This window comes from Pedococcus sp. P2_A3 (genome assembly GCF_056405035.1).
The window spans coordinates 56,230-112,845 of sequence record NZ_JBFUCW010000004.1 but is presented as its reverse complement, the minus strand read 5'-3'; the positions used below and the strand labels follow the sequence as shown (position 1 = coordinate 112,845).

At 71.8% G+C, this 56,616-nt stretch carries 51 protein-coding genes and 1 pseudogene (1 of these 52 only partly in view); 33 read left to right on the top strand and 19 right to left on the bottom strand.

Annotation, left to right across the window (positions count from 1 at the left end; genetic code table 11):
* From AC1DX8_RS04865 to AC1DX8_RS04855, 3 genes are all read right to left on the bottom strand, one after another.
* Nucleotides 1–357, bottom strand: the start of a protein-coding gene (locus AC1DX8_RS04865; RefSeq protein WP_477628785.1) for an SDR family oxidoreductase. 633 nt of this gene lie to the left of the window's left edge; only the first 357 of its 990 coding nucleotides appear in the window; the start codon lies at nt 355–357; the stop codon falls past the left edge of the window.
* A 78-nt stretch (nt 358–435) separates the two neighbouring features.
* The gene (locus AC1DX8_RS04860) at nt 436–1,194 is read right to left on the bottom strand and encodes a hypothetical protein (RefSeq protein WP_477628784.1); all 759 of its coding nucleotides are present in this window, start codon (nt 1,192–1,194) and stop codon (nt 436–438) included.
* A gap of 1 nt (nt 1,195) precedes the next feature.
* A complete protein-coding gene (locus AC1DX8_RS04855) occupies nt 1,196–1,645 on the bottom strand; it encodes an SgcJ/EcaC family oxidoreductase (RefSeq protein ID WP_477628783.1) in 450 nt (149 codons plus the stop codon).
* Between the two features lie 91 nt (nt 1,646–1,736).
* Here AC1DX8_RS04855 and AC1DX8_RS04850 point away from each other — a divergent pair, with 91 nt between their 5' ends.
* Complete coding sequence (locus tag AC1DX8_RS04850; RefSeq protein WP_477628782.1) at nt 1,737–2,354, top strand: TetR/AcrR family transcriptional regulator; 618 nt, start codon at nt 1,737–1,739, stop codon at nt 2,352–2,354.
* A 28-nt stretch (nt 2,355–2,382) separates the two neighbouring features.
* Here the strand turns inward: AC1DX8_RS04850 and AC1DX8_RS04845 are convergent, their stop codons facing one another.
* The gene (locus AC1DX8_RS04845; RefSeq protein WP_477628781.1) at nt 2,383–2,844 is read right to left on the bottom strand and encodes a MerR family transcriptional regulator; all 462 of its coding nucleotides are present in this window, start codon (nt 2,842–2,844) and stop codon (nt 2,383–2,385) included.
* Between the two features lie 123 nt (nt 2,845–2,967).
* On the opposite strand from AC1DX8_RS04845, the gene AC1DX8_RS04840 reads away from it, so the two are divergent.
* Both AC1DX8_RS04840 and AC1DX8_RS04835 read left to right on the top strand, forming a co-directional pair.
* On the top strand, nt 2,968–4,149 hold the full coding sequence (locus tag AC1DX8_RS04840) for an acyl-CoA dehydrogenase family protein (RefSeq protein ID WP_477628780.1): 1,182 nt from the start codon (nt 2,968–2,970) through the stop codon (nt 4,147–4,149).
* A 20-nt stretch (nt 4,150–4,169) separates the two neighbouring features.
* On the top strand, nt 4,170–5,789 hold the full coding sequence (locus tag AC1DX8_RS04835) for an acyl-CoA carboxylase subunit beta (protein ID WP_477628779.1): 1,620 nt from the start codon (nt 4,170–4,172) through the stop codon (nt 5,787–5,789).
* Between the two features lie 90 nt (nt 5,790–5,879).
* On the opposite strand, the gene AC1DX8_RS04830 is transcribed toward AC1DX8_RS04835, so the two are convergent.
* The 4 genes and pseudogenes from AC1DX8_RS04830 to AC1DX8_RS04815 form a co-directional block, all read right to left on the bottom strand.
* A complete protein-coding gene (locus tag AC1DX8_RS04830; RefSeq protein ID WP_477628778.1) occupies nt 5,880–6,542 on the bottom strand; it encodes a Maf family protein in 663 nt (220 codons plus the stop codon).
* Nucleotides 6,543–6,573: 31 nt separating this feature from the next.
* Nucleotides 6,574–6,660: pseudogene (locus AC1DX8_RS04825) on the bottom strand (hypothetical protein); the annotation flags it as partial.
* A gap of 41 nt (nt 6,661–6,701) precedes the next feature.
* The gene (locus tag AC1DX8_RS04820) at nt 6,702–8,597 is read right to left on the bottom strand and encodes a Na+/H+ antiporter (RefSeq protein ID WP_477628777.1); all 1,896 of its coding nucleotides are present in this window, start codon (nt 8,595–8,597) and stop codon (nt 6,702–6,704) included.
* A 62-nt stretch (nt 8,598–8,659) separates the two neighbouring features.
* Nucleotides 8,660–10,369 (bottom strand): DUF885 domain-containing protein, encoded by a 1,710-nt coding sequence (locus AC1DX8_RS04815; protein WP_477628776.1) that lies wholly within the window; start codon nt 10,367–10,369, stop codon nt 8,660–8,662.
* A gap of 111 nt (nt 10,370–10,480) precedes the next feature.
* On the opposite strand from AC1DX8_RS04815, the gene AC1DX8_RS04810 reads away from it, so the two are divergent.
* Nucleotides 10,481–11,167, top strand: a complete 687-nt coding sequence (locus AC1DX8_RS04810; RefSeq protein WP_477628775.1) for an MOSC domain-containing protein — start codon at nt 10,481–10,483, stop codon at nt 11,165–11,167.
* Nucleotides 11,168–11,312: 145 nt separating this feature from the next.
* Nucleotides 11,313–12,242 carry a DUF559 domain-containing protein gene (locus AC1DX8_RS04805; protein WP_477628774.1) on the top strand — a complete coding sequence of 310 codons (930 nt, stop codon included), beginning with the start codon at nt 11,313–11,315 and terminating at the stop codon, nt 12,240–12,242.
* A 34-nt stretch (nt 12,243–12,276) separates the two neighbouring features.
* Here AC1DX8_RS04805 and AC1DX8_RS04800 read toward each other — a convergent pair whose 3' ends face one another.
* Nucleotides 12,277–12,411 (bottom strand): acyl-CoA carboxylase subunit epsilon, encoded by a 135-nt coding sequence (locus AC1DX8_RS04800; RefSeq protein WP_477628773.1) that lies wholly within the window; start codon nt 12,409–12,411, stop codon nt 12,277–12,279.
* On the opposite strand from AC1DX8_RS04800, the gene AC1DX8_RS04795 reads away from it, so the two are divergent.
* Entirely contained in the window at nt 12,364–12,489 is a 126-nt protein-coding gene (locus AC1DX8_RS04795; RefSeq protein ID WP_477628876.1) for a hypothetical protein, read from the top strand. The two genes, AC1DX8_RS04800 and AC1DX8_RS04795, sit on opposite strands and share 48 nt — an antisense overlap.
* A gap of 158 nt (nt 12,490–12,647) precedes the next feature.
* On the opposite strand, the gene AC1DX8_RS04790 is transcribed toward AC1DX8_RS04795, so the two are convergent.
* A complete protein-coding gene (locus AC1DX8_RS04790; protein ID WP_477628772.1) occupies nt 12,648–14,309 on the bottom strand; it encodes an acyl-CoA carboxylase subunit beta in 1,662 nt (553 codons plus the stop codon).
* A gap of 24 nt (nt 14,310–14,333) precedes the next feature.
* Here AC1DX8_RS04790 and AC1DX8_RS04785 point away from each other — a divergent pair, with 24 nt between their 5' ends.
* From AC1DX8_RS04785 to AC1DX8_RS04765, 5 genes are read left to right on the top strand one after another with little or no spacing between them, the layout of a single operon-like run.
* Entirely contained in the window at nt 14,334–15,125 is a 792-nt protein-coding gene (locus AC1DX8_RS04785) for a biotin--[acetyl-CoA-carboxylase] ligase (RefSeq protein ID WP_477628771.1), read from the top strand.
* 9 nt (nt 15,126–15,134) lie between these two features.
* Nucleotides 15,135–16,283: an adenylate/guanylate cyclase domain-containing protein gene (locus AC1DX8_RS04780; protein WP_477628770.1), complete on the top strand. Its 1,149-nt coding sequence runs from the start codon at nt 15,135–15,137 to the stop codon at nt 16,281–16,283.
* On the top strand, nt 16,280–17,071 hold the full coding sequence (locus AC1DX8_RS04775) for an enoyl-CoA hydratase/isomerase family protein (protein WP_477628769.1): 792 nt from the start codon (nt 16,280–16,282) through the stop codon (nt 17,069–17,071). Before AC1DX8_RS04780 ends, AC1DX8_RS04775 begins: the two co-directional genes overlap by 4 nt.
* A gap of 30 nt (nt 17,072–17,101) precedes the next feature.
* Nucleotides 17,102–17,779 carry a response regulator transcription factor gene (locus tag AC1DX8_RS04770; protein ID WP_056922896.1) on the top strand — a complete coding sequence of 226 codons (678 nt, stop codon included), beginning with the start codon at nt 17,102–17,104 and terminating at the stop codon, nt 17,777–17,779.
* Between the two features lie 45 nt (nt 17,780–17,824).
* A complete protein-coding gene (locus tag AC1DX8_RS04765; protein WP_477628768.1) occupies nt 17,825–18,814 on the top strand; it encodes a sensor histidine kinase in 990 nt (329 codons plus the stop codon).
* 55 nt (nt 18,815–18,869) lie between these two features.
* Here AC1DX8_RS04765 and AC1DX8_RS04760 read toward each other — a convergent pair whose 3' ends face one another.
* Entirely contained in the window at nt 18,870–20,261 is a 1,392-nt protein-coding gene (locus AC1DX8_RS04760; protein ID WP_477628767.1) for a glycosyltransferase, read from the bottom strand.
* 71 nt (nt 20,262–20,332) lie between these two features.
* Between AC1DX8_RS04760 and wecC the strand changes: the two genes are divergently transcribed.
* Genes wecC through AC1DX8_RS04745 form a run of 3 tightly spaced genes read left to right on the top strand, consistent with a single transcriptional unit; the run spans nt 20,333 to nt 24,640 of the window.
* Nucleotides 20,333–21,577 (top strand): UDP-N-acetyl-D-mannosamine dehydrogenase, encoded by a 1,245-nt coding sequence (gene wecC / locus AC1DX8_RS04755; RefSeq protein ID WP_477628766.1) that lies wholly within the window; start codon nt 20,333–20,335, stop codon nt 21,575–21,577.
* The gene (locus tag AC1DX8_RS04750) at nt 21,574–22,338 is read left to right on the top strand and encodes a hypothetical protein (protein WP_477628765.1); all 765 of its coding nucleotides are present in this window, start codon (nt 21,574–21,576) and stop codon (nt 22,336–22,338) included. The genes wecC and AC1DX8_RS04750 overlap by 4 nt, the downstream gene beginning before the upstream one ends.
* Nucleotides 22,325–24,640 (top strand): glycosyltransferase family protein, encoded by a 2,316-nt coding sequence (locus AC1DX8_RS04745; RefSeq protein ID WP_477628764.1) that lies wholly within the window; start codon nt 22,325–22,327, stop codon nt 24,638–24,640. The genes AC1DX8_RS04750 and AC1DX8_RS04745 overlap by 14 nt, the downstream gene beginning before the upstream one ends.
* Nucleotides 24,641–24,673: 33 nt before the next feature.
* On the opposite strand, the gene wecB (AC1DX8_RS04740) is transcribed toward AC1DX8_RS04745, so the two are convergent.
* Entirely contained in the window at nt 24,674–25,819 is a 1,146-nt protein-coding gene (wecB, locus tag AC1DX8_RS04740) for a non-hydrolyzing UDP-N-acetylglucosamine 2-epimerase (RefSeq protein ID WP_477628763.1), read from the bottom strand.
* 118 nt (nt 25,820–25,937) lie between these two features.
* A complete protein-coding gene (locus AC1DX8_RS04735; RefSeq protein WP_477628762.1) occupies nt 25,938–26,462 on the bottom strand; it encodes a GtrA family protein in 525 nt (174 codons plus the stop codon).
* Nucleotides 26,463–26,588: 126 nt separating this feature from the next.
* Here AC1DX8_RS04735 and AC1DX8_RS04730 point away from each other — a divergent pair, with 126 nt between their 5' ends.
* Together AC1DX8_RS04730 and purE are read left to right on the top strand one after the other, a co-directional pair.
* A complete protein-coding gene (locus AC1DX8_RS04730; RefSeq protein ID WP_477628761.1) occupies nt 26,589–27,785 on the top strand; it encodes a 5-(carboxyamino)imidazole ribonucleotide synthase in 1,197 nt (398 codons plus the stop codon).
* On the top strand, nt 27,782–28,312 hold the full coding sequence (gene purE / locus AC1DX8_RS04725) for a 5-(carboxyamino)imidazole ribonucleotide mutase (RefSeq protein WP_477628760.1): 531 nt from the start codon (nt 27,782–27,784) through the stop codon (nt 28,310–28,312). Before AC1DX8_RS04730 ends, purE begins: the two co-directional genes overlap by 4 nt.
* 21 nt (nt 28,313–28,333) lie before the next feature.
* Here purE and AC1DX8_RS04720 read toward each other — a convergent pair whose 3' ends face one another.
* On the bottom strand, nt 28,334–28,789 hold the full coding sequence (locus AC1DX8_RS04720) for a CoA-binding protein (RefSeq protein WP_477628759.1): 456 nt from the start codon (nt 28,787–28,789) through the stop codon (nt 28,334–28,336).
* 116 nt (nt 28,790–28,905) lie between these two features.
* On the opposite strand from AC1DX8_RS04720, the gene AC1DX8_RS04715 reads away from it, so the two are divergent.
* On the top strand, nt 28,906–29,967 hold the full coding sequence (locus AC1DX8_RS04715) for an LLM class F420-dependent oxidoreductase (RefSeq protein WP_477628758.1): 1,062 nt from the start codon (nt 28,906–28,908) through the stop codon (nt 29,965–29,967).
* Between the two features lie 45 nt (nt 29,968–30,012).
* Here AC1DX8_RS04715 and AC1DX8_RS04710 read toward each other — a convergent pair whose 3' ends face one another.
* On the bottom strand, nt 30,013–32,271 hold the full coding sequence (locus AC1DX8_RS04710; RefSeq protein WP_477628757.1) for a hypothetical protein: 2,259 nt from the start codon (nt 32,269–32,271) through the stop codon (nt 30,013–30,015).
* A 176-nt stretch (nt 32,272–32,447) separates the two neighbouring features.
* On the opposite strand from AC1DX8_RS04710, the gene AC1DX8_RS04705 reads away from it, so the two are divergent.
* The gene (locus AC1DX8_RS04705) at nt 32,448–33,620 is read left to right on the top strand and encodes an acyl-CoA dehydrogenase family protein (protein ID WP_477628756.1); all 1,173 of its coding nucleotides are present in this window, start codon (nt 32,448–32,450) and stop codon (nt 33,618–33,620) included.
* 37 nt (nt 33,621–33,657) lie between these two features.
* On the opposite strand, the gene AC1DX8_RS04700 is transcribed toward AC1DX8_RS04705, so the two are convergent.
* Entirely contained in the window at nt 33,658–34,875 is a 1,218-nt protein-coding gene (locus AC1DX8_RS04700; protein ID WP_477628755.1) for an LCP family protein, read from the bottom strand.
* Between the two features lie 112 nt (nt 34,876–34,987).
* Here AC1DX8_RS04700 and AC1DX8_RS04695 point away from each other — a divergent pair, with 112 nt between their 5' ends.
* From AC1DX8_RS04695 to AC1DX8_RS04670, 6 genes are all read left to right on the top strand, one after another.
* Nucleotides 34,988–36,514, top strand: a complete 1,527-nt coding sequence (locus tag AC1DX8_RS04695) for an LCP family glycopolymer transferase (protein ID WP_477628754.1) — start codon at nt 34,988–34,990, stop codon at nt 36,512–36,514.
* A 10-nt stretch (nt 36,515–36,524) separates the two neighbouring features.
* Nucleotides 36,525–37,520 (top strand): glycosyltransferase family 2 protein, encoded by a 996-nt coding sequence (locus AC1DX8_RS04690; RefSeq protein WP_477628753.1) that lies wholly within the window; start codon nt 36,525–36,527, stop codon nt 37,518–37,520.
* 4 nt (nt 37,521–37,524) lie between these two features.
* The gene (locus AC1DX8_RS04685) at nt 37,525–38,661 is read left to right on the top strand and encodes a glycosyltransferase (RefSeq protein WP_477628752.1); all 1,137 of its coding nucleotides are present in this window, start codon (nt 37,525–37,527) and stop codon (nt 38,659–38,661) included.
* A gap of 70 nt (nt 38,662–38,731) precedes the next feature.
* Entirely contained in the window at nt 38,732–39,619 is an 888-nt protein-coding gene (locus AC1DX8_RS04680; protein WP_477628751.1) for an ABC transporter permease, read from the top strand.
* A complete protein-coding gene (locus AC1DX8_RS04675) occupies nt 39,597–40,391 on the top strand; it encodes an ABC transporter ATP-binding protein (RefSeq protein ID WP_477628750.1) in 795 nt (264 codons plus the stop codon). Before AC1DX8_RS04680 ends, AC1DX8_RS04675 begins: the two co-directional genes overlap by 23 nt.
* Nucleotides 40,392–40,395: 4 nt before the next feature.
* Nucleotides 40,396–41,511, top strand: a complete 1,116-nt coding sequence (locus AC1DX8_RS04670; RefSeq protein WP_477628749.1) for a glycosyltransferase — start codon at nt 40,396–40,398, stop codon at nt 41,509–41,511.
* Here AC1DX8_RS04670 and AC1DX8_RS04665 read toward each other — a convergent pair.
* A complete protein-coding gene (locus tag AC1DX8_RS04665; RefSeq protein WP_477628748.1) occupies nt 41,480–41,959 on the bottom strand; it encodes a hypothetical protein in 480 nt (159 codons plus the stop codon). The genes AC1DX8_RS04670 and AC1DX8_RS04665 overlap by 32 nt on opposite strands.
* Entirely contained in the window at nt 41,956–43,329 is a 1,374-nt protein-coding gene (locus AC1DX8_RS04660) for a glycosyltransferase (RefSeq protein WP_477628747.1), read from the bottom strand. The genes AC1DX8_RS04665 and AC1DX8_RS04660 overlap by 4 nt, the downstream gene beginning before the upstream one ends.
* Nucleotides 43,330–43,484: 155 nt before the next feature.
* On the opposite strand from AC1DX8_RS04660, the gene AC1DX8_RS04655 reads away from it, so the two are divergent.
* Genes AC1DX8_RS04655 through AC1DX8_RS04645 form a run of 3 tightly spaced genes read left to right on the top strand, consistent with a single transcriptional unit; the run spans nt 43,485 to nt 46,164 of the window.
* A complete protein-coding gene (locus AC1DX8_RS04655; RefSeq protein WP_477628746.1) occupies nt 43,485–44,081 on the top strand; it encodes an acyltransferase in 597 nt (198 codons plus the stop codon).
* Entirely contained in the window at nt 44,078–45,178 is a 1,101-nt protein-coding gene (locus AC1DX8_RS04650; RefSeq protein WP_477628745.1) for a DegT/DnrJ/EryC1/StrS family aminotransferase, read from the top strand. The genes AC1DX8_RS04655 and AC1DX8_RS04650 overlap by 4 nt, the downstream gene beginning before the upstream one ends.
* Nucleotides 45,178–46,164, top strand: coding sequence for a Gfo/Idh/MocA family protein (locus tag AC1DX8_RS04645; protein WP_477628744.1), 987 nt, complete (start codon nt 45,178–45,180; stop codon nt 46,162–46,164). The genes AC1DX8_RS04650 and AC1DX8_RS04645 overlap by 1 nt, the downstream gene beginning before the upstream one ends.
* 103 nt (nt 46,165–46,267) lie before the next feature.
* Here the strand turns inward: AC1DX8_RS04645 and wecB (AC1DX8_RS04640) are convergent, their stop codons facing one another.
* Complete coding sequence (wecB, locus tag AC1DX8_RS04640) at nt 46,268–47,335, bottom strand: non-hydrolyzing UDP-N-acetylglucosamine 2-epimerase (protein ID WP_477628743.1); 1,068 nt, start codon at nt 47,333–47,335, stop codon at nt 46,268–46,270.
* Nucleotides 47,336–47,455: 120 nt separating this feature from the next.
* On the opposite strand from wecB (AC1DX8_RS04640), the gene AC1DX8_RS04635 reads away from it, so the two are divergent.
* The 6 genes from AC1DX8_RS04635 (at nt 47,456) to AC1DX8_RS04610 (ending at nt 56,562) form a co-directional block, all read left to right on the top strand.
* The gene (locus tag AC1DX8_RS04635; protein ID WP_477628742.1) at nt 47,456–48,118 is read left to right on the top strand and encodes a class I SAM-dependent methyltransferase; all 663 of its coding nucleotides are present in this window, start codon (nt 47,456–47,458) and stop codon (nt 48,116–48,118) included.
* Nucleotides 48,118–48,891 (top strand): hypothetical protein, encoded by a 774-nt coding sequence (locus AC1DX8_RS04630; protein WP_477628741.1) that lies wholly within the window; start codon nt 48,118–48,120, stop codon nt 48,889–48,891. Before AC1DX8_RS04635 ends, AC1DX8_RS04630 begins: the two co-directional genes overlap by 1 nt.
* A gap of 116 nt (nt 48,892–49,007) precedes the next feature.
* Entirely contained in the window at nt 49,008–50,315 is a 1,308-nt protein-coding gene (locus AC1DX8_RS04625; RefSeq protein ID WP_477628740.1) for a nucleotide sugar dehydrogenase, read from the top strand.
* Entirely contained in the window at nt 50,315–52,306 is a 1,992-nt protein-coding gene (locus AC1DX8_RS04620; RefSeq protein WP_477628739.1) for a hypothetical protein, read from the top strand. Before AC1DX8_RS04625 ends, AC1DX8_RS04620 begins: the two co-directional genes overlap by 1 nt.
* A 163-nt stretch (nt 52,307–52,469) precedes the next feature.
* The gene (locus AC1DX8_RS04615; RefSeq protein ID WP_477628738.1) at nt 52,470–54,404 is read left to right on the top strand and encodes an FG-GAP-like repeat-containing protein; all 1,935 of its coding nucleotides are present in this window, start codon (nt 52,470–52,472) and stop codon (nt 54,402–54,404) included.
* A 121-nt stretch (nt 54,405–54,525) separates the two neighbouring features.
* Nucleotides 54,526–56,562, top strand: coding sequence for a SpoIID/LytB domain-containing protein (locus AC1DX8_RS04610; RefSeq protein ID WP_477628737.1), 2,037 nt, complete (start codon nt 54,526–54,528; stop codon nt 56,560–56,562).
* Nucleotides 56,563–56,616: the final 54 nt, after the last annotated feature.

Below are 56,616 nucleotides of genomic sequence, written 5' to 3'. Positions count from 1 at the left end.
AGTCGACTCGACGACCGGCAGGCGTGACGGCGGGGTCTGGTAAGCCGAGGCCGAGCTGATGAAGACGTACTGCCCGGTGCGGTCGGCGAACTGGTCGAGCTGCTGTTGCACCTGGTCGGGGGTGAACGACAGGAAGTCGACGACCACGTCGAACCCGCGCTCGCCCACGGCGGCGCCCACGGCCGTCGCGTCACGCACGTCAGCGGTCAGGGCCTCGGCGTCGGGGTGGGCGGGGTGCGTGGTGCTGGTGCCCCGGTTGAGGATCGTGACGTCCCAGCCCTGCGCGATGGACTCGGCCACACAGGCCGAGCTGATCACACCGGTGCCACCGAGGAAGAGGACTGTTCGCGCGGCCATGTCGCGAGCCTAGGACCTCGCGACCGAGAACGGCCTCGCCGCCCGGGCGGAGGTCCCGGGCGGCGGAGGGAGCAGCGGTCAGGCAGGGGTGCGCGGGGCGGTCAGCCGTCCGCGCGCCGTGAGCACTGCCGCCCCGAGGAGCCAGAGCGCCAGACCCGCCTGCAGCGGGAACAGCTGGGCGACAGCGACGTCCTGGGTGAGGTTGACCAGGGGGCCGGCGGCGGCATACCCGATCCCCCCGACGATGGCGGGCACGGCGAGCACCCGGGCCGAGCGCGTGCGCACCGCCCCGGCCACCACCACGGCGAGCGCGGCACCGGTCAGGCCGAGCAGGGGAGTGGCGCCGACCTGGAGCATGGCGTGCAGGTCGAGCATCGGGGTCTCGTGGTGGTGGGTGAGCCCCGCCAGGTCGCGGTCGGCGAGGAGGTGGGGGAGGCCCTCGAGCCCGGCCAGGCCCCAGCCGACCGCCGCCACCCAGGCCCAGGCCCTGACGCGGCGAGCGGTCGCCGACCGGGCGAGGGCCGTGAACGCCGCTGCGGCGAGCAGGGTGCCGCCGAGGAGCAGGACGTGGGCGATCGGCCACGTCGGCGAGCCCAGCATCGACGCGAGGTAGTCGTCCACGGTCGCGCCGTGACCGTGCGGGTGCAGGTTGCCGCCCGCGCCGAGCGCCAGGCCCGCCGCGGCGAGCAGGGCGGCTGCCATCCGGGTCGCGCGGCGCGGCGTGGGGCTCGGTGTGGGGCTCGGTGTGCGGCTCGGTGTGGGGCTCGGTGTGCGGCGCGGCGTGGGGCCGGCCGGGGCAATGGTGCGCGGCTCGGCAGTGGGGGTCGCGGTCGGCATGTCAGCGCCGGATCAGGGTGTTGTGGGTGGCCGCGACGCTCCAGGTGCCGTCGTGGTCGCGGACCAGGACGCTGGTGGACATCGCCTGGTGGGTGCCGGCGAGCGGCCCGGACGGGACCCGCAGCGTGTTGCGCGAGACCGCGAGCACCACGCCGTCGGCGAGCTCGCGGGCGGAGACGAGCTGCATCGCGTTGACGCTGCCGGCATAGATCGTGGCGAAGATCCCCGCGTGCCCGGCCCCGATCGCCTCGGCGCTCTGGGCGTGCTGGCCCTGGACCGTGACGAACGAGGCGTCGGGCCGGTAGACCGCGCCGAAGGCGGTGCCGTCGGCGGCGTTCCAGGCGTCCTCGAGGCGGCGCAGCACCGGTGCGGCGACGTGGTCGGCGCCGGTGCTGGGAGCTGCGGCGGCGCTGGGGGTGGCGGCGGTGCTGGGAGTGGTGGTGGTGGTCATGACGACCGTCCTTTCATTGAGTGTCTGCCTATTCATTCAAGCATTGCTCAGTGAATATAGACCCGCTCAGCCAACCTGTACAGTGGTGGGCGTGACGACGTCCCGGACCTACCGTTCCGAGCTGCGCGAGCAGCAGGCGGAGCGCACCCGCCTTCTCATCGCCCGGTCTGCCCGGGAGCGGTTCCTCGACAAGGGGTGGTCGGGCACCAGCGTGCGGTCCGTGGCCGCCGGCGCGGGCGTCTCGGAGGCCACCGTCTACCACGTCTACGGCAGCAAGGCCGGGCTCGCGGCGTCCCTCATCGACGCTGCCGAGGAGAGCGCCGACGTCGGTCGCGTGATCGCCGAGCTGACCTCGCTCGTCGGCGACCCCTCCGCGCAGCTGCGCGCCTTCGTGGCCTTCGACCGACGCCTGTTCGAGCACGGCGGCGACGTGCTTCGGGTCCTCGCGGAGGCCCGTCGCCAGGAGCCCGAGCTCGCGGCCGCCTACGAGGAGGGGCGCGGGCGTGGCGAGACCCAGCGTCGCCGGCTCTTCGAGTCGTGGCCGGCGACGTCCTGGGTCAAGGGGGTGGACGTCCAGTCGGCGCTCGACACGTACGCGATGGTGGTCTCGCTCGAGGCCTACGACATCGCCGTCCGTGAGCGCGGCTGGGGGCCCGACGCGGTCGAGGCGTGGTGGCACCGCGTGCTCGCGAAGCTCCTCCTGCGCTGACCCTCCGGGGGAGCTGCCGGCGCTCGCGTCAGGCGAGGTTGCGCAGGTCGGACCGGCAGCGGCGCTCGAACTCGGCGAGCTCGGTCAGTGCGTCCTCGAGGTCGCGTCGACGCTGCTCGAGGTCGGTGCGCCGTTCGTCGATCTGCCCCAGCACGTACTCCAGCTGGCTCGCCTTGCCCCGCGGCCGGTCGTAGAGGTCGATGATCGTGCGGATCTCCTCGAGCGGGAAGCCGAGGCGCTTGCCCCGCAGGATCAGGGCCAGGCGGGTGCGGTCGCGCCGGTGGTAGACGCGGGTGGTGCCGCGCCGCTCCGGGGTGATCAGTCCGAGCTCCTCGTAGTGCCGCACCGTGCGGTGGGTCACCGCGAACTCGTCCGCGATCTCCCGGATCGTCCACGTCGGGTCGACCGCCTGGTCGGCGGCCTGGTCGGCGGCCTGGTCGACCGTCTGGTCGACCACCTGGTCGAGCTCGGTGGAGGCGGGGGCTGGCATACCCGTGAGTATTGCTTTACGTTTACGTCAACGTCAAGCAACCGCCGACACCCAGGTATGCCGCGTGGCCAGGGGCAGGGCCTCGATCAGGTCCGCCCCCGCACGCACCACGAAGGAGAGACGATGTTCGAGCTGAGCAAGGAGCACGAGGACTTCCGCAAGGTCGTCCGGGAGTTCGCGGAGGCCGAGGTCGAGCCGCACATCGCCAAGTGGGACAAGGACCACCACTTTCCGAGCGACCTCGTCCCCAAGATGGGCGACCTGGGGCTGTTCGGCCTCGTCGTCCCCGAGGAGTTCGGCGGGATGGGCGACGACGGCGACTTCACCTCGCTGTGTGTCGCCATCGAGGAGCTGGGGCGCGTCGACCAGTCCATCGGCATCACGCTGTCGGCCGGGGTGGGTCTGGGCATCAACCCGATCCTCACCTACGGCTCGCAGGAGCAGAAGGAGCGCTTCCTGCCCGACCTCGTGGCTGGTCGCGCGCTCGCCGGCTTCGGCCTGACCGAGCCCGACGCGGGCTCCGACGCCGGGGCCACCCGCACCAAGGCGGTCCGCGACGGCGACGAGTGGGTCGTCAACGGCTCCAAGGCGTTCATCACCAACTCCGGCACCGACATCACCTCCGTGGTCACCGTCACGGCCCGCACCGGCACGAACGACGACGGCTCCGCGCAGCTCAGCGCGATCATGATCCCTTCCGGCACACCGGGATTCACCGTCGAGCCGGCCTACGACAAGCTCGGTTGGCACGCCTCCGACACGCACGGCCTGACCTTCGAGAACTGCCGCGTCCCGGCCGCGAACCTCCTCGGCAACGAGGGCGAGGGCTTCAAGCAGTTCCTCAAGACCCTCGATGACGGGCGCATCGCGATCTCGGCGCTCGCCGTAGGCATGAGCCAGCGGATGCTCGAGGAGGCCACCGAGTACGCCAAGACCCGCAAGGCGTTCGGCAAGCCCATCGGCGTCAACCAGGGCGTCTCGTTCCAGATCGCCGACCTCGCCGTGATGGTCGAGGCCTCACGTCAGCTGACCTACAAGGCCGCGTGGCTCAAGGACGAGCTGGAACACGGCCGTCGCTCGGTCAAGGAGGTCAAGCAGGCCGCCGCGATCTGCAAGCTCTACTCCACCGAGGCCGCCGTCACCGCGACCCGTATCGCCACCCAGGTCTTCGGCGGCAACGGCTTCATGGAGGAGTACCCCGTGGCCCGCTTCTACCGCGACGCCAAGATCCTCGAGATCGGCGAGGGCACCTCCGAGGTGCAGCGCATGGTCATCGCCCGTCACCTCGGTCTCCCGACCGCGTGAGCGCAGGAGTGCGAGAGGGTATGCCGGTGACCTCCACCTCGTCGTCCGTCCCGTCCACCCCCTCGGTCGAGCCGCCGTTCGCCGTCGGCGGTGACAGCGGCTCCGACCCCAAGGTGACCGACGTCCGCGAGCGGCTCGCCGCGGCATACCAGGCCTCGGCGACCGCACCGGGGAAGGCGCAGGCCAAGCTCGACGACCAGGGCAAGCTCTACGTGCGCGAGCGGATCGCGCTGCTCTTCGACGAGGGGAGCCTCGTCGAGGACGCGCGCTACGCCAACGCGACCGCGACCGGTCTGCCGGCCGACGGTGTCGTCACCGGGCGGGGCACCGTCGACGGCCGGCCGGCCATCGTCATCGCGAACGACCCGACCGTCAAGGCGGGGTCGTGGGGCGCACGCACCGTCGAGAAGATCGTCCGGGCCACCGAGATGGCGCTGCGCGAGGAGCTGCCGGTCTTCTGGTTCGTCGACTCCGCGGGGGCGCGCATCACCGACCAGGTGGAGATGTTCCCGGGTCGACGCGGCGCGGGGCGGATCTTCCACAACCAGGTCGCGCTGTCCGGCAAGGTGCCGCAGATCTGCTGCCTGTTCGGGCCGAGCGCGGCGGGCGGCGCCTACATCCCGTCGTTCACCGACCTGATCATCATGGTCGAGGGCAACGCCTCGATGTACCTCGGCAGCCCGCGGATGGCGGAGATGGTGGTGGGGGAGAAGGTCTCGCTCGAGGACATGGGCGGGGCACGCATGCACTGCACCGTGTCGGGGGTGGGTGACCTGCTCGTCGCCGACGACACCGAGGCCATCGAGATGGCGCGGCTGTACTTCTCCTACCTGCCGTCGAGCTGGCGCACCGACCTGCCGAGCTATGCGCCGGAGGAGCCGTCGACCCCGCTCACCCGCCACACCGTGCCCGAGCGCGAGAGCCAGCCGTTCGACATCCACGAGGTCATCGACGGGCTCGTCGACGACGAGTCGTTCTTCGAGATCAAGCCGCTCTTTGCCCCCGAGCTGGTCATCGGGTTCGGCCGGATGTCGGGCGAGACCGTCGGCATCGTGGCGAACAACTCGATGGTCAAGGGTGGCGTCCTGTTCACCGACAGCGCCGACAAGGCGGCCCGCTTCATCTGGCTGTGTGACGCCTACTCGATCCCACTGATCTACCTCGCCGACGTGCCCGGCTTCATGATCGGCTCCGAGGTGGAGCGCGGAGGCATCATCCGCCACGGCGCGAAGATGGTCTCGGCGGTCTCCTCGGCCACGGTGCCGCAGTTCTGCGTGATCGTGCGCAAGGCCTATGGCGCCGGGCTCTACGCGATGGGTGGGCCGGGGTTCGGCCCCGACGCGACCATCGCGCTGCCGACCGCGCGGATCGCCGTGATGGGTCCGGAAGCCGCGGTGAACGCGGTCTACGCCAACAAGATCGCCGCGATCGAGGACCCTGCCGAGCGCGAGCAGTTCGTGCAGGACATGCGGCGCGAGTACGAGGAGGACGTCGACCTCGAGCGGCTGGCCGCCGACCTGGTGCTCGACCAGATCATCGAGGCCGACGCGCTGCGGGCCGAGCTCCTGCTCCGGCTGCGTTACGCCAGGAACCGCGAGCGGCACTTCGCGACCAAGCGGCGCGACATCCCGCCGGTCTGACCGGCTGGGCGCGAACCGACCCGCCGAGATGCCAGCTCTCGGGCCTGCGGACCCCGCGGAACGCCGAGAGCTGGGATCTCGGCGGCGGGCTCAGCCCCGGCGTCCCTGCACGTCGTGGTGCGCGGACGAGAGCAGGTCCTGCCAGGCCAGCCCGAGCTCGAGCAGGAGCTCACGCAGCAACGGCAGCGACAGCCCCACGACGTTGCTGGGGTCGCCCTCGATCCCGGTGACGAACGGGCCGCCGAGCCCGTCGAGGGTGAACGCCCCCGCGACCCGGAGCGGCTCACCGGTGGCGACGTACGCCTCGATCTCGTCGTCGGTCAGCTGGGCGAAGTGCACGGTCGTCGAGGCCGTCGCGCCCAGGGTGGCCCCGGTGCCGCCGTCGGCCTCGGTCCGGGTGTCGACGACCCAGTGGCCGGTGTGCAGGACACCGGAGCGGCCACGCATCTGCCGCCAGCGGGCCGTCGCCTCCGCCGCCGACGAGGGCTTGCCGTGGATCTCGCCGTCGAGGTCGAGCACCGAGTCGCACCCGATCACGACCGCGTCGCCGATCTGGTCGGCGACGTCCTCCGCCTTGGCGCGGGCGAGCACGAGGGCGACGTCCTCGGCGACCAGCTCGCCGTAGGTCTCCCGGGCCGCCGCGGTCACAGCGTCCTCGTCGACCGAGCTCACGACGATGCTGGGCTCCAGGCCCGCGTTGGCGAGCAGTCTGCGACGGGCGGGGGAGGCGGAGGCGAGGACGAGGGAGGTCACGAGGCGAGGCTACCCACCTGCGGGCGTCGGCTCAGCAACGCGCCAGCGGAGCCATCCGCGGCCCCGTCAGCCGCGTCCCCGTCAGCCGCGTCCCCGTCAGCCGCGTCCCCGTCAGCCGAGCTGTTCGTCAGCCGAGCTGTTCGTCAGCCGAGCTGTTCGTCAGCCGAGCTGTTCGTCGACGAAGCACCAGCGCCAGGACTCCCCGGGCTCGAAGCTGCGCATGACCGGGTGCTCGGTCTCGCGGAAGTGGGCGGAGGCGTGCTTCTGCGGTGAGGAGTCGCAGCACCCCACGTGTCCGCAGTCGAGGCAGAGCCGCAGGTGCACCCAGCTCGTGCCGTCGCGCAGGCACTCCTCGCACCCGTGCGGGCTGGTGGGCGCCACGAAGCGGTCGTGGTGGGCGGCGAGGTGCTCACACTCGTCCTCGGCGCGTTCCGGCGGCAGCAGTGGCTCCTCCCGCAGCTCGTCCGTGCGTTGCTCGATCCGGTCGAGCATCGACTCCTCGATGTCGAGCTGGGCGAACACGTGGCCCAGCACCTCCTGGTCGACGGTGCCGGCGTCACGGATCCGCAGGAGCTCCGCGCGCTCGGCGTCGAGCATGATCATGCGGACCCTGCGGTAGGTCTCGCTCGGCGTCTCGACGGCATCGGCCCGGCCCTGGCCGAGCCGCTCCCAGACGATGTTGGTGCGGTTCTCGGCGCGCCGGCGCAGGGTCTCGATGACGTCGTCCTCGACGTCGTCGTGCTCCTCGAGCGCCTTGAGGCCGGCGGCGACCGACGACTGCAGGATGGTCGCCTCCTGGAGGGCGTCCTCGCGGGGGTCGGGGCCACGCACGCCGAGGGTCTTGGCCAGCCACGGGAGCGACAACCCCTGCAGGAGCAGGGTCGCGACGGTGACGCCCATCGCGGCCAGCACCAGGGTCGAGCGCTCGGGGGTCTTGGGCGGCAGGGCGAAGGCAGCGGCCAGCGTCACCACGCCACGCATGCCGGCCCAGGAGATCACGGCGGCAGCAGTCGGGTGGAACTTGCCTTCCCCCCGGGCGAACTTGGCCTGCAACCACTTGAACGGGAACACCCAGACCGGTCGCAGCACGATGACGGTCGCCAGCACGGCCAGACAGGTCCAGACGATGGTGCCCCAGCCCGGGCCGGTGTCGTTCGCGTCGGAGACCAGGCGGCGCATCTGCAGGCCCAGCATGAGGAAGACGACGTTCTCGAGGATGAACTGGATCGTCGACCAGTTGATCCGTTCGCTGACCCGCGACGACGCGTTCTGCACGATGGGCGACTTGTGTCCGAGGATGAGTCCCGCCACGACGACGGCGAGCACCCCTGACCCGTGCAGCCGCTCGGCCGGCAGGTAGGCCAGGTAGGGGACGATGAACGAGATCGAGGTGTCGATGGCCGACTCGGTGACCTTGCGTCGCACGTACGCGATCCCGACGCCGACCAGCACCCCGAAGCCCACGCCGAGCACGACGGCGCGGGTGAAGTCGAACGCCACCGACCCCATCGTGACCTCCGAGGCGCGGTGACCTGCGGCGGCGGCGGCCAGGGGGAACGCGGCGATGGCGGTGCGCAGCGACACCAGCGCCGTGGCGTCGTTCACCAGCGACTCACCCTCGAGGATCGTGACGATCCGCCGCGGCAGGCCGATCCGCCTGGCGACCGCGGTGGCCGCCACGGCGTCCGGTGGCGCGACGATCGCCCCCAGCGCGAACGCCACGGCGAACGGCACCCCCAGCAGCCAGTAGGTGACCAGCCCGACTCCCGCGGCCGTGAAGAGCACCAGCCCGACCGACAGGCCGAGGATCGGTGCCCAGTTCGCCCGGAAGTCCACGAGCGACGTGCGGATGGCCGCGGCATACAACAGGGGTGGCAGGAGGCCGACGAGCACGACCTCCGAGCTCAGCTCCGGCTCGGGGATGAACGGTACGTAGCTGACCGCCACCCCCACGACGAGCAGCACCAACGGTGCGGCCACGCGCAACCGCTGGGCGAAACCCGCGACGATGATGACGGTGGCGATGATGGCGACGATCGCGCCGGCTGTTCCCACGCGCCCATCCTTGCAGGCAGGTGCTCGCCCAGGTCAGGTCGGTCAGGCGTGCCCGGGCGAGGTCAGGTCAGCTCGCCCAGCACCGCCTCACGCAGGGTGTCGAGGCCGACGCCACCGAGGTCGAGGGCGCGACGGTGGAAGTCCTTGAGCGAGAAGGAGTCGCCCTCGCGCTCGGCGACCTGGTCGCGGAGCTGCATCCAGAGCCGCTCACCGATCTTGTAGGACGGCGCCTGCCCCGGCCAGCCGAGGTAGCGGTCGAGCTCGAACCGCAGCCACGCCTCGCCCTGGTTGGCGTGGTCGGTGAGGTACTTCCAGGCCTTGTCGTAGGTCCAGTCGCCGCCCCCGACCTCCTCCGGCGCCTCGAAGCCGCAGTGCACGCCGATGTCGATGACGACCCGGGCGGCGCGCAGCGACTGGCTGTCGAGCAGGCCCATCTTGGTGCCGGGGTCGTCCATGAACCCGAGCTCGTCCATGAGCCGCTCGGCATACAGGGCCCAGCCCTCACCGTGACCGGACGTCCAGGCGAACATGCGCCGCCACTTGTTGAGCCGTTCGGACCGGAAGACGGTCTGGGCCACCTGGAGGTGATGGCCGGGCACCCCCTCGTGGTAGACGGTGGTCAGCTCCTTCCAGGTGCCGAACTCGGTCACGCCCTTGGGCACCGACCACCACATCCGACCCGGGCGGGAGAAGTCCTCCGACGGGCCGGTGTAGTAGATGCCACCGGTCTGGGTCGGCGCGATGAGGCACTCGATGGTGCGTACCGGGTCGGGGATGTCGAAGTGCGTGCCGGCCAGCGCGGTGATGGCCTCGTCGGCGCGCTCCTGCATCCAGGCCTTGAGCGCGTCGGTGCCGTGCAGCTGGTATGCCGGGTCGTTGTCGAGGGCGTCGATGGCCTCCTTGACGGTGCTGCCGGGCTTGACCTGCTCGGCGACCTGCTCCATCTCGGCGGTGATCCGCGCGACCTCCTGCTGACCCCAGGCGTAGGTCTCGGCGAGGTCGACCGTCGCGCCGAGGAAGTAGCGGGACAGGAGGGCGTAGCGCTCCTCGCCGCAGGCGTCCTCGAGGGGCGCGTCGTCGAGGAGGTGGTCCTTGAGCCAGGTGCCCAGCTCGGCGTAGGCCGCGGCGGCGCCCTCGGCGGCGGTACGGAGCCTCTCCCGGGCGGAGTCGGCCAGCTCGCCGGGGCCGGATCCCTCGCTGAGCCGGGCGTCGGCGACCAACGTCGCGAAGTAGCCGTCGTCGGCCACCAGGTCGGCACACTGCTGGATGCACGCGTCGACCTGGCGGTGGGGGGAGATGTTGCCTTTCGCCGAGGCGCTGAGCAGGCTCACCTTCCACCCGGAGAGGGCCTCGGGCACGGCCTCGAGACGTCGGCTGATGACCCCCCAGTCCTCGTCGGTGGCCGTGGGCATCAAGTCGAAGCAGCCGCGGATCGACTGCAACGGTGAGGCGAGCACGTTGAGGGCCATCTCGTCGAGGCCCGCCCGGTGCGTCTCCTCGGCCAGCTCGAGGCGCTCGCGCAGGGCGGCGAGGGTGACGCGGTCGACGTCGTCGACGGGGGTGGACCGGTCGAGCCGCGCGAGGATCTCGGCCCGCAGCGCCGCGTGCGCCTCGTGGCCCGCCGGCGAGAAGTCGTCGAGCAACTCGTCGTGACCGGCGACGCCGAGGTAGGTGGCCGTGATGGGGCTGAGGGCCACGTACTGGGCGAGGTAGTCGTCGGCGATGCGGTCGATGTCGGTGGCGGGGCGCGCCCCGGAGGTCTCTGTGCTCACCCGAGGGAACGTACCCCAGCGCCCTGACCGCAGCACCGCAGTTGGCCCGTTCGACGCCCACTAGCGCTGCACGCGGGACGAACCCATTGCCGTCGTCCCTACGCTGGACCCATGGCTGCCCACCTGCTGTCCCTCAACATCGGCCACGCCGAGCCGAGCACCGCGAAGAACGTCGGCGTCACCGGCATCGCCAAGCGTCCCGTGGACTCGGCCGTGCTCCGCGCGCCGGGACCCAAGCACGGCGGCCTCGGCAGCGGCGTCGAGGGTGACTTCCTCGGCGACACCCGGCACCACGGTGGCGACTACCAGGCGGTCTACGCGTTCTCGCGCGAGGAGCTCGACTGGTGGTCCGACCAGCTCGGCCGCGAGCTGCCCGACGGCATGTTCGGCGAGAACCTCACGACGAGCGGGCTCGACGTCGACGGCGCCCTCGTGGGTGAGCGCTGGGCGGTCGGCGACGAGGTGGTCCTCGAGGTCTGCGGCCCACGCATCCCCTGCGCCACGTTCGCGGCGAGGATGGGGGAGCGGGCCTGGGTCAAGCGGTTCAGTGATGTCGGGCGCACGGGTGCCTACCTCTGCGTCGTGACCGGGGGCACCGTGCGGCGGGGTGATGCCATCGAGGTGGTCGACCAACCCGAGCACGACATCACCGTGCCCGAGACGTTCCGCGCGTTCATGGGTGACCTCGACGCCGCCGAGCGGGTGCTGGCCTCCGGCTGCCTGGTCGAGGTCGAGGAGGCCGAGCTGCGCGCGACGGTCGCCCGGCGACGAGGAGTGGGTGCCGAGTTCGACGCCTGACCCCGGCAGCTATCTCACGCAAAAGGCGAGTTAGCGCCGCACGTCCGGCAGCTATCTCATGCAAAAGGCGAGTTAGCGCCGCACGTCCCAGAATCCTGTGGACAAGGGGGCCGACAGCCCTCGGGCCAGGGGCACAGTGGCGAGAATGCACAGGTCCCTCGACACCACGCAGCCGTTCACCCATGCCGAAGCGCGCGCTGCCGGCATAACCGACCGAGCCCTCCGAGGACCGGCCTACCGGCGGCTATTTCCGAACGTGTACCTGGCCTCGGCGATCCCGGACACGCTCGTGGTCAGGTGCCGCGCGGCGCTGCGGATCCTGCCGTCGGATGCGGTGTTCAGCCACCAGACGGCCGCACGGCTGTGGGGTGGTGTGGTGCCCGATGACCCCAACCTGCACGTCGCGTTCACCCGTCCGGTCTCGTGTGCGCTGGCGGGCATCAAGGTGCATCGATTCATCCACGAGTTCGTCAGGGACGCGCGCCGACACGGTCTCCCCGTGACGACGCCCGAGCAGACCGTGATCCACCTGGCGCGACCGCTCGATCTCGTGGAGCTCACAGCGTGCGCAGACCAGATGGTGCGGCGGAAGGTGACGACACCACCGGACCTGGTGGCGGCCGCCAGTCGGTACCCCGGCCAAGGTCGCGACCTCGCCCGCCAGGCGGGACTGCTGTGCCGCGACCGAGTCGACTCGAGCCCGGAGACCCGCCTGCGGTTGCTCCTCGTCCTCGCGGGTATGCCCGAGCCGGTCGTCAACCACGCCGTGCTCCGACCGGATGGCACGGTGGAGTACCGGCTCGACCTCTCCTTTCCCGATCACCAGCTGGCCATCGAGTACGACGGGCGGTGGCATGACGACCCGGAACAGCAGATCCTCGACGAGGCGCGACGGGCAGACCTGATCCGTCGAGGCTGGACCGTCCTGGTCATCCGTGCCGGCGACCTCTTCGAGACGCCCGAGCGAACGCTGGCAACGATCCACGGGGTCCTGCTGGCACACGGCATACCAGCCCCTGCTGCCCCCGACGACACGTGGCGCCGGCACTTTCCCCAGCGCGGCCTCGTCGCCTGAGTCGGGTATGGCGCTAACTCGCCTTCTGCATGGGCTAGCGCCAGGCGGAGGCGCGCCAGGCGCCGTGGCCTGGGTGCAGTGGCCGGCGCACGGCCCGCTCCCGCGAGGCCCACTGCGAGGTATGCCGCGGGGCTGGCAGGCCCGCGCCGCTCGTCGCGGCGGAGAGCACCGCGAGCAGGGCGGCAACCTCCTCCGGGGTGGCGTCGCCCCGGAGGAGCTGGAGCGTTCGCCCGGCAAGCGGCGCTAACTCGCCTTTTGCATGAGGTGGCTCCGCGGAGGGCGCCGCTAACTCGCCTTTTGCATGAGGTGGCTCCGCGGGGGGTCCGGTGTCGGTCTGCTGGGCTGCCGTCACAGGGCTGGGTCCCCCCGAGCTCGCAGGCTGCCTCGAGCCGTTCTGTGGGGTGGTCACAGGGGGATGTTCCCGTGCTTCTTGGGGGGCAGGCTCTCGCGCTTGGTGCGCAGTGCCCGCAGGGCCTTGGTGACGTTCATCCGCGTGTTGGAGGGCGTGATGACGGTGTCGATGTAGCCGCGCTCGGCCGCGATGTAGGGGTTGGCGAGGGTGTCCTCGTACTCGGCGATGAACCGGGCGCGCGCCTCGTCGACGTTCTCCCCGGCCTCGGCGGCCGCGGCGAGCTGCTTGCGGTAGAGGATGTTGACCGCACCCTGCGCGCCCATCACGGCGATCTGCGCGGTCGGCCAGGCGAGGTTGATGTCGGCCCCGAGGTGCTTGGACCCCATCACGTCGTACGCGCCGCCGTACGCCTTGCGGGTGATGACGGTGACGAGCGGCACGGTTGCCTCGGCATACGCGTAGATGAGCTTGGCACCGCGGCGGATGATGCCGTCCCACTCCTGGTCGGTGCCGGGCAGGAAGCCGGGCACGTCGACGAAGGTGAGCACCGGGATGTTGAACGCGTCGCAGGTGCGCACGAACCGCGCGGCCTTCTCCGAGGCGTCGATGTCCAAGGTGCCGGCGAACTGCATCGGCTGGTTGGCCACGATGCCGACCGAGCGGCCCTCGACGCGGCCGTAGCCGACGAGGATGTTCGGGGCGAACAGCGGCTGCACCTCGAGGAACTCCCCGTCGTCGACGACGGCCCTGATCACCGTGTGCATGTCGTACGGCTGGTTGGCGCTGTCGGGGATGAGCGTGTCGAGCTCGCGGTCCTCGTCGGTGACCTCGAGCGCAGGCAGCTCGCCGTCGTCGGCGAAGCTCGGTGGCTCCTCGAGGTTGTTGGACGGCAGGAAGGACAGCAGCTCCTTGACGTACTCGATCGCGTCTTCCTCGTCGGAGCCCATGTAGTGCGCGACACCGGACTTGGTGTTGTGGGCGCGGGCACCGCCGAGGTCCTCGAACGACACGTCCTCGCCGGTCACGGTCTTGATCACCTCGGGTCCGGTGATGAACATGTGGGAGGTCTGGTCGACCATCACCGTGAAGTCGGTGACCGCGGGGGAGTAGACCGCCCCGCCGGCGCACGGCCCCATGATCAGCGAGATCTGCGGGATCACCCCCGAGGCGTGCACGTTGCGCCGGAAGATCTCGCCGTAGAGCCCGAGGGAGACCACGCCCTCCTGGATCCGCGCGCCACCCGAGTCGTTGAGCCCAACGACCGGGCAGCCGACCTTCATCGCGAAGTCCATGACCTTGCAGATCTTCTCGCCGAAGACCTCGCCCAGCGACCCACCGAACACGGTGAAGTCCTGCGCGAACACCGCCACCGTGCGACCGTCGACCGTGCCGTAGCCGGTGACGACGCCGTCGCCGTAGGGCCGGTTCTGCTCCTGGCCGAACGCGGTCGACCGGTGGCGCGCGTACTTGTCCATCTCGACGAACGACCCCTCGTCGAGCAGCAGCTCGAGCCGCTCGCGGGCGGTCTTCTTCCCGCGGGCGTGCTGCTTCTCCACGGCGCGCTCTGACCCGGCGTGGGCGACCTCGGCCACCCGACGCTTGAGGTCGGCCAGCTTGCCCGCGGTGGAGTGGATGTCGATGCCCGACTGGGCGTCGGGGACGTCGGTGCCTCCCACGGAGAGCGGATCAGCGACGGAATCGGTGGTCTGCGCCATGTCGGCGAGCCTAGCCTTGCCAGCATGCGCGAATCGCTCGACCGTGAGGCATTGCACGAGGCGTTGGTCACGCCGGGTCAACCGTGGACGGGAGTCGACGTCCACCCCGAGCTCGGCTCCACCAACCTCGAGGCCGCCCGCCTCGCCGAGCCGTGGCGGGTGGTCGTGACGGATCACCAGGTCGCCGGACGGGGCCGCCTCGGTCGGTCCTGGGACACGCCCGCCCGCACGTCCGTGACCCTCTCGGTGCTGGTGCCGGCACCCGACCAGGGCCGCGGATGGGTGCCGCTGGCGACGGGGCTCGCCGTCCGCGACGCCCTCGCCGAGGTGGCGGGACTCGAGGCCGGGCTCAAGTGGCCCAACGACGTGCTGCTGGCCGCCGACGCGGAGCGGAAGGTGTGCGGCATCCTGTGCGAGCTGCAGCCGGCCGGGATCGTGGTCGGGCTCGGCATCAACGTCGACCAGGAGCGGTCCGAGCTGCCGGTCGACACGGCCACGTCGCTGCGCCTCGCCGGCGCCCCCGACGTCAGCCGCGAGCGCCTCGTCGTCGCGGTCCTCACCCACCTCGCGCACTGGCACGGTGCCCTGAGCGGCGGCGCGCAGGACCGCATCGGCGTGTTCACGGCATACCGGAAGGCCTGTCTCACCATCGGTCGTGAGGTCGAGCTGCACGTCGCCGGCGGGGAGGTGCGCAGGGTGCGCGCCGTCGGTGTCGACGACGAGGGGCGGCTCGTGGTCACCAGCGCCGGCACGGAGTATGCCGTGGCAGCCGGTGACGTGGTCCACGTGCGTTCGGGCCCGGCAGGCACGCCCTAAGGTTGCAGCGTGAGCGAGGTTGGCCGGCACCGGGTGGTGCGCCCGGAGGACTTCGCTGCGCTGCGCCCTGACGACCTCGAGGCGAGGCTGCTCGGCAAGCCGGCCACGATGGCGCGGCGCGACGTCTCGCGGGGCGCCGAGGTCTCGCTGCTCTCGGCCCGCAAGTTCTGGCACGCGCTGGGCTTCCCGAACGTCGAGGACGACGACGCGATGTTCACCGAGGCCGACCAGATGGCCCTGATGGCCGTCGCCCGCCTGGTGCGTGAGCAGGAGCTCGACGAGACCACGGCACTGGCGATGACCCGGGCGTTCGCCCGCACCACCGACCGGTTGGCGGTCTGGCAGACCCAGCTGATGGCCGAGGCGCTGGCGGCACCCGGCCTCGAGGCCGCGCTGGACGAGGCGGACGCGAGGGCCGTGCCCGACCTCGCCGCGGCGGAGGCTGCCGCGCGCAAGCTCACCGACATGGCCGACGAGCTCGAGCCGCTGCTCATCTACGCGTGGCGTCGTCACCTCACCGCCGCGATCTCGCGCATGCTCGCCGACGCCGACCCCGAACAGTCCGACCAGGGGGTCCGGCGAGTCGTCGGGTTCGCCGACCTGGTCAACTTCACGTCCCTCGTGCGCCGGATGACCGAGCGACAGCTCGCCGTGATGGTGCAGCGGTTCGAGGCGCTCGCGACCGACATCGTCACGGCCCACGGCGGCCGGGTGATCAAGACCGTGGGCGACGAGATCCTCTTCGTCACCATCGGCGCCGCGCCCGCGGCTGCCGTGGCCCTCGACCTCGTGGAGACGATGGCCGAGGACGACCTGCTCCCCGACGTGCGGGTCGGGATGGCGGCCGGGCCGGTGCTCTCGCGCCTGGGTGACGTCTTCGGCACGACGGTCAACCGCGCCTCCCGGCTGACCAGCGTCGCCCCCGCGGGAGGGGTGCTCGTCGATGACGCGCTCGCGACCTCGCTGGCGGCGCTGTCGGGGTTCGAGACGACTGCCCTGCGGCGCCGCACCCTGCGTGGCATCGGCCAGGTCACCCCGAGCGAGCTGCGCCGCGCCGCCGGCGGTCGCAAGGCACCCGGCCCCGGGTCTTTGAGTGATCCGACGGGTCCTGGTGCGTCGGATCACTCAAAGACCGTCGATCGAAAGGTCCGCTCATGACCCCTGACCTCGTCCGCATCGAACGCCACGGGGAGGGCGGACACGTCGCCGAGCTGGTGCTCGACCGACCCGAGGCGATGAACGCCGTGTCCACCGCGATGGCCCGGGCCCTCGCCGCGGCCACCACCGAGCTGGCGCAGGACCCGGACGTGCGGGCCGTGGTCGTCTCGTCCAGCCACCCGAAGGCGTTCTGCGTCGGGGCCGACCTCAAGGAACGCAACTCCTTCACCGACGACGACCTGCGCGCCCAGCGGCCGGTCGCCCGGGCGGCATACCGCGGCGTCCTGGACCTGCCCGTGCCCGCCATCGCCGCCGTCGACGGGTTCGCGCTGGGAGGCGGCTTCGAGATCGCGCTGTCGTGCGACCTCGTCATCTGCGGCGAGGACGCCCAGGTCGGGCTCCCCGAGGTGAGCGTGGGCGTCATCCCCGGTGGCGGCGGCACCCAGCTGCTGACCCGCCGTGTGGGCTGGTCGCGCGCGGCGCAGATGATCTTCACCGCCCAGCGCTACCCCGCGGAGGCGGCCTGCCGGCTGGGTGCGGTCGACGAGGTGGTGCCGGCGGGGTCGGCGCGCGACCGGGCACTCGAGATCGCGACCACGATCGCCAGCCACTCCCCGGTCGGGATGCGCAACGCGAAGGCCGCGATGCGGCAGGGTTTCGACACCGACCTGGCCTCCGGACTGCGTATCGAGGACGAACGCTGGGCCGCCACCGCCTTCTCCGCCGACCGCGCCGAGGGGGTCGCCGCGTTCAACGAAAAGCGGCGTCCTGCGTGGCCCGGTCGCTAGCGGGGGTCCGTTTTACATACGATCAGGCCCATGACCCGTGTGCTCCTCGCTGAGGACGACCCTGCCATCTCCGAGCCGCTTGCCCGCGCACTGCGGCGTGAGGGGTATGACGTCGACGTCCGCGCCGACGGGCGGGCCGCCCTCGAGGCGTCCGCGGAGAACCCCGACCTGGTCGTCCTCGACCTCGGTCTGCCCTACGTCGACGGGCTCGAGGTGTGTCGTCGGATCCGTGCCGAAGGGCGCACCGTGCCCGTGCTGATCCTCACCGCTCGCGCCGACGAGGTGGACACCGTGGTGGGCCTCGACGCGGGGGCCGACGACTACGTCACCAAGCCGTTCCGGTTGGCCGAGCTGCTGGCTCGCGTGCGCGCCCTGCTGCGGCGCAACCCCACCGACGCCCCCTCCGCCCACGAGCTCGTGCGCATCGACCCCGAGGGCCGTCGTGCGTGGTTCAAGGAGGAGGAGCTCCAGCTCACCGCCAAGGAGTTCGACCTCCTGCGCGTGCTGGTGCGCGAGCAGGGGAAGGTCGTCTCGCGCGAGCAGCTGATGCGCGAGATCTGGGAGACCGCGTGGTTCGGGTCCACCAAGACCCTCGACATGCACATCTCCGTGCTGCGCCGGAAGCTCGGCGACGACGCCGCGCAGCCGCGCTACATCGCCACCGTCCGTGGGGTCGGGTTCCGGTTCGAGCGCGGCGACGAGATCTGACCGCTGACCATGCGGCAGCAGCTGATTCGTTCCACCGTGCTCGCGGTGGGTCTGGCCATCCTGATCACCATGGCCCCGGTGGTCATCGCCATCTGGAACTCGAGCGTCAACGGCCGGGGGATCGTGGCCCGGTGGCTCGACGCGGGCACGCCGACCTCCACCTCGCTCCGGTTGGTCCTCATCGTCGTCGGGCTGGCCGTGCTGGCGCTCGCCGCGGGGGTCTTCGTGGCGACCCAGCAGGCGCGACGGCTGGCGCTCCCCATGACCCTGCTCGCCGACCGGGCCGAGCGCCTGGGCGCGGGTGAGTCGCGGATCCAGCCGCTGCACTCCGGCATCGCCGAGCTCGACCAGGTGTCCGAGGTGCTGTCCCGCAGCGCCCAGCGGCTGACGAAGTCGCTCGCCTCCGAACGCGACTTCGCCGCCGACGCCTCCCACCAGCTGCGCACCCCGCTGACGGCCCTGCTCATGCGGCTCGAGGAGATCGCCGCCACCGACGACCTCGAGGTCGCCCAGGAGGAAGCCAGCATCGCGATGGACCAGGTCGAGCGGCTGACCAAGGTCGTCGACGACCTGATGTCGCGCACCCGCCGCGGCGGCGACGAGTCGAAGGCAACGGTTTCGCTCGACTCGGTCATCGCCGCCCTCCAACGCGAGTGGCAGCCCGCCTTCGAGCAGGCCCGGCGCAGCGTTCGGGTCCACGGCGAGCGGGGCCTCGTGGTCCAGGCCAAGCCGGTCGACCTGTCGCAGGTGCTCTCGACGCTGCTCGAGAACGCCCTCGCCCACGGCCGGGGCACCGTCGACGTCCACGCGCGTCGCAGCGGTCCGTCCGTCGTGGTGGAGGTCAGCGACCAGGGTGAGGGGGTGCCCGCCACCATCGCCCCCCACATCTTCGAGCGGTCGGTGACCACGACCGGCACCGGGCTCGGGCTGGCCCTGGCGCGCGACCTCGCCGAGTCCAACGGTGGGCGGCTCGAGCTGATCCAGGCCCAGCCGGCCATCTTCGCGCTGTTCCTCAGCGAGTCCGACGGCGTCTGACGCGCTCGGACCGACCGCGCAGCTGCTTCTCCGGGCTGGCGCTGCGCCCCGGGACTCAGGCCTCGAGCCACTCCCCGAGGACGCGCGCCGAGTACGTGCCGTCGTGCATGGACCGCACGTATGCCGGGCCCTGGGCTGCCGTCGCCAGCGCGGCTTCGCGGTCGGCGAGGATGCGCCGCACGACGTCCTCGACGTCGTCGAGGGTCGCCTCGATGATCGGCACGTCCTCACCGTGGGCGGCCCTGACCCGTTCGCGGTTGCGCTCGGCCACGTGGCTGACGACCACGCGGCCGGCAGCCATGCCCTCGCAGGCGGTGACGCCGTAGGAGCCGAGGCGGAACTGCTCGAGCAGGATGTCGGCTGACTGGATGATGGCGCGCATCTCGGCGGCGGGTACGCCCTCGATCCGGCGGTACTCGATCAGTCCCTCCTCGTCCATGGCCTTCATCAGGGGGTCGAGGTGGGCCGAGCCCTTGAAGTTCGAGCTGGTGGGCGCGTGCACGACGACCGGCCGCTCACGCTGCAGCGGCGTCGTGTCGGTGGCCCACGAGGCCGCGTCGACGACCACCGGGCACCAGGTGGCCGTGGGCAGGTCGTCGAGGAGGTCGGGTGTCGAGACGAACGTCGGGATGTCGAGGTCGGCGATGGTCGCCAGGCCCGCGAAGTTGCGGTTGACCTGGTTCTCCAGCACCGGCACCGCCGACCACTCGTCCTCGTCGTAGGGCGACCACGCGTAGTTCTCGCGGTGGCGGCTCGGGAGCCGGACGTCTCGACCGTGGGCGATGGTCGCCACCCGCAGCCCGTGACCGGTGAGCACCCTGGCCTCGACGAAGGCGCTGCTGGCGAAGAGCGACCCGAACAGCGGCCGGTGGGCCTCGATGAGGACGTGGGTGAAGTTCTCCCGCACGTAGCTGTGCTGCTCCTGCTGCCAGTCCCACGACCGCAGGTAGAGGTCCTGGGGCACGGCCTGGTCGACCGGGTAGCCGAAACCGCTGTCGGTCACGTAGGCCATGCTGACGGCGCCGACTCCCGGGACGTGGCGCTCCACGGCCTTGGCCCACTGGTGACCCTGCCCCGCGAAGTTCGCCGGCCCGACATACAAGCGGGAGGGCGTCTGGGGGACGGGCGGGTGGGGCGGCCACTCCTCGCGCGGCGGGAGGGGCGCGGCCGCCTTGCGGCTGGTGCGCTGCGGGGGGATGCCCATGGCCCTGGAGAGGGCGCGGTCGACGCCCGCCGGGAGCCGGCGACGGACGCGCTTGAGGGGGGTGCTGGCGGGGCGCAGCACCGTCTTCGCGGAGGTGCGCACCAGCTTGACGCTGCTGCGACCGGTGCGGCGGACGGTCCTGCGCGCCTGCTTGATCCGCGCCGACCCTCCCGTCCTCCGACGTTCCGGACCGGGCACGAGGGTGGCCTCCTGGTGCGGGGCCGAAGCGGGTTCCACGGGCATTGGCCCTACACTACTGGGGCCGCCGGGCATTGTCAGACCGCGGTTCACGACGCCAATCCAAGGGAGAACACATGGGTGCCGACCGCTCGATCGCAGTCGTCGGACTGGGCTACATCGGGCTGCCGACCGCAGTGGTTCTGGCAGCCGGTGGGTTCGACGTGGTCGGGGTCGACCTGGACACCCGCAAGGTCGACGCGGTCAACCGTGGCGAGCTGCCGTTCGTCGAGCCGGACCTGGCCGGGGCGCTCGAGTCCGCGGTGTCGTCGGGCAAGCTCAAGGCGACGACGCAGATGCCCGCGGCCGACGTCTACATCCTCGCGGTGCCGACTCCCATCACCAACGACAACCGCCCGGACCTGTCCTACGTGCTCGGCGCGGCGCGCTCCCTCGCCCCCCACCTGCGCGGCGGGGAGCTGGTCATCCTGGAGTCGACCTCCCCGCCCGGTGCCACCCAGCTGATGGCCGACGAGATCCTCAGCGGCCGCCCCGAGCTGAGCATCGACGGCGCCGACGGCAAGGCCGTCGTGCACTTCGCCCACTGCCCGGAGCGCGTGCTGCCGGGGCGCATCATGATCGAGCTCGTCGAGAACGACCGCATCGTCGGTGGCCTGACGCCGGAGGCGACCACGCGGGCCTGCGAGATCTACCGCACCTTCTGCCGGGGCGAGGTGCTCGAGACCGATGCGGTCACCGCCGAGATGGCCAAGCTCACCGAGAACGCCTACCGCGACGTCAACATCGCCTTCGCCAACGAGCTGTCCCTGATCTCCGACCGCCTGGGGATCGACGTCTGGCGCCTGATCGAACTGGCGAACCACCACCCACGGGTCAACATCCTGCAGCCGGGCCCGGGCGTGGGTGGCCACTGCATCGCCGTCGACCCGTGGTTCATCGTCGCGGCGGCCCAGGAGGAGTCGCGCCTGATCCACACCGCGCGGCTGGTCAACGACAGCAAGCCCGACTTCGTCGTCAACAAGGCCGTCGAGGCCGCCGCCGACCTGCGGCACCCCAAGGTTGCCGTGCTCGGCCTGGCCTTCAAGGCGAACATCGACGACCTGCGCGAGTCGCCGTCGGTCGAGATCGTCCGGTCGCTCGCCGCGTCGATGCCGCGGGCCGACATCCTCGCCGTCGAGCCGCACGTCGAGGAGCTCCCCGACTCGCTGGCGCACCGCAACGTGAGCCTCACCGATCTCGACGACGCCCTCGAGCGCGCCGACGTCGTCATGCTGCTGGTCGACCACGACCAGTTCAAGGCTGTCGACCCTGCGCGCCTGGAAGGCAAGAAGCTGGTCGACACCAAGGGCCTGTGGGTGTGACCCCGGCGCAGCCCTCGCCCCTCACGTCCATCCGCGCACGGCTGCGACGCAAGCCCGCGGCCCCCACCACCATCGTCAGCCCACCGCTGCCGGCTCCCCTCCCCGAGTCCGACTACCGCAGGGCCGAGCGACTCACCGGTCCGCGCTCCCGGCACCCGTGGGACGCGAGCTCGTCGGACCCGTGGGCCCAGGCCCCGGGTGCGCAGGAGCAGCAGCCCGTCGCTCTGCCCGTCGCCGGGCCGGCCGACGAGCCGACCGAGGTCAGCCCGACAGGGGCGCCACCCGCATCGGGCGTCCCGGTCGTGTACGGCGTCCTCGCGCCCCATGTGACCCGAGCCCTCGAGGGTTCGGTCGAGGTCCGTCCGGTCGGGCCCGGGGCACCCCCGTCGACGCACGCCCCCCTCCCCTCGCGTGGCGACCTCCTGGTCGTCGAGCGGGCCGCGCTGTTCGAGGGCGTCTGGGGTGGCACGGAGACCGCGCGCGGCACCGGACTGCTGCACGAGCTGCTGGCGCGGATCGAGGACGCCCGGGGCAGGGGAGTGACCGCCGTGCTGGTCGAGTCCGCCCACCACCCCAACGTCGGCACCAACCTGGTGCGGGACGCGGTGCACGTCGTCGTCGCCGCGGACGGCCGCCTCGTGGGTGACGGCCAGGGCCTGTCCAGGAGCCATCGCGACGTGGTGGACGCCGTGGTCCGCGCCGCCCACCCCCAGACCGCCGCCCACCCCCAGACCACTGAGGATGTCCGTGAGCCAGGCTGAGTCCGTGCCGTCCCGCCCGATGCGAGTCCTCCTCTACGGCGACGGCAACATCAACCTCATCGACGGGTCCACGATCTGGCTCGTGTCGATGGCGGAGGTCCTCGCCCGCACGGGAGCGCACGTCACGCTCTTCCTCAAGGCGAAGGCCCTCACCCGTCGCACCTTCGTCTCGCTCGACAGGCTCGACAACGTCACGGTCGTCGACCCCTTCGAGGAGCTCGAGCCCTCCCCGAAGATCGTGCCCCTGACAGTCGACGAGGTGGCAGCCCACATCTGCCGGCTCGACCAGATGGAGCCGTTCGACGTCGTGCTCGTGCGCGGCTCCGCGATCGCCAAGGCGCTCACCCGCACCGGTCGGTTCGATGGCCGGCTGTGGCCCTACGTCATCGACGTCCCGGGCCCGGAGGTGACGCCGACCGCCACCGAGCTGGCGGAGCTGGCCGAGATCGCGATGGCCTCCGACCGCATGCTCGTGCAGACCGAGGACTCGCGCGCCTACATGGAGTACCGCGTCCCGGAGTCGGTGGGGAAGTGCTTCGTCATCCTCCCGATGATCCCCGACGACCTGCGCCCGCTCGAGGGACGGCGCGCCCACGTCGACACCTTGGTCGGCGTCTACTCGGGGAAGTTCGCGATGCCCTGGCGCACCCTCGAGCTGGCGGCCCTGCCGGAGCAGCTCGGGAGCCGTGGCATCTCGCTCGCGCTCTCGATGGTCGGCGACAAGATCATGCACTCGGCGGTGCAGCCGAACTGGAAGAAGGCGATGTCGCGGGCGCTGCGCGACTCCCCGGGCCTRCTGTGGACCGGTGGGATGGCCCGGGAGGACGCCCTCGCGTACTGCCGCACGGCGCAGGTCGGTTTCAGCTGGCGGGCCCGCGAACTCGACTCGACGCACGAGATCTCCACCAAGGTGCTGGAGTACTGCGCCATGGGTGTGGCGCCCGTGCTCAACCGGATCCAGGCGCACGTCGACCTGCTCGGGGAGGACTACGCGCTCTTCGTCGAGGACGACCCGAGGTCGGTGGCCGACGCCGTCGCCCGCGTCGCCCACGACCCCGAGCTCCTCGCGCGGTCGCAGGACGTCGCTGTCTCCGCCGTGTCGGACTACCGCATGGCTGCCGCGACGGAGCGGATCGGTGCCGCCCTCGCGGCCTCGGGTCGACGTCAGGGCGTCGGTGCGGTCCGGCCCCCGACCCCCGTGTCGGTCCTCGTGGTCGGGCGTGAGCTGCCCGCGGTGGCCCACCTCGTCAGCGCGGCCCGTGCAGTGACCCCGGACGTGCGCGTGGTGGAGCTGCCTGAGGCCACGACCGGCACCGCCCCCCTCACGAGCCCCACCGTCGACGACCCAGCCGGCACGACGTCGGTGGTGGTGTTCAGCGCGCCGCAGCCTCCGTCGCCCGAGCTGGTCGAACAGCTGAAGCAGGGCCGTCGCCTCGTCGTGCACGTCCGCGACGCCGACGCCGTCGACGCGGACACCCCGCCCGGGGTCGATGCCTTCCTCTTCGACACCGAGACCCAGCGCCGCGACTTCGCCGACGGCGCGGGAGCCGTCGAGCTGGTGCACGCTCCCGTCGTCGTCGACGCCGAGTACTACGACCGACCCGGCGACCCGGCGCGGGCCACGCACGTCGGCGTCCTCGACTTCGCCCCGTCGCGCCGGCGTCCCGACCTGGCCCTCGACGCGCTCGAGAGCCTCCACGCAGCGGGCTGCGAGGCCGTCCTGCACCTGCGGGGAGACCTACCCTGGCTCGACGCCGCCACGTGGGCCGACCCGGCCGAGCGCGACTACTACCGCGAGCTGTTCGACCGGATCGAGGCCTCGTCCGTGCTGCGCGACCACGTGTCGTTGGAGCCGGCCGGTGCCGACCTGCCCAACTGGTGGGGTCGGCTGGGGTGGGTGCTCGAGACGGTGGAGCAGCACGCCGTGGACCTCAGGCTCCTGCAGGCTGCGGCGGGTGGCGCCCTGGTGCGGGTGCCCCGCTCCGACCTGGCCAGCGACCTCTACGGTGCCGACGCGGCATACGACTCGCTGGCGGGTTTCGTCGCCGACGTGGTGCGGCTGTCGTCGGACGCCGAGGCCTTCGACGCGGCGAGCGCGCGCATGCGCGCCGAAGCGGCCCGGCACGCCTCCGATGAGGTCACCGACCAGTGGCGTGAGGTGCTCGTCGGGCCGGAGGTGCCGTTCGAGGCGGCCCCGACCACTGCGGAGGCCCCGGAGACCGTGGAGTCCAGTGCGACCCCGGAGGCCGTCACCGAGACGGTCGCGGCCGTGGAGACCGCGTCAGGGAGTGCGCAGTCCTGACGGCGGGGGAGGGCGGCTCACGCCGCGCTCCCGCTACTGCGGGGAGAAGTCGGGGAGACGCTCGCCGAGGCCGAACAGCTGCTGGAGGGCCGCGACCGAGCGTTCGCTGGCGTGGCCGTCGCCATAGGGGTTGACCGCCTTGGCCATCGCCACGTATGCCGCGTCGTCGGTCATCAGCTCGCTCACCTCGTCGACGATGCGCTGCTCGTCGGTGCCGATGAGCCGGACCGTGCCGGCGGTCACCGCCTCGGGGCGCTCGGTGTTCTCGCGCATGACGAGGACCGGCTTGCCGAGGCTGGGTGCCTCCTCCTGCACGCCGCCGCTGTCCGTGACGACGATGTGGCTCCGCGCGAGCAGGCGGGCGAACTCGGCGTAGGACAACGGCTCGATGACGAGGATGTTGTCGTGACCCTCCAGGGCGGGCATCATCGCCTGGCGGACCAACGGGTTGCGGTGGATCGGGAAGACGATCTGCAGGTCGGGGAAGCGGTCGCTGATGCGGGCCAGCGCGCGGCCGATCTGGGCCATCGACTCGCCCCAGTTCTCCCGTCGGTGGGCCGTCACGGTGAGGATCCGGTCGGGTCCCTCGATCAGGGCAGCCAGCCGCGGGTCGCCGACGCCGGGCTCGCGCCGCACGACGTCGAGCAGGGCGTCGATCACGGTGTTGCCGGTGACCACGATGTCGGCCCGGTCGAAGGCCTCCGCGGTCAGCGCCTTGGCCGCGTGCTCGGTGGGCGCGAGGTGCAGCGTTGCCAGCTGGGAGATGATCTTGCGGTTCGCCTCCTCGGGGTACGGCGACATGATGTCGCCCGACCGCAGGCCGGCCTCGAGGTGCACGACCGGGACCTGCCGGTAGAAGGCGGCCAGCGCCGCGGCCATCGAGGTCGTGGTGTCACCCTGGACGATCACGGCGTCGGGCTGCTCCTCCTCGAACACCGGGTCGATGCGGGTGAGCACGCGGTGCGTGATCGCCGTGAGGGTCTGGCCGGCCTCGTGGATGTCGAGGTCGTGCCGGGGCTCGATCTCGAAGAGCGCGTTGACCTGGTCGAGCATCTCGCGGTGCTGACCGGTCACCACGGCCACGCTCTCGAAGTCGGCCGAGTGCTCCAGCGCACTGAGGATGGGGGCGACCTTGATGGCCTCTGGACGAGTCCCGTAGACGGTCAGGATCTTGGGCACAGTGGGTCTTCCTCTCGCGGCTGGACAGCGGCGATGCTATCGGTTCTGGAGGAGTGCCCCCGGTCCCAGGTGCGCCGGCGCGGGGCGATCCGGCCCACGAGTCGGCCTACGACTCGGGCTACGACTCTGGCTGGGACTCGGGCTCCGACTCGGCCAGGGGCGAGGTGTCGGTGAGGGGCTCCTGGCTGAACACGAACGTGCGGTAGGCCCAGAACCGGAACAGCGTGCCGAGCGCGATGCCCACGAGCTTGGCGACGTTCTCGGCGACCAGGCTCTCCTGGCCCAGCACGTGGTGCGAGAAGCCGACGCAGCCTGCCTGGATCAGCAGGGCGACGCCGTTGGTGACCGCGAACAGGAGCGCCTCGTGGTGCACGGGGCGATTGCGGCGGTGCCGGAACGTCCACATCCGGTTGCCGACCCACGCCACGCAGGTGGCGACGGCCGCGGAGATGATGGTGGCGACGACGGCGCGGGAGAGGGGGCCGTTGCCGTACCCCGACAGCACGGTGGCCCTCAGGATGTTGAACAGACCGAGGTCCACGACGAAGGCGACCGCCCCGACGATCCCGAACTTGATCATCTCGCGGTAGAGGACGTCGACCGTGCCGCGCAGGCGGTCGACGAGGGAGGGGCTCTCGGACACCAGAGGAGACTATCTGCGGCGGCCCCGCAGCGCGTGCGGACCGCGCCCCACGGCCTGGGCCGCTCCAGCCAGGCCTTCCGGCGGCCCTCGACCGTGCGCCGTGCTGCTGGCCGATATCCTCGCGGGGTGACCTCACCCCAACGCGCCCCCGGAGGCTTCCCGGTCGTCGGCATCGTCGGGGGTGGGCAGCTCGCGCGGATGTGTGCCGCTCCGGCAGCCGAGCTCGCGATCACGCTCAGTGTGCTGGCGGAGGCCCCCGATGCCGCGGCGGCCCAGGTCATCCCCTCGTCGCCGGTCGGGCACCACACCGACGTCGAGGCCGTGCTGGCCTTCGCGCGAGAGTGCGAYGTCGTGACGTTCGACCACGAGCACGTCCCGCCCGACGTGCTGGATGCCTTGGTGGCGGAAGGGATTCCGTTGCACCCGACGCCGGAGGCCCTGCGGTTCGCCCAGGACAAGCTCGCGATGCGCGAGCGGCTCACCGAGATCGGCGTGGCCTGCCCGGCGTGGGCGAGGGCGCGCACGGCCGACGACGTCGAGGCGTTCGCGGCCGAGGTCGGCTGGCCGGTGGTGGCCAAGAGCCCCCGAGGCGGGTACGACGGCAAGGGCGTGCGCGTCATCCAGTCGACCGACGAGCTGCGCGACTGGCTCGACGCGGTGGGCGACCACGGTCCGCTGGCCGACGGCATCCTCCTGGAGGAGAAGGTCGACTTCGTCCGCGAGCTCGCGGTCCTCATCGCCCGCAGCCCCTCCAACCAGGCCGCCGCGTGGCCGGTCGTCGAGACCGTGCAGACCGACAGCATCTGCACCGAGGTGCTGGCCCCCGCGCCCGACCTCGACCCCACCCTCGCGGCGGTCGCGACCGAGGCCGGGCTCCGGATCGCCGAGCACCTCGGCGTCACCGGGGTGTTCGCCGTGGAGATGTTCGAGGTGCGCGACGCCGCGACCGGCGCCGCGGCATACGTCGTCAACGAGCTGGCCATGCGCCCGCACAACAGTGGGCACTGGTCGATGGACGGCGCGGTGACGGGCCAGTTCGAGCAGCACCTGCGTGCGGTGCTCGACCTGCCGCTGGGCGCCCCCACGCCGCGCGAGCCGCACACGGTGATGGCCAACGTGCTGGGCGGCGACTACCCCGACCTCTACCCGGCCTACCGCCACATCATGGCCCGCGACCCCGGGCTCAAGATCCACCTCTACGGCAAGGGAGTCCGACCTGGCCGCAAGATCGGTCACGTCAACGTCTCCGGCTCCGACCTCGCACAGCTGCGCGAGCGCGCCGGCCACGCCGCTGACTACCTCGCAGGAGTGATCACCGAATGAGCGACCAGCAGCCCACCTCCCCACCACTGGTCGGGCTCGTCATGGGCAGCGACAGCGACTGGCCCGTGATGGAGCTGGCAGCGCAGGCGCTCGACGAGTTCGGCGTCCCCTACGAGGCCGATGTCGTCTCCGCCCACCGCATGCCCGAGGAGATGATCGCCTACGGGCAGAACGCTTCTGGGCGTGGACTGCGGGTGATCGTCGCGGGCGCCGGTGGTGCAGCGCACCTGCCCGGCATGCTCGCGGCGGTGACCCCGCTCCCCGTGATCGGGGTGCCGGTGCCGCTGAAGTACCTCGACGGCATGGACTCCCTGCTCTCGATCGTGCAGATGCCGGCCGGGGTGCCCGTCGCCACCGTCTCGATCGGCGGGGCCAGGAACGCGGGCCTGCTCGCCGCCCGCATCCTCGCCGCCGGCGAGGGGGAGTATGCCGCGGGGCTGCGTGAGCGGATGACCGCCTTCCAGGCGGACCTGCGGGACCAGGCCCACGCCAAGGGCGCGGCGCTGCGCGAGAAGCGCGGGTCCTAGCTCCGCCTCTGGTCGCGTCTCCTAGCGGGCCATGCCCGCGGAGCGGACGCCGCGCCACTCGATGCGCGGGCAGGTGTCCATGACGACGTCGAGCCCCACCGCGCGAGCCCGGTCGGCAGCAGGCTCGTCGACCACGCCCAGCTGCATCCAGATGGCGTCGATCTGCAGCCGCTCCTTGTTGGCGATGGCCTCGTCCACCACGGCCCCGACGTGCTCGGAGTTGACGAAGCAGTCGACGACCTTGATGTCGGTGCCGTCAGGGATGTCCGAGAGCGACGCGTAGCCCTGCTCGCCGTGCACCGTCTCCGCGTTGGGGTGCACGGGGATCAGGCCCTTGCCGAGCTCCACCTTGAGCCAGCGCGAGACGCCGAAGGCCTCACGCTCCTGGTTGTTCGAGAGGCCGACGACGACCCAGATGCCCGGGTCGATGAGGAGCTCGCGAATGAGGTCAGGGTCGTTCTGGTGGCGAAAGCTCATGACCTCAGCATCACACGGTGGGGGCTGGTTGGGGAGAGGCCCCTGGAGAGGCCCCTGGATAGGCCGGGCGAGAGGTGCGGGAGAAGGGCGCGGGGCGAGGCAGTAACGTCGGCCGCATGAAGTTCGGAATCTTCGTCCCGCAGGGCTGGCGCATGGACCTCGTCGGCATCGACCCGAGCCAGCACTGGGGCGTGATGGCCGGTCTCGCACGACGGGCCGACGCCAACGAGGACTGGTCGTCGATCTGGGTCTTCGACCACTTCCACACGGTGCCGGTCCCCAGCGAGGAGGCGACCCACGAGGCGTGGACCCTGATGGCCGCCTTTGCCGCCGTCACGGGTCGCGTGCGGCTCGGCCAGATGTGCACCTGCATGGCCTACCGCAACCCTGCCTACCTCGCGAAGGTGGCCGCCACGGTCGACATCATCTCCGAGGGCCGGCTCGAGATGGGCATCGGCGCCGGGTGGTACGAGCACGAGTGGCGCGCCTACGGCTACGGCTTCCCGCGGGCCGGCGAGCGGCTCAAGGCGCTCGAGGAGGGCGTCCAGATCTTCCGTGACATGTGGACGACCGGCACCGCCACCTTCAAGGGCGAGCACTTCCAGGTCGACGGCGCGCGGTGCTACCCGCAGCCGCTGCAGGGCACCTCGGCGCCCGGGTCGAAGCACAACGGCATCCCGATGTGGATCGCCGGTGGTGGCGAGAAGAAGACCCTGCGGATCGCGGCGCAGTACGCCGACTACACCAACTTCGACCCGACGCCTGAGGTGTTCACCGCCAAGAGCGAGATCCTCAAGGGTCACTGCGACGACGTCGGCCGGGACTTCGGCGAGATCGTCCGCAGCAGCAACCTCAACGTCTTCATCGGCAGCTCCGAGCGGGAGGTCGAGGAGCGCTTCGCCACCCTGCGGGACCGCCTGCTTTCCGTCGGCTCGCCCGAGGCGCGGGTCGACCAGCTGTTCGCCGACTACCGCAAGCAGGCGACCGTCGGCACCCCGGAGCAGGTCGTCGAGAAGCTGTCGGCGCTCCAGGACCTCGGCATGACCTACGCGATCCTCAACTTCCCGGAGGCGGCCTACGACACCACCGGGATCGCGATGTTCGAGCGTGACGTCATGCCCGAGCTGCTCGACCGCGAGGAGCACGGCCACCTCTGGCACCTGCCCCGCCGCCACTGACCGGCGTCGCCACTGACCGGCGCCGCCACTGACCCGCTGGCGGTCTCACGAGCTGAGAGTCAGGCCGTTCCAACCGCCGCCGAGCTGGTACTGGCCGTTGGGGCTGAACGACCCGTCGGCATACATGTCGTAGTAGGAGAGCACCCCGGCGCTGGAGCGCACCCACACGAGGGGGCGCTGGTCGACGACCTCGGTGACGGTGATGGCGGTGAAGCCGCCCCAACCGCTGCCGACCTGGCGAGCAGTGCCGAGCTTGCCGGTGCTGGCGCCGGTGCCGGGGAAGAGCCACAGCTTGCCGTCCCGCGCGCGGGCCAGCAGGTCGGCGGTGCCGTCGAAGTTCACGTCACCGGAGCCGATGATCGCGGTCATGCCGTTCCAGCCCGACCCGATCAGCACCCGGCCGCCGAGGGCGCCGGTGCCGCGACCTGAGTACAGCCACAGGGCGCCCGCGCTGTCCTTGGCGACCAGGTCCGCGAGGTCGTCGCCGTTGAGGTCGCCGGCAGCGACCAGCGTGTAGGTGCCGAAGCCGGAGCCGACCTGCCTGCGCGGCGCGAACCCGCCCCCGCCTAGCCCGGCATACAGCCAGAGCTTCCCGCTGGAGTCCTTGCCGAGGAGGTCGGCGTGGTCGTCACTGGTCAGGTCGCCGACCGCGAGGTATGCCGTGTAGCCGTTCCAGCCGCCGCCCAGCCGCACGCGGCGACCCAGCGAGGTGCTGGTGCCGGGGTAGGCCCAGAGCACACCGCTGGCATCCTTGGCCAGGAGGTCGTGGAAGGCGTCACCCACGAAGTCGGACGTGCCCTTGCTCTGGGGCTGGCGGAGGTCGTAGCCGAGGAACCCGTCGGTGGACCGGCCGATCCACATGTCCTGGTCGTCAACCGGGGACGACCCGAGCAGCACCACGGTCGGGTAGTACGCCGTCGGGTCGTTCGGCATCGGCCGGTCCACCTCGACGTAGACGTGTCCGTCCGGCAGGAACCGCGGCATCGCGTAGTAGCTCGTGCCGGCGCCTCCGCGGACGATCGTCAGGGTGCTGCCGGACAGGCGCCGCAGCTCGCTGCCGGCGTCGTTCGACCAGGCGAACCAGATCGCACCGTCGCGGAAGACCTCAGCGGTGTAGCCACCGGCGGTGCCGGGGATCGGGGTCGTCGCCGAACACGTCGAGCACAGCGTGACGAGGCCGCCGCCGACGGTCAGGTCGGTCGCGACGATGGTGCGGCTGTCGGGCTTCCAGGTCGGCTCGGCCAGCGGGCGGTCAGGAGCCAGCAGGCGGACCGTGTGGGTGCCGTGCACGTCCACCACGCCGAGCCCGAGGGGGTCACCCGTCGCCGCGTCGTACCGCGCGAACACCAGCGACTGCCCGTCGGGCGAGAACGCCGCCTCGGCCGCGAAGACGGTCGCACCGAGGTCGACCGTGAACGCCTCGGTGCCGTTGCGGGCGGAGAGGACCTTGACCACGCCGGCCCCGGTCGCCTCGTCCACGAGGGTGGCCGCGACGAGCCGCCCGTCGGTCGAGTAGCTCGGCGTGACCCAGCTGCCGGGCGCGACCTCCAGGCCTTCGTCGTAGGGCGAGGTCTGCTTGAGCCCACCCGTCCCCGCTGCGTACACCGCGTCCGGTTCGCCCCAGGCGCCGCCCGACCAGATCCCCAGGTAGCCGTACGTCTGGCAGTCGGTCACGATGGCGCCGACGTCCGACTTGGCGATGACGCGGTAGTGGTAGACCGTGCGCGGGTTGATGGTGCGGTCGACGAACTGACCGGTCGGTCCGGTGATCGTGCCCACCGTGAGCCACGCACCGTAGTCACGCTGCCGCAGCACCGTCGTCGTGGCTGCACCGGCGAGTGAGATGGTCACGACGGTCCGGTCGGTCAGCTGACCGACGCGCACGAGCCCGCTGTCGCAGGTCTGGGCGTCGGCGGCCGTGGTCCCGGCCGAGGAAGTCAGCGCGTCGCTGGTGACCGTGCCTGCGGCGCTGCGCGATCCCGGCCGGCTGAGGCGGCCACCCGACCCTGACGGTCGGCTGGCCAGGCCGGCTTCCGGCAGGGCGGTCGTGGCCCGGGAGTGCGGCTGGCGCACCTCGCCGGATGCGATCGCGTCGCTGAGCCAGCCCCGCGGGCTGGTGCCGCCGGACGTCGCAGCCCGGGGGGACTGGTCCGTGGGGGCGCTCGACGCGGCGTGCGCCGGCAGGGCCGACCCGCCTGCGGCGAGCCCTGAGGCGACAAGGGCTGCTGCCACGGAGTGGGCGAGTCGCCGGGTGGGGCGGGTCGCGCGCGGGGCGGTCACGGGTGGCAGGGCGCCTGGAGTCACAGCACACTCCTCGTCGTCGTACGGCCGGGCAGTGCGCGCGGCATGCCCGAGGAGTGTAGGTCGCGGTCGGGCCGTTCTGGACCGGTTTGGGAAGTTCTGACGCCAGTGCCGTCGTGGCGGGTGACACACGCGACGGCGGGGACGGCACGGCATACCAGCGGGTAACCTGAGGGACTGTGAGCACCGGTAACCGCGACTTCGACCTGTTCAAGATCTCCGAGGACCACGAGGCCCTGCGCGACGCCGTGCGTGCCGTCGCCGAGGACAAGATCGCCCCGTATGCCGCGGCCGTGGACGAGGAGGCGCGCTACCCGCAGGAGGCGCACGACGCCCTGGTGGCCTCGGACTTCTTCGCCCCGCACATCGCCGAGGAGTACGGCGGCGTCGGTGCCGATGCGCTCGCGACCTGCATCGTGATCGAGGAGGTCGCCCGCGTCGACGCGTCGGCTTCCCTGATCCCGGCGGTCAACAAGCTCGGCACCATGCCGCTGATCCTGGCCGCGAACGACGACGTGAAGAAGCGCTACCTCACCCCGCTCGCCGAGGGGAAGACGACGTTCTCCTACGGCCTGTCCGAGCGCGAGGCCGGGTCGGACACCGCCGCCATGAAGACCCGGGCCAAGCGGGACGGCGACGACTGGATCGTCAACGGCCAGAAGTCGTGGATCACCAACGCCGGCGTCTCGGAGTACTACACCGTGCTCGCCGTGACCGACCCCGACGGCAAGCGGGGCAACAACGTGACGGCGTTCGTCCTGGAGAAGTCCGACGAGGGCTTCACCTTCGGGGAGAAGGAGCGCAAGCTCGGCATCAAGGGCTCACCGACCCGCGAGCTGCACTTCGACCACGTGCGGATCCCCGGCGACCGGATCGTCGGAGCGGAGGGCGAGGGCCTCAAGATCGCGCTCGCGACCCTCGACCACACCCGCGTGACGATCGGCGCCCAGGCCGTCGGGATCGCCCAGGGGGCACTGGACTTCGCAGTCTCGTACGTCAAGGAGCGCAAGCAGTTCGGCAAGGCCGTGGCCGAGTTCCAGGGCATCCAGTTCATGCTCGCCGACATGGCGATGGCGGTCGAGGCCGCCCGCCAGATGGTCTACGTCGCGGCCGCCAAGTCCGAGCGCGGCGACAAGGACCTGCCCTTCTTCGGCGCCGCCGCGAAGTGCTACGCCTCCGACGTGGCGATGCAGGTGACCACCGACGCGGTGCAGCTGCTGGGTGGGGCGGGTTACGTGCGCGACTTCCCGGTCGAGCGGATGATGCGCGATGCCAAGATCACCCAGATCTACGAAGGCACCAACCAGATCCAGCGCGTGGTGATGGCCCGCCAGATCCTGGCCCGCAAGTAGCCAAGCCCACCGCGCGGCGACAGAGCTGAGGTGGGGGTCAGCTGCCGGAGGGCTTGCCGTCGGTGCCTGCGGGCGGGGCGTCGAGCGGGGTGTCGTTGCGCAGCAAGGTGAACAGCGCCTTGGCGCGGGGGGTGTCCCACTTCACCGCGCTGCCGGCGCTGGTCTGGTAGTTGAGGCTCGAGAGCGGCACGACGAGGCTGAGGGCCTGGTCGTTGGACACTGCCCGCATGGCCAGCAGGACCCGGCTGGCGTCGCGCATTGAGGTGTCCTGACCGACGATGAGCCCCTGGGCCGCGGCGTGGCTGAACGACCAGTAGCGGGTGGGGATCAGCACGGTCGACGGGGTGAGCGCCTTCTTCATGATCGCCGAGAGGAACTGGCGCTGGCGCTCCGCCCGACCGATGTCACCGCGCGGGTCGGAGTAGCGGGCTCGCACGAAGCCCAGGGCGTTGGGGCCGTCGAGCTGCTGGCACCCCTTCGCGAGGTTGATGTGCGCCTTGGGGTCGTTCATCGCGAACGGGACGCAGATGCGTACGCCGCCGAGGCTGTCGACGACGGACGCGAACCCGGCGAACCCGATCTCGACGTACCCGTCGATGTGCAGGTCGGTGACCTGCTCGACCGTCGCCACGAGGAGGTTCGGGCCACCGATCGCGAAGGCGGCGTTGATCTTGTTGCTGCCGTGGCCCGGGATCGGCACATAGCTGTCGCGGGGCAGTGAGATCAGCGCAGGCTTGCCACCGCTCTGGGGCACGTGCACGAGGATGATCGAGTCGGTGCGACGACCCGCGGCGCTGCCCGTGTGCAGCGTCGACTTCTGGGCGGCGGTCAGGCCTTCGCGGCTGTCGGAGCCGACGAGCAGGTAGTTGTAGCCGGGACCGTCGGCCGGTCGGGCGCCGGCCGGGGTGGTGTCGACCTTGGCGACCGAGTTCCATGCGTGCAGGGGGGTGAAGACCATGAAGGCCAACCAGGCCACCACGAGCAGAGCGACGAGGGCGGTGACGCGGCGACCGGTGCGGCGGGAGCCTCCTGCGGCGCCCCGCTCCCTGGGCTCTGTGGGCGGCTTCGGGCCGCTCGCCGCGCCCCGGGGCTGACGGCCCTCCTGGGTGGCCGTGGCCGACCGCTTGCGACCGCGGACGTCGACGACGTAGACCTCGTCCTCGCCGAGCTCGTCGGACAGCGGAGCACCCGCGGGTCGGCCACCGCGCTGGGGGATGGGCTGGGCGTCATCGGCTCCGGGGTGGCGTCCACTCATCCCCCCAGTGTCCAGCGTCGGGCGGGCCCGGGCCAAAACGTGGCGGCGACGACACACTGAGAACTCCCAGCGTCACGGGGATGTGGCTGTTTGTTCCCGATACTGGTTCACCATGAGCAGTCCCCCCATGGCGCCGGACCGGTTGGCCGAGGAACAGGTCTATGTCTCCGGCGGCCGGCAGCGCACCATCGGGGACGCCTCGTCGATGGGTTCGCGGCAGCGCCGGCGCCGCGCCTTCACGCTCGTCGTGCTCACCCTCCTGGTGCCCGGGAGCGCCCAGCTCGCGGCGGGCAACCGTGCCCTCGGACGGTTCGCCATCCGGGTGTGGTGCGCGGTGCTCGGGCTCGCCGTGCTGCTCGGTGCGGTCTTCCTCCTGCACCGCTCGCTCGTCTTCGGCCTCTTCAGCCGCGGCGCGGTCCTGACCGTCGTCGAGTGGGTGCTCTTCGGGTTCGCCGCGCTGTGGGCCGTGCTCTTCGTCGACGCGTGGCGGCTCGGCCAGCCGGCGACGCTCGTCATGAAGGCGCGGCGCTGGCTGACCGCCATCACGGCGGTCCTGCTCGTCCTGACGTCGGGTGGCCTGGTGTATGCCGCGAGCAACGTCGGTGCCGGGCGCGACGCGCTCAACACGCTCTTCCAGGGCACGACGACCGCGAAGGCGACCGACGGCCGCTACAACGTGCTGCTCCTGGGCGGTGACTCCGGCGCCGACCGGATCGGCACCCGGCCCGACAGCATCCAGCTGGTCAGCGTGGACGCCAAGACCGGCCGCGCGGTGACCTTCGGCTTCTCGCGCGACACCGAGAACATCAACTTCCGGCCCGGCTCCACGATGCAGCGACTCATGCCCGATGGCTGGAACTGTGGCGACAACTGCCTGCTCAACGGCCTCTACACGTGGGCCCAGGAGCACAAGGCGTTGTTCCCCGCCGGCACCAAGGACCCGGGCGTCGTGGCGACCCGCGAGGCGGTCGAGGCGCTGTCGGGCCTCGACGTCCACTACTACGTGCTCGTCGACCTGCGCGGCTTCAGCGGCCTCATCGACGCGCTTGGCGGCCTCGACGTCAACGTGCAGAAGCGCACCCCCATCGGTGGCGGCACCTCACGGATCAGCGGCTGGATCGAGCCGGGGGTGCAGCACCTCGACGGCTACCACGCCCTCTGGTACGCCCGGTCCCGCCAAGGCTCGACCAACTACGAGCGGATGGCGCGGCAGCGGTGCGTCATGACGGCGATGGTGCAGCAGGTCGACCCCCAGGCGCTGGTGCTGCACTTCGCCGACATCGTCGGGGCGACCAGCGGCGTCCTCAAGACCGACATGCCCCAGTCCGAGCTCGGCTTCTTCGCCGACCTCGCCCTCAAGACCCGCTCGCAGAAGATCAAGAGCGTCAACTTCGTGCCGCCGCTCATCAAGCCGTGGGACTACGACCCCGCCGTGATCCGCTCGACGGTGGCCGCGACCATCAAGGCCTCCGAGAAGGGGTCGAACGCCACGGAGTCGGTCGCCACGAAGGGCAAGGGCGGCACGACGCCGAAGGCCGGGGCGACGGCTTCCCCGCCTCCGGATCCCGCCGTCGGGACGCCCAGCGCGCCCGCCCACGCGAACACCACCGACCTCGGCGGGATCTGTTCTGCGGGATGATCGTCTCCTCATGAACCACAATCCCCCCGCTGAGACCCCCACCCGCACACCTTCCGTGAGCGTCATCGTGCCCGTGCTCAACGAGGAGCGTCACCTGCGCGACGCCGTCGAGATGATCCTGGCCCAGGACTACCGGGGTCCGTTCGAGGTCGTCCTCGCACTGGGCCCCTCGCGCGACCGCACCGACGCCGTCGCCGCCGCCCTGGCCGAGGGCGACCCGCGGGTCCGGACCGTGCGCAACCCCACCGGCAAGACGCCGAACGGGCTCAACGCCGCCATCGCCGCGGCCCGCCACGAGATCATCGCGCGGGTCGACGGCCACGCCGAGATCCCCGCCGACTACGTCTCGACCGCCGTGGCGGAGCTGACCCGCGTGGACGCCGACAACGTCGGCGGGCTGATGCTGGCCGAGGGCCGCTCGGCGTTCGAACGCGCCGTGGCGTGCGCCATGCGCAGCCCCATCGGGGTGGGCAACTCGCGGTTCCACGTCGGCGGCGAGGCCGGCGAGGCCGACACCGTCTACCTCGGAGTGTTCCGCCGCGCGGCCCTCGAACGCGTCGGCGGGTACGACGAGCACTTCGCGCGCGCCCAGGACTGGGAGATGAACCACCGGATCCGGCAGACCGGCGGCCGGGTCTGGTTCACGCCCGCGCTCAAGGTCACCTACCGTCCGCGCAGCACCCCGGCGGCCCTGGGGAAGCAGTACTTCTACTACGGCAGGTGGCGTCGGGTGGTCGCGCGCCACCACACCGGCACCATCAACGTCCGCTACCTCGCCCCACCCGTCATGGTCGCCGGCACGTCGCTTGCCATCGTGCTCGGGTTCCTGTGGTGGCCCGCGTGGCTGGTGCCCGCGGCATACGCGCTGCTCATCGCGGCCGGAGGCCTGGCGATCAGCTCGGGGGAGTCGTGGCGCACGCGCCTCCTGACCCCCCTCGCCCTGGGCGTCATGCACTGGTCGTGGGGGATCGGGTTCATCACCAGCCCCCCGCGACTGGCACGCTGACCCCATGCGCGTTCTCATGCTCGTGGCCACGTCCGTGGCCACCGACACCCGGGTGCTCCGCGAGGCCACGACGCTGGTCGACGACGGCCACGAGGTGCACGTCATCGGCAAGAGCGTGCCCACCGACTACGTTCCGCCGCCCGGGGTGACCGTCTCCAGCGTCGGCACGTCGTCGGTGTTCCGGGCCGAGGGCGGGGCGTCCATCGCGTCGCGCGACCTGCCCGCCCACCTGCGCCTCGCGCGCTGGGTGCTGCTGCCGCAGCACCGCAACTCGGCGTTCGGCCGGTGGGCGAAGGGAGCGGTCGCCGACGGTCGCACGCGGGAGTACGACGTGGTGCACGCCCACGACTACACCGCCCTCGAGGCCGGAGCGGAGCTGGCCGAGCACCGGGGCGTCCCACTGGTCTACGACAGCCACGAGCTCTGGACCGGCCGCCCGCGGCAGTACCGCCCGACGCCGCTGAACGACTGGCGCGAGCGCCGCACCGAGGCCCGTCTCGGCAGCCGTGCCGCGGCGGTGATCACCGTCGGGGAGGGCGTGGCCGACGTGCTGCGCCGTCGCCACGGCTGGGACGTCACGGTGGTGCGCAACACCTTCCAGTCCGTCGCGGGTGGCCCGCCGCCGCAGCCGACGGGCGCGGTGTATGCCGGCCGGCTGGCTCCGTTCCGCGAGCTCGAGGTCATCGCACGGGCGTCTGCGGCCAGTCCCTTGCCGATCACCCTCATCGGGCCCAGCGACCCCGCGTGGCTGGCCGGGTTCGACCCCGGCACGGCGACGGTGCGCGAGGCCGTGGACGTGGACACGGTCACCGCGATGCTCCAGGAGGCCGGCGTCGCCTTGGTGACGCACGGCGACAACTTCGACAACCTGCGCCTCGCGCTGCCGAACAAGGCGTTCCAGGCGGTCGCCGCCGGCGTCCCCGTCGTGGCCACCGACGTGGGCGAGCTGGGGGCCCTGGTCCGCGAGCACGGCCTGGGCGAGCTCTACCCTCCGGGCGACTCCGTGGCGCTCGGCGCGGCGATCGAGTCGGTGGTGCGCGACTACCCCGCGTGGTGCGCCCGGGTCGCCGCTGCGCGGGCCGCCCTGGCATGGGACGTCGACGCCGCGGTGCTGCGCGAGCTCTACCGCGGGCTGTCCTGAGCCTCGGCAAAGTTCCACTAGACTCACCCGGTGCGCGAGAGCGCACAGCCTTTCACCGAGAGCGAGGACCATGAGCAGCGATCACCAGGTGGCGCTGGCCGAGCCGGAGAACGAGTTCACGACGACGCACCACGTCTACGAACCCCATCGTGCTGGTATCCCGCCGCTGCGCAGCTACATCACCGAGCTGTGGCGTCGGCGTGAGTTCGCCGCCGAGATGTCCCGGGCCAACCTGCGCAGCGCCAACACCGTCACCCTCTTCGGCCAGCTGTGGCTGATCATCAACCCGCTCCTGCTCGCGGGCGTCTACTTCCTGCTCGTGCAGGTGCTCTCCGGTGGCCACCACGGCTGGGACTTCTTCGCCCAGCTGACCGCCGGCCTGTTCACCTTCTACTACGTGTCGGCCGCGATGCAGGCCGGTGCGGCGTCGGTCGTCGGTGGCGGGAAGCTGCTGCTCAACACCGCGTTCCCGCGCCTGCTGATGCCGTTCTCCGCCGTGCGGACCGCGTTCTTCCGGTTCCTCCCGACCCTGCCGGTCTACCTCGTCTTCCACCTGATCGCCGGGCTGGGCTTCCACAAGTCGACCCTGCTGTCGCTCTACTTCCTCTTCCTGCTCACGGTCTTCGCGCTCGGGCTGGCTGCCTTCTTCGGGACGCTGCAGGTCTACTTCCGTGACACCACGAGCTTCATGCCGTACGTCAACCGGATCTGGCTCTACGCTTCGCCCGTGCTCTGGTCGATCGAGACCGTCCCGCACAAGTTCCTGCGGGTGCTTGACCTGATGGAGTACGTCAACCCGTTGTTCTCGCTGCTCGGTGGCTTCACCGAGTGCCTCGTCAACGGCGACGTGCCCAGCCTGCGCACGTTCGCCACTGCGACCGCCTGGGCGCTCATCGTGTTCGTGGGCGGTTCGCTGTTCTTCATGTCAAGGGAGCGTGAGTTCGCTGTCCGCCTCTGAGCACAGCCCCCTGACCGTCAAGGTCGAGCACCTGTCCATCACCTACCGCACCACCTTCGAGCGGGTGCCGACCTTCAAGACCGCCATCACGCGGTTCGGTCGGGGCCAGCGCGCGGTGCGGGAGGTGCACGCCCTCCAGGACGTCAGCTTCGACGTCCCGGACGGCACGGCGCTCGGCATCATCGGCAACAACGGTGCCGGCAAGTCCACCCTGATGCGCGCGCTGGCGGGCATCCTGCCCCCGAACGAGGGCCGGATCGAGGTCAACGGACGGATCAGCCCGCTGCTGTCGCTCGGGGTCGGCTTCAACGCCAACCTCAGCGGGCGCGAGAACATCATCCTCGGCGGGCTGGCCAGCGGCCTGTCCCGGCGTGAGGTCCTCGCCCGGGCCCAGGAGGTCACGGCGTTCGCCGGCCTCGAGGAGGCCATCGACGCCCCGATGCGCACCTACTCTTCGGGCATGTACAGCCGCCTGGCCTTCTCGGTGGCGGTGCACATGGACCCCGACATCCTCATGATCGACGAGGCCCTCTCCGCCGGCGACGCGTCGTTCAAGACCAAGGCCGCCGAGAAGATGGCCGAGCTGCGGGCCAGCGCCCGGGCGACCTTCCTCGTCTCCCACTCGCTCGGCTCGATCCGCGAGCTGTGCAACGACGCGATGTGGCTGCACCAGGGGCGGATCATGATGCGGGGCACTCCCGAGGACGTCACCGAGGCCTACACGAAGTTCGTCAACGTCGGCCAGTCCGGCGTCGTCCTCGAAGACCTCTGACCTGGTGACGTCCGCGCGCCCTGACGTCAGCATCGTCACGAGCGGCCACGACGTCGCCGACGCGCGCCTGCACCGGGTCTGCGCGGGACTGCTCCGCGACGGCCTGTCCGTCGAGGTCCTCGCCCTCGGCGACGCGGCCGACGCCCCCGAAGGGGTCGGCGTCACCACGAGCCCTCGCGGGAGCATGGTGCAGCGCGCGGTCAGGGCAGCGCGGTATGCCGCGCGAGCCCGCGGCCGCGTGCTGCTGGCCCTCGACCCCGACTCCCTCGTCACCTCCCTCGTCGTGGCGCGGGTGCGCCGTCGGCGCGTGGTGGCCGATGTGCACGAGGACTATGCGGCGCTGCTGCGTGACCGGGCCTGGGCCCGCGGCTGGCGCGGGCAGGTGGCGTCGCGCCTCGCCCGGGCGGCGACGGCAGCAGCACGGGCCGCCGACCTCGTCGTGGTGGCCGACGAGCACGTCCCTCCCCTCACCGCCGCCCACCGGCTGGTGGTGCGAAACCTCCCCGATCTGCGGATGCTGCCCGAGCCCTCTGCGCGCGCCGACGAGCCGYGGGCCCTCTATGTCGGTGACGTGCGGGCCAGCAGGGGGTTGTGGGCCATGCTCGACGCCATCGAGCACGCGCCCGGCTGGACCCTCGACGTCGTGGGCCCGGTGGCCCGGGCCGATGCCGAACGGCTCGACGGCGAGCTCGCGGCTCGAGGGCTCGACGGCCGGGTGCGGCTGCACGGGCGCCAGCCGCCGGCCCAGGCCTGGCGCCTGGCCGAGGGCGCGTGGTGCGGGCTGGGCCTGCTCGACGACACCAGCGCGTTCCGCGACGCCATGCCCAGCAAGCTCTACGAGTACGTCGGCTGTGGTCTGGCCGTCGTCGTCACCGACCTGCCGCGCCAACGCGAGTTCGTGCGAGCCGAGGGGCCCGAGTCGATCGGGTGTGTCGTCGAGCCCGGCACCGGTGCCGGGCTCGCTGCCGCCGCCGTGCTCCGCGAGTGGGCCGAGAACCCGCGCTCCATCGACACGCTCCGCGCCGCCTCGCTCGCCCGGCGCGCGGCCCTGCTGGCGCAGGATCCCTATGCCGAGCTCGCGCGCCGGGTCAGCGAGCTGACCGGTCCCGCTCGGCGATGACGCGTCGTCCCGCGGCGGCCCCGGCCACGACGGCGGGGCGACGGTAGCGCTGCGCGAGCAGCCAGGCGGCCTGGTGGGTGCCGCTGTCGAGGGCCACCACGACGGTGGCCTCGCGAAACGCGCGTCTGGCCACGCTGGAGGTCGACCAGGCGAGCGTCAACAGGACGGACCGACCACGCCCGCCGACTGCGCCCACCCCGGCCAGGAGCGGGGGCACGGCCAGCACGCGGACGGCAGAGGGCTCGGTGGGTGGTTGGGTCGCGAGGACGGCCACGTCGATGCGGTCGTCCGTGGTCGTGGGGGTCGTGGGGGTCGCAGTGGTCGCGTTGGCCGTGGCGCTGGTGGTCGTGGCGCTGGTGGTCGTGGGGTCGACCCCGAGCTGGTCGAGGGCCGCGGCCACGGCGGCCGCGGTGAGCTGGCGGGCCGAGGTGAGCAGGAGGACCTTCACTCGGTCACCACCGTCGTGGTCGACCCGGGCCCGGCGCTGGTGGCAGCGCGCTGGGCGCACAGCCGGCCGAGCGCCTCGATCCGCGGGGCGAGCTGCAGGTCGCGCGAGTAGGAGAGGGAGAAGTCCCGGCACTGCTGCCTGACCTCGGGTCCGGCCGTCCGTGCGGCCTCGGCTGCCCGCCCGAGGGCCTCGGCGACGCCCTCGGCGGACAGGTCGGAGGCGGGGAACCAGAGGGGGTAGCCACGCAGCACGTCGGAGGCGGCGTTGCCCGGGTCGTGCACCGACACGATCGGCAGGGCGCTGGCGAGGTACTCGTAGACCTTGCCGCTGGTCACGTAGCGGCCCGCGCCGAGGATGAGCAGCAGGGCGTCGAAGGTCTCGTAGACCTCCGCCACGCGCTGCTTGGCCAGCGGGCCGGCATACTCCACGCCCTGGCTCGCGTGCTCGTCGAGGAGCGCCTGGAGCTGGGGGTTGGCGGCGGCGTAGAAGCCGAGGTGCCCCCAGATCTGGGTGGTGGCCCCGGCCATGGCCGGCTCGGCCGTCCTGGCCCGGGTCCAGCCGGCGAGGAACTCGGCGACCGGCACCTTCGTGCTCACGGTGCCGATGTAGCCGAAGCGCAGCGGTCGCCCGGGGTCGGCGGCCTCGGTGCGTGGCGTCGGCGCGAACTCGGGGTCGAACCCGTTGGCGACGACGTGCATGCGGTCGCCCGCCTCGGGGTAGCGGAGCCGGTGCCAGGCGCGGATCGGCTCGTTGACGAACCACACCTCGGAGGCGTCGCGCACCAGGCGGCGCTCCAGCTCGGCCACCCGCGAGGTCTCGGCGTGGAGGAGCTTGCCGTCGAAGACGTCGAGCATCCACGCGTCGCGGTAGTCCATGACATAGGGCACGCCGTGCTGTTGGTGCAGGACGTCGGCCGCCGCGAAGTCGACGTTGGGGTTGGCGCTGGCCACCACCACGTCGACCGGGTCGGCGGCGTGCACGTCGAGGGCGGCCTGCTCCAACGGCTTGCGCCACGGGCCGTAGCCGACCTCGGGGAAGTCGCGGGTGTCCTTCCTGGTCCGCTGCTTGCGCCACACCGGCGGCAGGAACGCCCGCAGGGGGCTCCAGCTGCGGATGTCGGGGTCGAGGGCCGGCCACGCGAACGGGATCCGGCGCACGGCGACCTCCGGGCGCACCAGGCCCTCCAACGAGGTGTCGGCCCCGGTGTAGGTGAGGAAGGTCTCGCGGGTGGCCGTGAGCACCGTCACGCGGAAGCCCGCTGCGGCAAAGGCGTTGACCGTGGCCAGGGCGCGGTAGACCCCGCCACCGCGGGAGGGCGGAAAGCCCCACGCGACGTAGAGGAGGTGCGGCGGGGAGCCCGGCTCCGGCATGCACTCCTCCTGGACGACGTGGGCAGCGGCCACCGAGCGGCAGCCGCTTCAGGTTACCCATGCTGTGTCGCTCCTCGCGGGGCGGACCCCATACCCTTGGCACGGATCGGCGCGCACCCAGGTCGTGGGCCCGACCGCGACGACAGGAGGAGACCGTGGGCACCAAGGTTCAGGCGAGCGCCGACGTCAGCGAGGACGCGCAGCTCGGCGACGGGACCTCCGTCTGGCACCTGGCGCAGGTGCGCGAGGGAGCGGTCCTGGGCGAGAACTGCATCGTCGGTCGGGGTGCCTACGTCGGCACCGGCGTGACGATGGGTGACAACTGCAAGCTGCAGAACTACGCCCTGGTCTACGAGCCGGCCGTGCTCGAGGACGGCGTCTTCGTGGGCCCGGCCGTGGTCTTCACCAACGACCACTACCCGCGCTCGATCGACCCCGACGGCAAGCTCAAGCGCGGCGACGACTGGGAGGCCGTGGGCGTCACCGTCCGCCGCGGTGCCTCCATCGGGGCCCGCTCGGTCTGTGTCGCCCCGGTGACCATCGGGCGCTGGGCGCTGGTCGCCGCCGGGTCCGTGGTCGTCAAGGACGTGCCCGACTTCGCGCTGGTCGCGGGAGTCCCCGCGCGACGGCTAAGGTGGGTCGGCCGTGCGGGCGTCCCCCTCGAGCAGGATCCCGACGGAACGTGGGTTTGCCCGACGACGGGTGAGCGATACATCGAAGAGAACGACCGCCTGATGGAGGCTGCACAGTGACCGAATTCATCCCCCCGGCAAAGCCGCTCATCGGCGACGAGGAGCGCGAGGCCGTCGACCGCGTGCTCCGCAGCGGAATGCTGGCGCAGGGCCCCGAGGTGAAGGCCTTCGAGGAGGAGTTCGCCAGCCACTTCGGTCTCGGTCGCGCCTGCGTGGCGGTGAACTCCGGCACCTCCGGTCTCCACCTGGGGCTGCTGTCCGCCGGGGTCAAGGCCGGTGACGAGGTCATCGTCCCCTCCTTCACCTTTGCGGCCACCTGCAACTCAGTGGCCCTCACCGGGGCGACCCCGGTCTTCGCCGACATCAGCGCTGACGACTTCTGCCTCGACCCGGCCGCGGTCGAGGCCGCCATCACCGACAAGACCGTCGGCATCATGCCGGTGCACCTCTACGGCCACCCGGCCAAGATGCAGGAGCTTCAGGCCGTCGCCGACAAGCACGGCCTCAAGATCTTCGAGGACGCCGCCCAGGCCCACGGCGCGTCGCTGAACGGCACCCCCGTCGGGGCCTTCGGTGAGTTCGCGATGTTCTCGCTCTACCCGACCAAGAACATGACCTCGGGTGAGGGCGGCATGGTGTCGGTCGCGAACGCCGAGGTGGAGCGGCTGATGCGCCTCTACCGCAACCAGGGCATGGAGCAGCAGTACCACAACGAGGTCGTCGGCTTTAACATGCGCATGACCGACATCCACGCCGCCATCGGTCGCGTCCAGCTGACCAAGGTCGGTGCGTGGACCGCCACCCGCCAGGCCAACGCTGCCTTCCTCTCGGCCAACCTCGAGGGCGTCACGCCGCCGCCGGTCGCCGAGGGCGCGGTGCACGTCTACCACCAGTACACGGTGCGCGTGCCGAGCGACCGCGACGGCTTCAGCAAGGCGCTGCGCGAGGAGTACAACGTCGGGTCGGGCATGTTCTACCCCGTGCCGAACCACCAGCTCAAGCCGTTCGTGTCAGACCGAACTGTCGACGTCGACCTGCCGGAGACGGCCAAGGCCGCGGCCGAGTGCCTCTCGCTGCCCGTGCACCCCTCGCTGAGCCAGGACGACCTCGAGCGCATCGTGAGCGCGGTCAACGCGCTCGCCAAGGCCGGTGCCTGATGGCGAACCTGCGTGCAGGTCTGATCGGCCTCGGCATGATGGGTCGCCACCATGCCCGGGTCCTGGGGTCGCTCCCGGGCGTCGACCTGGTCGCCGTGGCCGACCCGGGCGGTGACGTGCACGGGGTGTCCGGTGGCCGTCCCGTCGTCGAGGACATCCACCAGCTCATCGCGACCGGCATCGACTACTGCATGGTCGCCGTGCCGACGATCTACCACGAGGAGGTCGGCCTGGCGCTCGCCGAGGCCGGCGTCCACGCCATCATCGAGAAGCCGCTCGCCCAGGACACCCCTGCCGCGGAGAAGATCGCGAAGGCCTTCAAGGACCAGGGCCTCGTCGGCGCCGTGGGTCACATCGAGCGGTACAACCCGGCCCTCCAGCAGGCGCGCTCGCGTCTCGAGGCCGGCGACCTCGGCGACGTCTACCAGGTGCAGACCCGTCGGCAGGGCCCGTTCCCGGCGCGCATCGCCGACGTCGGTGTGGTCAAGGACCTCGGCACCCACGACATCGACCTGACGGCCTGGGTCACCCAGCAGACCTACGTCTCGGTGGCGGCCGGCACGGCATACAAGAGTGGTCGTGAGTTCGAGGACCTCGTGGCAGTCGTGGGGCGCCTGTCCAACGGCACCATCACCAACCACCTCGTCAACTGGCTGTCGCCGCTCAAGGAGCGCGTCACCATCATCACCGGTGAGCGCGGCACCTTCGTGGCCGACACCCTCACCGCAGACCTGACCTACCACGCGAACGGTGAGGTGCAGACCACCTGGGAGGACCTCGCCCAGTTCCGCGGCGTGTCCGAGGGCGACGTCATCCGCTACGCCTTCTCGAAGCCCGAGCCGCTGCGCGTGGAGCACGAGAACTTCCGGGATGCCGTGCTGGGCAAGGAAGCCGACATCGTGACCATGGAGCAGGGACTCGCCACCGTGCGCGTCGCCGAGGCCTGCATCGAGTCGGCCAAGACGGGCACGACGATCAGCCTCTGACCCCCTCACCAACGCAGGACGCCCGCCTCCTCGAGGCGGGCGTCCGTGCGTGGTGGGTATGTCGCCGACGTCGGTTCAGGCGCGGCCCGCCCTCCGGCCTGGCTCAGCGGGTGACGTGGGCCTTCTCCAGCGCAGCCACGGTCGCCTCGGCCGCGTGGCCGTCCCCGTAGGGTGCGGCCTCGGTGGGAGTCGGGGCCGGGCGGTCGACGACCTCGGCGAGTCGGCTGAGGTCGAGCGCCAGCGCGTTCCAGCCGAGGTCGACGGTCTCGGTCCACTCGGTCTCGGTGCGCACCGTGGTGCAGGGCGTGCGCAGCAGGAAGGCCTCCTTCTGCAGGCCCCCGGAGTCGGTGACGACGGCCCGGGCGGCCGCGACCGCGGCGACCATGGCCGGGTAGTCGAGCGGCTCGATGGTGTGCAGGGAGCCGGCGGCCAGGTCGATCCCGAACTGGCGCGCGCGAGCCACCAGACGCGGGTGCGCCGTCAGCACGACGGGGTGGGGGAGCGCCGAGAGGCCCTCGAGGATGGCCCGGAGCCGCGACTCGTCGTCGGTGTTCTCGGCGCGGTGGATCGTCGCCAGGACGTAGTCGTCGCCGATGCCGTCAGGGAGCGCGGACGGCCGACGGTCCCGGCTCTCGCCGGCCACCTTGAGGCAGACGTCGGTCATGACGTCACCCACGAGGATCGAGCGCGGTGCCAGCCCCTCAGCTGCCAGGTGCTCCATCGCCACGGTGGTCGGGGCCAGGCACAGGTCGGCGGCGTGGTCGGTGAGCACCCGGTTGTGCTCCTCGGGCATGGCCCGGTTGAAGGAGCGCAGGCCCGCTTCGAGGTGGGCGAGGGGGATGTGCAGCTTCACCGCCGACAACGCCCCGGCCACCGTGGAGTTCGTGTCCCCGTAGACGAGGACCCAGTCGGGGGAGTGCTCCTCGAGCACGCCGTCCATCGCGGCCAGCATCGCGCCGGTCTGCACCCCGTGCGACCCCGAGCCCACCCCGAGGTGGACCGTCGGCATCGGGATGTCGAGGTCGTCGAAGAAGACGTCCGACATCTTCACGTCGTAGTGCTGGCCGGTGTGCACGATCACGTGGTCGTGGCCCGCTGCGGCGAGGGCGTGGGCCACGGGGGCCAGCTTGACGAACTGGGGCCTGGCCCCGACGACGGACAGAACGCGCACGTGGTTCCTCGAAGTGGTGAGGGGGATGGGAACAGGGGTGGAGGCGTGATGGCGCGGTCCGGCGGATATCCGCGAGCCATAGGCTAATGTAAGCGGGCTCGACGAGATCGGAGGCTTTGGGTGTCAGAGCGTGCTGAGCCAGTTCCCTTCACCTCCGAGCAGGCCCGCGCGTACTGGGACCGTCGCCACGTCGAGCACGACGAGCTGGCCTCCGGGGGCAACATCACCTACGACGTCGCGGCCAACACGATGTTGTACGCGCTCCGGACAGCGCGGCTGCTCGAGGCGATCGGGATGCACTCCGACCCCGCCATCCCGCTGCGCGTCCTCGACGCCGGGTGTGGCAAGGGCTTCTTCAGCCGGGCGCTGGCCGGGTTCGGGCACCGCGTGGACGGCATCGACACCAGCCCCCACGCCCTCGAGCTCTGTCGCGCCCAGGGCGGCCCCACCGAGTTCTACTCCCAGTCGTCGCTGAGTGAGTGGGCCCCCGCCCACCTCTACGACGCCGTGGTCGCGATCGACGTGCTCTACCACATCATGGACGACGCCGAGTGGGAGGCGAGCGTGCGCAACCTCGCCTCGCTGGTGCGCCTGGGTGGGCGCATCGGCCTGGTCGACCACTCGCGCGACGAGGACAGGCTCCTGGGGGTCTACCAGAAGACGCGAGCGGTGTCGCGGTACCACCGACTACTCGAGGAGAGTGGTTTCACCATGCAGGACTTCGTGGCCAACAAGTTCCGGGACGACCCGTCCGGCATGCACGTCGCGGTCAGGGTCCGCTGATGTCGCTCCAGGAGGTCCTCGCGCGGTATGCCGGTCCCTCGGACCAGCCCGACCGCCGCGTCCTGCTGCTGCCCGCAGCGCAGGTGCTGTCGACCCGGGTGCCGTCGGCGACGGAATGGACGCCGGAGGACCCTGCCGACGGTCTCAGGGTGCTCATCGACCTGTTCCCGCAGGGCAACGCCGTGACGCAGGTGGCTGACCTCGTCGGCAAGGTGGCCGACCAGGACATCGTGGTCGTGCTCCTCGCCAGCGGCGCCGACACCCTCCCGATCGGGCCGCTCGTGACCGGCCTCACCGCCGCGGGCCTGCGCGTCGTCCAGGTGGAGAGCATCCGGATCAAGGAAGCCCGCACCGTGCTGGTCGTCACCCGCGACAGCGCCGTGCCGCGGCGCAGCTACCTCCTCGGGGCCGAGGTCGGCGACGACGAACCGACCCAGCAGCGGCTGGGCAACGAGTGGCTCGTCGAGCAGTTCCAGCTGCGGTCCCGCGTGGGCACGTCCGAGCGGCGGATCGAGCTCCTCGAGGGCCAGGTGCGCACCCTGACCGACGAGCGCGACCAGGCCCGGGCGAGCCTGGCCACGTCGTCCCGGGCGCTCGCCGCGCTCGAGGACACCACCCGCAAGCAGCGCGCCGCCATCCGCCACCTGGAGTCCGCCGGGGTGCGTGGGCTCGGCCGCACGGTGAAGCGGGCTGCCGGGATCCTCAAGGACGACCCGGTGGCCGGCAGCGGCAGGCTCGCCAAGGCGGCCGGGCGGCGGCTGCGGAGTCGCTGAGGGACGTTCGGCCGGGTGACCGTGGGGTCCGTATGATCGTTCCCGGTCGTCGCTGTCGCACTCCGGTGCGCTGACCTCCCGCACCACGCCCGCCACCCCACCGAGAAGGACCGCTCGTGAAGATCTGTGTCGTTGCCCTGGGCAAGATCGGACTGCCCCTGGCCGTGCAGTTCGCCACCATGGGCCACGAGGTCGTGGGCGTCGACGTCAACCAGGCCACCGTCGATGCGCTGAACGCCGCGCAGGAGCCGTTCCCGGGCGAGGCGGACCTGCAGGCCAAGATCTCCGAGGTGGTCCCGGCCGGCCGGCTCCGCGCGACCACCGACTACGCCGAGGCCGTGCCCGGTGCCGACGCGGTCGTCGTCGTCGTGCCGCTCTTCGTCGACGGTGACGGCATCCCTGACTTCGGGTGGATGGACTCGGCCACGCGCAGCATCGCGGCCAGCCTCCAGCCGGGCACCCTCGTCACCTACGAGACCACGCTCCCCGTGGGGACGACGCGGGACCGGTGGGCTCCCATGCTCGAGTCCGGCTCCGGCCTGGTGGAGGGCAAGGACTTCGACGTCGTGTTCAGCCCCGAGCGGGTGCTGACCGGACGCGTCTTCGCCGACCTGCGCAAGTACCCGAAGCTCGTCGGGGGGCTCTCCGAGCATGGCGCGAAGCGCGCCGTCGAGTTCTACGAGGCAGTCCTCGAGTTCGACGAGCGGCCGGACCTCGAGCGACCCAACGGCGTGTGGGACCTCGGGTCCGCCGAGGCAGCAGAGCTCGCCAAGCTGGCCGAGACGACCTACCGCGACGTGAACATCGGACTGGCGAACCAGTTCGCCCGGTTCGCCGCGACCCAGGGGATCGACATCTACCAGGTCATCGAGGCGAGCAACTCCCAGCCGTACAGCCACATCCACCGACCGGGGATCGCGGTCGGCGGTCACTGCATCCCGATCTACCCGCGGCTCTACCTCCACACCGACCCCGAGGCCACGGTCGTCCGTGCCGCCCGCGAGGCGAACGCCGGCATGCCGGCATACACGATCGGCCTGCTGGCCGGGGCCCACGGTGACCTGACCGGTGCCACGGTGGCCGTGCTCGGCGTGAGCTATCGCGGTGGGGTCAAGGAGTCGGCCTTCTCGGGCGTCTTCGCCGCCGTCGCGGCGCTGGAGGCGGCGGGGGCCGTCCCCGTGGTGCACGACCCGCTCTACTCCGACGAGGAGATCGAGAAGCTCGGCTTCCGCGTGTACCACCTGGGCGAGGCGGTGGACGCCGCAGTGATCCAGACCGACCATGCGGCCTACCGCGCCTTGTCGCCCCGCGACCTCCCGGGGTTGCGCACGCTGGTCGACGGTCGACGCATCACCACCGCCGCAGACTGGCCGGGCGTCGTGCACCGCACGGTCGGCATCGCCCCGACGGACCCGCAGCACTAGTGACGGAGCAGGCCGGCACTCCCGCCGGGGGCACGGACGGCGCGCCGCGCGTCGTCGTGCTCAGTGACGACGCTGCCCCCACCGCGGGGGGCGCGGCCAGCACTGCCTTCGCCCTGGCCCGGTCGGGCCTCGCGGTGACCCTCGTCCGGCCCGCCGCAGGCTCGGTGCGGCTGGAGTCGACGCTGTCCTCCGGCGACGCCGGCGACACCGGCGACCACGGCGCCTCCGTCCAGCAGGTGCGGGTGCCGGTCGCGCAGACCGTGGCCGGCGCCCGACGACGGCGGCAGGCCCGTCGCCGCAGCCGCCTGGGCTTCGCCCCCGACCCCGCCGCCCGTCGGGCCCTGGAGCTGCGCGCCCGGTTGCGCACCGAGGAGGCCGCGACGGGAGCGGGCACCGCGTCCTCCGTGCGCAGCACGGTCGCCCGGCTCGGCCTGCTGCGCCTGCGCGCCCTCGGGTATGCCGGCCGGCGCCTCGGTGACGCCGAACGCGCGGCCTGGCAGCGGCTCGACCGCCTCGCCGGCGGCACGGCCGTGGCGGCTCCCTGGCGGCGCGTGCTTCCCGAGCTGGACGACTTCGAGCTCGCCGTCGGACCGGTGCTGGACCGCCTGGAGTGGGACGTCATCCACGCCCACGGCGCGGCCGCCTCCGGCTCGGCCGCTCGGGCGGTCGCCCGCCGACTGGCCGGCGGTGGTCAGGGCAGCTGGGTGTACGAGCGCTTCCCGGAGACCGATCTGCAGGGTAGCCGCGACGACTCGTCGCGCAGAGCCGCGGCCTACCGCTCGCTGGAGCGCGAGTTCGCCGGCACGGCGGCCTTCGTCGTCGCGGACGACCGGGCCGGGATGGCCGATGCGTACGCCCGGCTGCTGGATCTGCCTCCGCTCGGCACGGCGGTCGAGCCGGTGCCGACCACCCACGTCGTCGAGACCCCGGCACCCGCCGCCAGCGGGCCGTCCGTCCTGGGGATCGGACCGGCCAACATGGCCGGTCAGGCGTGGGAGTGGGCTCGGGCCGCCGAGCGGGTCGTCCCCGGACTGCGGGCCGAGGTGGTGGCCGTGGAGCGCAGCTCGGCGATGGTCTTCGACGCCGACCTGAGTGTGCCGGCCGACCGCTACGCACGGGACCTGCGGTGGGCAGCGGAGCTCGAGGAGCGGGTGCTCGACACCTGGACCCACGTCCTGCTGGAGGCGGGACGACCGCTGTTCGGGCTCGGCCGCGGTCGGGACTTCACCGGCGACGCGGCGTTCCTGCGGGCTGCCGGCCTCTCGGTCGCCCTGGTGATGCACGGCTCGGAGATCCGCAACCCGCGTCGGCACGCCGAACGCTCTGCCTGGTCGCCCTTCCGTGACCCGGGCGAGTCCCTCACGGCCCGGCTCCAGCAGAAGTGGGACGCCCTCCATCCGCTGGTCGCGGCCTTCGACGGTCCCGTCTTCGTCTCGACGCCCGACCTGCTCGACGAGGTGCCCGGCGCGATCCTGCTCCCGGTCGTGGTCGACGTCGACGCGTGGGCCAGCCCGGCGCCCGTCCTGGAGCGTGAGCGACCGGTGGTCGTGCACGTCCCCAGCCGCGCGGCGCTCAAGGGCTCCGAGCACGTCGAGCGGGCGATGCAGGTCCTCACCGGGGAGGGGCTGGTCGACTACCGGCGCCTCGACGCCGTGTCGCACGACGAGGTCCACCGCACCATCCGCGAGGCCGACATCGTGGTCGACCAGTTCAGCATCGGCACCTACGGCGTCCTCGCCGCCGAGGCGATGGCCGGGGGGCGCCTGGTCGTCAGCCACGTGCCCGAAGGCTGCCGGGAGGCCGTCGGCGGTGACCTCCCGGTCCTGGAGGCCACCGCAGACACCCTGGTCGAGGTCCTGCGGTCGGTCCTGGCCGACCGCGATGCCGCGCGAGCCCTGGCGAGCCGTGGACCGTCGTTCGTCCGGGAGCTGCATGACGGGCGTCGCAGTGGTGCGGTGCTGCGTGACACGCTCCACCTGCGCGGCAGCTGACGGTCCGGTCGCAGCCGAGGGGTCGCGTGCGGCAGGTCGGGTCGGGTCGTCCGGGAAGGGCCTGTTTGCCCGGATTGACGGAACACGCGCCGCAAAGGTGGACAAGGGGGACTCTCTGTTGCACCGTGGGGTGTCCCGTCCCCCACCGTGAGGGTCTTCCTCCATGCCTTCCCCACGCCGGATCCTGACCCTCCTGCTGGTCGCAGCCCTCCCGACGGGGGTCACCCTCGTCCTGCCGACTGCAGGCTCCAGCGCGTCCCCGTCGCCGGTCGCCCCGCACACCAGGACCGTGCCCCTGGCGGCGGTCAAGGGCTCCGAGCCCGCCCCGGGCTCGTCGGGATCGTCGGGCGCACGCACCGCGCCCGGCGCCGCTTCGCCGAGGGCGGTGCTCGCGTCGGCACCGGTCGAGGTGCCAGCCGGGCTGAGCGTGGCGGGGGTGACGTGGCGCCGGGGGAGCGGTGGGAGCACCGTGCAGGTCGAGTTCCGCACCGCCCTGCACGGCACCTGGGGGGCGTGGCGGCCGTTGGACTCGCACGACGACCACGCGCCCGATCCCGGCACCGCAGAAGCGCGCACCGCCCGGGACGGCACCGAACCCCTCGTCGTCACGGGGGCCGACCACCTCCAGATGCGGGTGCTCGCTGCATCCCCCACCCCGACGCCTGCGGACGCCGAGCTCACGGTCGTCGACCCGGGACGGTCGAACGCCGACAGCCAGGTCGGGGTGCAACGGCCCGGCAGTGCCTCTGCCGCCGTCACGACGCCGGTGATCTACACCAGGGCGCAGTGGGGGGCGGACGAGTCGCTCCGCGACCCCGCGGGCCCGTCCTACGGAGCGGTCAAGGCGGCGTTCGTCCACCACACCGTCGACGCGAACGGCTACACGAGCGCCCAGGTGCCGAGCCTGATCCGGGGGATCTACGCCTTCCACGTGCAGGGTCGCGGCTGGAGCGACATCGGTTACAACTTCCTGGTCGACCGGTTCGGTCGCACCTGGGAGGGGCGGTACGGCGGGATCACGCTGCCCGTGATCGGGGCGCACACCGCCGGCGTCAACTCGTACTCGTTCGGCGTCTCGGCCATCGGTAACTACGACACGGTCGCGCCGCCCACCACCATGGTCACGGCGATCAAGCGGCTGGTGGCCTGGAAGGCCCAGATCCACGCCTTCGACCCCTCGAAGAAGGCCAACCTCGGCACCCGCGTGGTCAATGCGGTCTCCGGCCACCGCGACGCGGTGTCGACCGCTTGCCCCGGTCGCTACCTCTACGCGCAGGTGCCCGCGATCCGCGCGTCCGCGGTCGCGCAGCTCGCGGGCCTTCCGTCGCTGAGCCTCAACCGCGACCTCGACAACCAGAACCACGCCGACGTCATGGCCACGAACGCCCACCAGGACCTGCTCCTCTACCCGACGAACAACCGGGGCACCCTCGACCAGCCCAAGACGCTCGGGAGCGGTTCGTGGGCAGGCGTCGACCAGGTCCACGTGGCCGGCGACCTCACCGGTGACGGAGCCGCGGACCTCATCGCCCGCACGACCGCCGCGGGGGAGCTGCGGCTCTACCCGGCCAACGGCAGCGGCGGCATGCTCTCCGGGCGGACGATCGGCAGCGGGTGGGGCGCGATGAGCGCCATCGTGGCCCCCGGCGACTGGAACGGCGACGGCCGCCCCGACCTCCTGGCGCGGGTCGCCTCGGACAACAGCCTGCGGCTCTACCCGGGCAACGGAGCCGGTGGTTTCGGGCGCTCGGTCGTCGTGGGCACCGGATGGGGCGGGATGCGCCTCCTCAGCGGCATCGGCGACTGGGACGCCGATGGCGCGCCCGACCTGCTCGCCGTGGCCGACGACGGGACCGCCCGGATCTACCGGGGTTCGGGTGCTGGTGGCTTCCGGGGCTGGGTCGCGGTGGCCGGCGACTGGTCGCCCTTCACCGCGGTGGTCGGGGTCGGTGACGCCAACTGGGACACCCGCGTCGACCTGCTCGCCGTGGACCGCGACGGCCAGGCGTGGCTCGGCCGGGTCGGCCCCACCGTGGGTGCCGTGCGGTGGTCCACCGCCGCGAGCGGACTCGGCGACGTGCAGGTCTACACCGGCTGAGTCGTCCCGGACGGGACGTTGCGCCTCGGTGACGACGCCCCTCAATGCCCGGAAAGCGGCATACCGTCTGTCATAGTCGGGCGAGTTGTCCGTGATGGCGTGTGACGTGGAGGAGTCGGAGATGAGCTGGCTGGGGACGGGTAGGAGAGCACGTCGCTGGGCCGCGTTCGGTGCCTGCCTGGCGGTCGGCGCGGTCGGCGTGGTGGTGGCCCCAGCGGCCTCGGCGTCCGAGGTCTACCCGCGCCCGTCCTCGGGCACCTATGCCTTGCAGGGCCGCGGGTTCGGGCACGGCATCGGCATGTCCCAGTACGGCGCCAAGGGAGCGGCCGAGGCCGGCCTGTCGTGGGCCCAGATCATGGCGTTCTACTACCCCGGCACCTCGACGGCCAACAACGGCAACCCCCTGATGAGGGTGCAGCTGCGTGGGCTGTCTGCGCTGTCGGTCCTGAGCGACACCGGACTTCGGGTCAACCTCGACCGCACGGGCACCCCGGCAGCGTGGACGGCGCTCCCCGCCCAGGTCACCCGTTCAGGCGTCACGCGCGCCGTCTCCGCCTGGGACGTCGCCTACTACTCCGATGCCACCCCGGCCAACGCAGGCTGGTGGCTGCGGTTCCGGTATGTCGGGGAGACCGGCTTCCGCAACTACCTCAAGTCACCGGCGACGGCCACCACGGTGGCCTTCGACAACCCAGGCACGACGGTCCGCCGCGTCGTCGGGTCGGGCTGGTCGACCTACCGCGGCGAGCTGCGCCACGTGCGGTCCAGCAACACGTCCACCGCCACCCGGACCATCGTCGACGCGCTGCCCACCGAGAGCTACCTGCGCGGGGTGGTGCCCAACGAGATGCCCGCGTCGTGGGCGCCCGAGGCGGTGCGCGCCCAGTCCGTCGCAGCCCGGACGTATGCCGAGTACGAGCGCCTGCACGTACCCGCCGGCCGCGCGTACGACACCTGTGACACCACCGCGTGCCAGGTGTTCATGCCGGTGGAGTCCGAGGCAGCGGCGGCCGACGCCGCCATCGCGGCCACGGCGGGCATGATCGTGACCTCCGGGGGAGCCGCGGCGTTCACCCAGTTCAGCGCGTCGAACGGCGGCTACTCGGTGGCCGGGAGCTTCGCCTACCTGAGCGCGCACCCCGACCCCTACGACACGTACTCGTGGACGAAGTCCCTGGCCGTGTCCACGCTGGAAGCCACCTGGCCCTCGATCGGCCAGCTCACCTCCCTCACCGTCACCAGCCGCGACGGTCGGGGCGCCTTCGGCGGGCGGACGACGCAGCTGGTCCTGGCGGGATCCGCCGGCTCGGTGACCGTGTCCGGTGAGTCCTTCCGCTCCGCGCTCGGCCTGCAGTCCAGCCTGTGGCGCACCACCGCTGCCCGGGTCTCGGCTCCGTCGTTCCCGCGCGACGTCACCGGCGACGGCCGCGCCGACGTCGTCGCCATCATTCCCGGCACCGGTGAGCTCCGGGTCTACCCCGGCACGGGGACCGGGGCGTTCGGACGGCCCATCAGCGCCTTCGCCAGCGGCTGGTCGGGGATCCCGCTGGTCTTCGGGGCAGGCACGTGGGACAGCGACGCGATCGGTGACCTGATGAGCGTCGATTCCACCGGTCAGCTCCGCTGGTACCACGGGCTGGGGGGCGGCAAGTTCACCACCGGCAGCAAGCTCGGCGCGGGGTGGGGGGTCTACGACCTGATCACCCCGATCGGCGACTTCGACGGTGACCGGGCCAGTGACCTCCTCGCGCGCAAGCCCGACGGCACCCTGTGGCTGGTCCGCGGCAACGGCCAGGCGGAGGTGCTGGGGGTCAGCCAGGTCGGCACCGGCTGGTCGGGCTTCACCGCGATCTTCAGCCCCGGCGACTTCACCGGCGACGGCCGCGCCGACGTGCTCGGCCGGGACGGGTCCGGCAACCTGTGGCTCTACGCCGGCAATGGCGCCGGCGGCTTCCACTCGGCCTTGCGCGTCGGCGTCGGGTGGAGCGGGTTCACCTTCGTCGGGAGCGCCGGTGACTTCAGCGGTGACGGCCGCGCCGACGTGCTGGCCCGGGACTCCGGCGGTCGGCTGTGGCTGTACCGCGGGACCGGCACCGGAGGGTTCGGGACCAAGAGCCAGATCGGCTCCGGCTGGACGGGCCTGACGGTCCTGCCCTGACGGTCTGCCCTGACGGTCTGCCCTGACGGGCTGATCGAGTCGAGGGCCTGAGGC

What these genes read in the sequence shown, in the direction of transcription:
- AC1DX8_RS04860 (WP_477628784.1), bottom strand. Translation starts at nt 1,194, where the DNA reads ATGCCGACCGCGACCCCCACTGCCGAGCCGCGCACCATTGCCCCGGCC.
- AC1DX8_RS04855 (WP_477628783.1), bottom strand. Translation starts at nt 1,645, where the DNA reads ATGACCACCACCACCACTCCCAGCACCGCCGCCACCCCCAGCGCCGCC.
- AC1DX8_RS04845 (WP_477628781.1), bottom strand. Translation starts at nt 2,844, where the DNA reads ATGCCAGCCCCCGCCTCCACCGAGCTCGACCAGGTGGTCGACCAGACG.
- AC1DX8_RS04840 (WP_477628780.1), top strand. Translation starts at nt 2,968, where the DNA reads ATGTTCGAGCTGAGCAAGGAGCACGAGGACTTCCGCAAGGTCGTCCGG.
- AC1DX8_RS04835 (WP_477628779.1), top strand. Translation starts at nt 4,170, where the DNA reads ATGCCGGTGACCTCCACCTCGTCGTCCGTCCCGTCCACCCCCTCGGTC.
- AC1DX8_RS04810 (WP_477628775.1), top strand. Translation starts at nt 10,481, where the DNA reads ATGGCTGCCCACCTGCTGTCCCTCAACATCGGCCACGCCGAGCCGAGC.
- AC1DX8_RS04805 (WP_477628774.1), top strand. Translation starts at nt 11,313, where the DNA reads ATGCACAGGTCCCTCGACACCACGCAGCCGTTCACCCATGCCGAAGCG.
- AC1DX8_RS04795 (WP_477628876.1), top strand. Translation starts at nt 12,364, where the DNA reads ATGCCGCGGGGCTGGCAGGCCCGCGCCGCTCGTCGCGGCGGAGAGCAC.
- AC1DX8_RS04790 (WP_477628772.1), bottom strand. Translation starts at nt 14,309, where the DNA reads ATGGCGCAGACCACCGATTCCGTCGCTGATCCGCTCTCCGTGGGAGGC.
- AC1DX8_RS04785 (WP_477628771.1), top strand. Translation starts at nt 14,334, where the DNA reads ATGCGCGAATCGCTCGACCGTGAGGCATTGCACGAGGCGTTGGTCACG.
- AC1DX8_RS04775 (WP_477628769.1), top strand. Translation starts at nt 16,280, where the DNA reads ATGACCCCTGACCTCGTCCGCATCGAACGCCACGGGGAGGGCGGACAC.
- AC1DX8_RS04770 (WP_056922896.1), top strand. Translation starts at nt 17,102, where the DNA reads ATGACCCGTGTGCTCCTCGCTGAGGACGACCCTGCCATCTCCGAGCCG.
- AC1DX8_RS04760 (WP_477628767.1), bottom strand. Translation starts at nt 20,261, where the DNA reads ATGCCCGTGGAACCCGCTTCGGCCCCGCACCAGGAGGCCACCCTCGTG.
- wecC (WP_477628766.1), top strand. Translation starts at nt 20,333, where the DNA reads ATGGGTGCCGACCGCTCGATCGCAGTCGTCGGACTGGGCTACATCGGG.
- purE (WP_477628760.1), top strand. Translation starts at nt 27,782, where the DNA reads ATGAGCGACCAGCAGCCCACCTCCCCACCACTGGTCGGGCTCGTCATG.
- AC1DX8_RS04720 (WP_477628759.1), bottom strand. Translation starts at nt 28,789, where the DNA reads ATGAGCTTTCGCCACCAGAACGACCCTGACCTCATTCGCGAGCTCCTC.
- AC1DX8_RS04715 (WP_477628758.1), top strand. Translation starts at nt 28,906, where the DNA reads ATGAAGTTCGGAATCTTCGTCCCGCAGGGCTGGCGCATGGACCTCGTC.
- AC1DX8_RS04700 (WP_477628755.1), bottom strand. Translation starts at nt 34,875, where the DNA reads ATGAGTGGACGCCACCCCGGAGCCGATGACGCCCAGCCCATCCCCCAG.
- AC1DX8_RS04695 (WP_477628754.1), top strand. Translation starts at nt 34,988, where the DNA reads ATGAGCAGTCCCCCCATGGCGCCGGACCGGTTGGCCGAGGAACAGGTC.
- AC1DX8_RS04690 (WP_477628753.1), top strand. Translation starts at nt 36,525, where the DNA reads ATGAACCACAATCCCCCCGCTGAGACCCCCACCCGCACACCTTCCGTG.
- AC1DX8_RS04685 (WP_477628752.1), top strand. Translation starts at nt 37,525, where the DNA reads ATGCGCGTTCTCATGCTCGTGGCCACGTCCGTGGCCACCGACACCCGG.
- AC1DX8_RS04680 (WP_477628751.1), top strand. Translation starts at nt 38,732, where the DNA reads ATGAGCAGCGATCACCAGGTGGCGCTGGCCGAGCCGGAGAACGAGTTC.
- AC1DX8_RS04660 (WP_477628747.1), bottom strand. Translation starts at nt 43,329, where the DNA reads ATGCCGGAGCCGGGCTCCCCGCCGCACCTCCTCTACGTCGCGTGGGGC.
- AC1DX8_RS04645 (WP_477628744.1), top strand. Translation starts at nt 45,178, where the DNA reads ATGGCGAACCTGCGTGCAGGTCTGATCGGCCTCGGCATGATGGGTCGC.
- AC1DX8_RS04630 (WP_477628741.1), top strand. Translation starts at nt 48,118, where the DNA reads ATGTCGCTCCAGGAGGTCCTCGCGCGGTATGCCGGTCCCTCGGACCAG.
- AC1DX8_RS04615 (WP_477628738.1), top strand. Translation starts at nt 52,470, where the DNA reads ATGCCTTCCCCACGCCGGATCCTGACCCTCCTGCTGGTCGCAGCCCTC.
- AC1DX8_RS04610 (WP_477628737.1), top strand. Translation starts at nt 54,526, where the DNA reads ATGAGCTGGCTGGGGACGGGTAGGAGAGCACGTCGCTGGGCCGCGTTC.